This window comes from Pedobacter nanyangensis, assembly GCF_003313505.1.
Taxonomy (GTDB): domain Bacteria; phylum Bacteroidota; class Bacteroidia; order Sphingobacteriales; family Sphingobacteriaceae; genus Pedobacter; species Pedobacter nanyangensis.
This window is the reverse complement of the sequence record NZ_QMHO01000003.1, coordinates 457,464-515,134: the sequence shown is the minus strand read 5'-3', so window position 1 is coordinate 515,134 and position 57,671 is coordinate 457,464. Positions and strand designations below refer to the sequence as shown.

Below are 57,671 nucleotides of genomic sequence, written 5' to 3'. Positions count from 1 at the left end.
TGGGCACAAAAAGCATAGGTTTTAAATAAAGTAAAAGCCAATTGGTTTTGCGCCCTTAGCCATAATTCTACCTTGCCCTCAGCCTTAAAAGCAGCAATATACAGTTGATAACCTTTATCAAAACCTGCTTGCTTTAACTCCTTTTCCAAAAAGGCCCACTTCAGGTCATAAGCAGCCTTCACCCGTTCAAATTTTAGCTGCTGTTGTTTAAAGCCTTTTTGTGCAGAAGTAGAGAAGCCCATGAGAATAAACAAAGTAAAAGCAATAAATAGTTTCATTTTCGCCCGTTGATTTGTATGCAATTTACAATTTTAGTTGTTTGGTTGTTTAGTTTTTTGGTTGGAACTCCCGCTAAGTCTTTGCCCCTTACGCCTTGCCCTTTTGTTCCGCTCTTTACTCCTTTTTGTATGTCTGTCCCTCATCTTCTTAAGCCCAAGAGTAACTTTTAGTTTCTGAAGCGCAATATCCAGGCTGCTATCCTCCGCCAGTCCAGCTTTACGCTCCAATCTTTTTGTTCCAGCACGGTCCTCCCGAACCCGCCAGGTGATGCCGCATCGGCAACAAATGCGTCGATAAACTCCGCATCGCACGACACAAAAAACAGCACAACAAAAAGTATTTCCGCTGCAATCTGGGCTATTGAACCAAAAACACTGCACAGCAGTCCCAAGCCTTTGCACCTTGTTTAAACCTTGAGGCGTTTAAAAACTTGCAAGGTTTCCAATATAACTTTACGTTTTGCTACTCGTTCTTTTTTACTTTTCCCTTTTAACTTTTGACTTAATGTAGCATCTTTACGGTAAGCGTATGGCAAATTTTCTGTCTTTTTCAACTCTTCTTACTTTTGTGGGCTGTATGGGCCTAGGTGCGCTGTATGCTTGGGTGTTGTACGGCAGCAATAAAAGCCTACCTAAAAAAACGCGTGATATTTTAGCTTTGGCAAGAACCTTGGCCGTAGCCACACTTGCCTTTTTGATATTTGCGCCTTTAGTACGCAGAGTAAGCCACACCCCCCAAAAGCCGGTAATTATTATTGCCAATGACAACTCTATTTCCATAAAGGCCATAGAGCCAAGCGGGTTTAATGCCAAAAAATATGAAAACGATTTAAAAACCTTAGCTGCCAAGCTTGCGGAAAGGTACGAAGTGAAAACTTATACCTTCGGCGACAGTGTAAAATCGGGCCTTGAATTTACGGGCAACCATCAGGTAACCAATGGTACCGCCTTGGTTAATCGGTTAAATGATGAACTGCTGAACCGAAATGTAGGTGCCATTATCATCGCTAGCGACGGTATTTTCAACAGGGGAGGCAACCCTTTATACGAACTGAACAAAATAAAAGCACCTGTTTATACCATTGCCCTTGGCGATACCATCCCCAAAAGAGATGTACTGGTGGCTAACGTTAACTATAACAATATCGTTTATTTGGATAATGAATTCACCTTGGATATACAGGTACAGGCGTTCGAAAGTAAAGGCGAAAGCACCAAATTAACCATTCTGGAAAACGGAAAGCAAGTTGCAGAACAAACCATCAAAATCAATAGTCCTGGTTTTGTGAAAGATGTGCAAGTGAAGCTAAAAGCACACAAAGTGGGCATACACCGATATGCCATTAACTTAGGTACGGTTAAAAACGAAATTACAACCAAAAATAACAGCCAAACTATTTTTGTGGAGGTAATAGATGGCAGACAGAAAATCCTGTTGGCTTCGGCATCGGCACATCCAGATTTGGCCACTTTAAAACAGGCCATCGAACTTAACCAGCATTATGAAGCTGACCTAGCGCTAGCCGAAGAAATAGAAAAAGTAGATCTGTCCAAGTACAGTTTGGCAATCCTTTATCAACTGCCGGCAACAAGCTATTCGGCAAGTTCGTTAATAAGCAAGTTGCGCGAGCAAAAAGTGGCTACCTGGTATATTGTAGGAGCACAAAGTAACCTTGCTGCCTTTGATCAAATTCAGCAACAGGTAAGCTTTGCCAGATCCAGCGGTAGTTTACAAGAGGTTTTTCCTTATTATCAAGACAGTTTCACCAGCTATAACCTTCAGGCCGAGGCCTTAAAACAACTTGAAAACTATGACCCATTGCAGATTCCCTTTGCAAATATGATGGTTAAGGGAAACTACACTGCGGTATTAAACCAGCGTATTGGCAAAGTAAACACCCAAAGCCCAATGCTGTTTTTTGCCGAGGAAAATGGTAAAAAGCTGGGATTTTTAATTGGCGAGGGACTTTGGAAATGGAAACTGGAAGAAGCTAAAAACGAAAACAGCTATCCTTTGGTAGCCGAACTGATTGCCAAAACCGTACAATATTTATCAGTAAAGGATGATAAAAGAAAGTTTAAGGTTTATACCAGTAAAAGCACTTTCGAAGAAAATGAGCGTGTAGTGCTTAATGCAACCCTGTACAACGATGCTTTTGAACCAGTAAACACTCCTGAAGTAAAGGTACAACTGAAAAATACAGGCGGTAAAGTGTACAACTATACGTTCTCGAAAATGGGTAGCGGATATCAGTTGGATGCCGGAAACTTACCTCAGGGCAATTATTCTTATGTGGCCTCTACCAGTTTGGGTGAGAAGCAATATACTGCAAACGGCGCATTTTTTGTGAATGCCATGATCAGCGAATACCAGCAAACTACCGCTAATCACCAGCTGTTAAATACCATGTCGCAGCAAACACGAGGCAACATGTATATGCCGGCCAACTTGCTGGATATTGCAAATGAACTGGAGAAAAGTGGTCAGGTAAAAACCATCAGCTACGAAGACAGAAGATATGAAGAGGTGATTAATCTCAAATGGATTTTTGCACTCATCTTAGTTTTATTAAGTGCAGAATGGTTTTTTAGGAAACGTAACGGCGAAGCATAGTCATGAACATCGACACCACCGACATTATTGAGGTATTGGGTACCGTTGCTTTTGCCATATCGGGTACTTTTGCCGCGGTGCAAAAGCGTTTGGATCCTTTCGGAGTACTGATTATTGCCTTTGTAACCTCCATAGGCGGAGGTACGGTTAGGGACTTGCTATTGGGCGATACTCCCGTAGCTTGGATGCGTGACGTGAACTACTGCCTGCTCATTTTGGTAACCTCTATCCTAACTTTGTTTTTTAAGCACCACATCAAAAAGTTTAAGGTCACCCTGTTTTTGTTCGACTCCCTGGGCCTTGGCCTATTTACCTTGGTGGGCGTTCAAAAAGGAATAGTTTTTGGTTTGGAACCTGGAATGTGCGTAGCCTTGGGAACCATTACTGGATGTTTTGGGGGAATTATCCGCGACACCTTGTTAAACACCATTCCGCTTATTTTTAGAAAAGAAATTTATGCCACGGCCTGTATCGCTGGTGGTGCATTATATTTTGGCCTGCTCTATTTCGGCTTAGCAGCTGATATTGCTAAAATAGCAGTGATTGTATTTATTGTTACCCTTAGAATTTTAGTGGTAAGGTATAAACTGGCTTTACCAAGGTTTGGTTATTAACACAGTTCCTTCATTTTGTACAATAGCCTATAAACGTAGCCTAACAAAGTTAAGGCTGCTAAAGTGGTCATGTAAACATCCGAAGTTTTCTAAACTTCGTATCTCTTATAAAGTCGAAACAACTCTTTTCCTGGGCTTGGGCTGGTAAACTCGAGATGACGACATAGGAGCTGTAATGAGTTTGAACAAAAATCCGAAGGATTTCAATAGCTATAGCACTAACCATCAAAAAAGCATACGACTCCTACGGAGTCGCATCAGTATCAGTCAGTTATTTTATAGAGATTTGACCTCATCGAGGTCTTTAAGGGAAATATGATGAAATTTCAAGATCTTTTTTCCCAAAAGATTGGGACTACGCAGCAGAAATGTCGGAATGCAAGTTTGAGAGAGCAAAAATAAGTGCTAGATTATAAAAGAACAGAAGGATCCAGATCAGCTATGGGTAAAGATATTCCTTCAGTTTGCCATTTTCAGAAGCATCATATAGCTGCCACAATTCTTTAGGCCAAGTTTTTTTATCGCTTTCCTGATATAAATACGGCAAAACCAATTGCATGGCACCCAGCGCTTGTTGTTGCTTGCCTTTCTCGGTGGGGTTAGCTAAAGAGAATTTGGTTAGCGCCGCCATGTACATCAACAAAAAGTCGGCATTTGTACTAAAAAAATTGGTTTCCCTTTCCTCCAGGTAAAAAACATAATCCGGCGTGCCGTTCATCCAATCTACCAAGAAATTACCGGCATCATTCCTGTCCCTGTTCTTTTTTTGCATGGGTGTTCTAAAGAGATAGTCAACAACCTTGCTAACAGTTGATTCCGCATGTTTATAGCTTGCCCGTTTGTTCAGTTTTACATTTTTAAGGTTGGGGAGCTCCTGCGCGAAACTAAAGCTGGCTTGCAGGGGGAAAAAAAGGAAAATAAGCAACAAGGTTTTCCTCATGGGCTTGGAGATATTTTAGGCCTAAAATAGCAAAAAGTGATTACTTTTTTGCTTCTTCCCTAACAATTACAAAAACATCTTCATTTGCTTTTTTCATGAAGTATTTTTCCCGGGCAAATTTCTCAGCACTGTTTAAATTGCTGTCCAATTCCTTTAGGTCCTTCTTTACCAAAGCAGTTTCCTTGGCATAAAAATCTTTTTCTTGCTGCAGCTTTTTAACCTGAACGCTATACTCGTATTGCGCTATAATATCATTTTTATCAAAAAACAACATCCATACTGCAAATGCGGCTATGGCAATGAAATATTTGTTGCGGAAAAGATCTATTAATCGCCTCATTCTTTAGGAAAATAGTCATTGCGGGGCACGAAGCAATCTCAAAGTTTTGGCCTGTAGCGATAAAGATAGCGCCGTGCCCCGCAATGACGGGTAAATATAAAAAAACATCCGAAGTTTTTAAATCTTCGGATGTTTTACAAATGGATTTTATTAACACTCCAACTCCTAAAGGGGCTCATATGATGTGTAGTAACTATCTTAACATCATTGGCCGTGTTGGTAAAATCCCCTTTTAGGGAACTTAGCGGTTATTTCTTTGCGAATTTGAAGTTTTTGCCGATGAATTTTGCGGCATCACCAAGTTCTTCCTCTATGCGCAACAATTGGTTGTATTTTGCGATCCTATCAGAACGAGAAGCAGAACCGGTTTTGATTTGTCCACAGTTTAAGGCAACGGCCAAATCAGCAATGGTAGTATCTTCTGTTTCGCCTGAGCGGTGGCTCATTACCGAAGTATAACCGTTGGTTTGAGCCAGGCTAACCGCATTGATGGTTTCTGTTAATGAACCAATTTGGTTTACTTTTACCAAAATTGAGTTGGCAGTGTCAGTATCAATCCCTTGTTGTAAACGTTTTACATTGGTTACGAACAAGTCATCACCTACTAGCTGCACGGTAGCGCCAACTTTTTCAGTTAATTCTTTCCAGCCATCCCAGTCATTTTCATCCATGCCATCTTCAATAGAGATGATGGGATATTTTTGGGTCAATTCTGCCAAATACGAAGCTTGTTCAGAGCTGCTGCGCACAGCACCTTTGTCGCCCTCAAATTTGGTGTAGTCGTATTTTCCATCTTTGTAGAACTCAGACGAAGCACAGTCAAGGGCTAAGCAAATATCAGCTCCTGGTTTGTAGCCAGCTTTTTCAATTGCTTTTAGCACGGTTTCGATGGCATCTTCAGTTCCTTCAAAAGTAGGTGCGAAACCGCCTTCGTCACCTACAGCAGTTGATAAGCCCCTGTCGTGCAGAATAGCTTTCAGGTTATGGAAAACCTCAGTGCCCCAACGCAAAGCTTCAGAAAAAGAAGGTGCCCCTACAGGCATGATCATGAACTCCTGGAAAGCAATAGGCGCATCAGAGTGCGAACCACCATTGATGATGTTCATCATCGGGATGGGTAAAGTGTTGGCATTAACACCGCCAATATAACGATATAGAGGTTGGCGGCTCTCTTTGGCTGCAGCTTTGGCTACGGCTAAGGAAACACCTAATATGGCATTAGCTCCTAAATTTCCCTTGTTTTCGGTGCCATCTAGGTCTATCATTAATTTGTCGATTAAATTCTGTTCAAAAACATCAACTCCTTGCAAAGCTTGGGCAATTTTGGTGTTTACGTTCTCTACCGCTTTTAAAACACCCTTTCCTAAGTAGGTTTTCTTGTCACCATCACGTAATTCAACCGCTTCATATTGACCTGTACTTGCGCCAGATGGAACTGCCGCACGGCCCATAAAACCGTTTTCTGTCATTACCTCAACTTCAATTGTTGGATTGCCTCGCGAATCGAGGATTTGTCTTGCATGGACATCAATTATTAAACTCATTTTATACTTGTTTTGAATTAAAAATACCCTTAGTGTAAAAAGTACAATTAGTTAGGGGTTTTTCAAAGTTATAACATTTTTTAAACTTACCTACCAATTGGCTATATTTTTTATGGGAGCAGGGGGCACAAAAAAGGCAGTCACTGATAAAGTAAACTGCCAAATACATAGGTAGAAGAAATAATGTTGTAGGACTTAAAATAGCCTATTATGGTGTAGTTTTGCTCAATTTTAAGGGCCAAATTAACCATTTGTTGAAGCAGCAAACGATTGATGATACAAAAATGGCTCTCCAAAAAGGAATACTCGGATAATAACCGTTTATAAACGCTTATATTCGAATAAACCCTCTTATCAGCTTTCTACACCAAAATTTATTCGTAGTTTTATTATGTAAAAACCGATAAAGCCTATGATTCGATTTTGCTTAGACTGCCATACCGAGATTAGAGGCCGTGCTGATAAAAAGTTTTGTGATGACCAATGCAGGAACAATTACAATAACAAGCGCAAAAGCGTGGACGGCGAATTTGTAAGGAAAATAAATCAAGTATTGAACAAGAACAGAAAACTTCTACGAGAGGAATCCAATAATGGAAAAACTAGCGTAAAAAGGGACAGCTTGGTAAAAAAGGGATTTGATTTTGACTATCATACACACCATCACCTTTCTGATACTGGGAAAGTTTATATTTTCTGCTATGAGTTTGGCTATACCTTGGCCGGAGATGATGAAATTATGCTAATGAAAAAGGAATAATTCATCAGCATTTGCCGAGGTTTCCTAACTTTGGGGAAATGGCCTGTTAATGGAACAAATTTTAATTATTACTGGGGGTAGCAGGGGAATAGGGAAAGGAATTATTCTGGCTTATTTGGGCAGGGGAGCGCGTGTTTTTTCGTTAGCAAGAAGCATAGATGCTGAACTTAGTACTAAAGGGGTTACGCAAATATCGCTAGACCTTACCCAAACCCATAAAGTTGAACAAGAACTTGCGGCTGTTTTTGAGCTGTTTAGCGCCCATGATGTTTCCAAAATTACGCTTGTTAACAATGCCGGAACATTGGGCCAAATTGGACCATTGGAGAAATTGGAACCAGAAGTGGTTGAGCAGGTTTTTAAGCTAAACACCATGGTCCCTTATATGCTTAGCGCCGCCTTCATTAGGCTTACCAATAACCTGCCTGCGGCGAAATCAATTCTGAATATCAGCTCTGGTGCAGCCCTGAAGCCTTATTACGGTTGGTCAACTTACTGTGGAAGTAAGGCAGCCTTAAATATGCTCACACAAAGTTTGGCACTGGAGCAACAGGATGTGGCTAACGGAGTAAAGGTGCTGGCCATTGCCCCTGGGGTAGTGGATACCGATATGCAGACGCAAATTCGTAAAACTGATAAAGATGATTTTAAAGATGTGGGACGATTTGTGGCCTTGAAAACTGATGGCGGGCTGAATAATGCTGTTTCGGTTGGAGAAAGGATCTGCCAAATGGATCATGACCAAACCATTGCCAGCGGCTCTATTTTGAGGGTGGAAAAGTAATTAATCGGGGTTTGGACAGATGTATGTGCCTATTTAAACACCGCATTGTTGTGTTCGATTAACGAAGGGCGGGCGTTTAAATGGTATTATGTTTTTATACCCAGCTAAGGTGCCCAGATCATAAAGCTACCTCACATTTAAAAAACCTCTTGAAACATTTTACAACCTTTTGGTGTTCTTTAAATCAGCTAAAACTGAGATAGATGATGAAAGTTGTAATTGGATTGTTCATGCTCGCTTGTTTGGGTGCATGTACGCAAACTACTAAAGTTACGGGCGACCAAGCACAAACAGACTCGGCCACCAATATTCCTGTTGCCGAACAAAGCTGCTACGTGTACACTAAGGGGAAAGATACCGCCGAACTTACTTTGATGACCACAGGGATTGTTTCAACTGGCGAATTGAAATACAAATGGTTTGAAAAGGATCAAAATATGGGCACAATAGAAGGGGAAATGCACGGAGATACCTTGATTGCCACTTATACCTTTAATTCAGAAGGGCAAAAATCAGTGCGGCAAGTGGCGTTTCTTAAAAAAGGCAACCAGCTTTTAGAAGGCTTTGGCGAGATAGAGGAAAAGGATGGGCAAACCCGCTTCAAAGACCTCAAGAAAATAGATTTTAGCCAAGCCTTGGTGTTTGAAAAAATTGCTTGCAAGTAGGCTGCCCTAAGCAGCAATAGCGGATGTTGCTAGGATTTTAATATTGCCAGGTTAAATTGCTTGCGCCAATTATCATGTTACGGGTATATGTGTTGGTTAAGCTAGCAGCGGCTTTGATGTTTAAAGACATTTGCTCAATTTTCACGCTTTGCGAGGAACAAAGCAATCTGAACGGAGCTGATTGGGGTTTATCATGCCATTTACTTTGCGATAACTTAATTTTTGGTGCGTATTAGGGCTATCGCTTCCTCAAAGCTCATCTGTTCAATTTCTTTGTCCTTTTTTAAATGTGGTTTAAAATTTCTCAAATTTTTCCCAAAAACCATCTTTAGGGAGCTTGGCAAATATTTTTACAGGCTCTTTTTTAACGGGATGGATAAATTCCAGCTGGCGTGCGTGTAAGCAAATACTGCCTTTTTTACTGCCACGAGGATAGCCATATTTATTGTCGCCTACAATAGGGCAGCCCATATTGGAAAGTTGTACCCTAATTTGGTGTGAACGTCCGGTAAGTGGGTTTACCCTTAGTAAATAATAGCCATCCAGTTCTGCCAACAATTGATAGTCGAGCTCGCAGTATTGGCTTCCTTTTACCTGATGGTCGTATGCCGTAACTACATTTTTTTTGGGGTTTTTAATGAGCCAATCTACCAGTTTGCCTTGCGGTTTGGCAGGTTTTTTTCGCACTACGGCGAAATAGGTTTTCTTGATTTCGCGGTTTTTGAAGATGGCATTCATCCTGTCCAAGGCTTTACTGGTTTTGGCAAAGAGGATGAGACCGCTTACGGGCCTGTCTAGGCGATGTACCACGCCCAAAAATGCCCCTCCTGGTTTATCGTATTTGGCGGCGAGGTATTTTTTTACCTGTTCGTCCAAGGGCTCATCGCCAGTTTCGTCAACTTGTACAATATCTCCGGCTCTTTTATTAACGGCAATTAAATGATTGTCTTCGTAAAGGATATCTGCGTCAGTAATGGCCATTTTATTGGTTGGGGATTAGTCGTTTGTTTTTAGTAGTGGTTTTTGTGGGATAAACCCGATTGTAGTGGAAACACTTTTTGTGGTATCCTTCGATAGACTTAGGATGGCAATCACAAAAAGGTTGGAACAAAAAGCGGGGCTGATTTAACCGATGAGCATGAAATTGCTTTTCTGAAAAGTCTTTATTGCTTGCTTTTTGTTCCTTTATCCAGTTTAATATTGCTCTTTTTCGTTGGGGAAATCGTTGGCTTTTACATCGCTGATGTAAGATTGTGCCGCTTCTTTGATGCCTTCGTACAGGTTAAGGTACTGTCGTAGAAAGCGGGGCCTGAAACCTTTGGTTAAGCCAATCATGTCGTTTACCACCAATACCTGTCCGTCGCAATGGGGGCCAGCGCCAATGCCAATGGTCGGGATTTGTAGGCTTTCTGTGGCTTCTTTGGCCAGTTTAGCGGGGATTTTTTCGAGTACGATGCTGAAACACCCGGCTTGCTGTAGGGCCAGCACGTCTGTTTTGAGTTTATTGGCTTCGGCTTCGTCCTTGGCTCGTACGGTATAAGTTCCAAATTTATAGATGGATTGCGGGGTGAGCCCCAGGTGCCCCATTACCGGAATGCCTGCGGTAATGATGCGCTGAACGGATTCGACAATTTCTACTCCGCCTTCGAGCTTTACGCCATGTGCACCAGATTCTTTCATGATGCGGATGGCCGAGTTGAGCGCTTCCTTGGAGTTGCCTTGATAGGAGCCAAAAGGGAGGTCGACTACCACAAAGGCTCTATGTGCTCCACGCACCACTGATTGGGCGTGGTAGATCATTTGATCGAGGGTAATGGGCAAGGTGGTTTCGTGCCCGGCCATTACGTTAGAAGCCGAGTCGCCCACTAATAAAACATCTAGGCCGGCGTCATCTAAAATGGTGGCCATGGAATAGTCGTAAGCGGTAAGCATGGCAATTTTTTCTTTGCGCTGCTTCATCTCCTGTAAAATATGCGTGGTTACACGCTTTATTTCTTTGTTTACCGACATGATTTTTGTTTTAGTGTACACAAAATTAGGGTTTATTATTTGGAATAAAGAACAAGGATTAAAGAACAAAGCATAACAATTTAATGAGTTTTGAGTGTAGATGCTGGCCGTGCCAAAAAACCAGCCAACTAAAAAACCAAGCGGCGACTAAATTTTTTGAAAAAAATCTTGAAAAAACCATGTAAAAGACATACCTTTGTACTCCGAAATGAGAGAGTTCAAACAGCAGGTTTTATCATCTAGGAAAAGCGGTATGTCCGTTAAAAACTCTCTTTCTTTATTGTCTTTTTTTATCCCCAATTTTTATTGTAATTTAAATGACTAACTACACTAAGTTACCAGCGATTTTGTTATTGGCCGATGGCACCGTTTTTTATGGCAAGGCTGCTGGAAAAATAGGAACTACTACTGGTGAGATCTGCTTCAACACAGGCATGACAGGTTATCAGGAAGTTTTTACGGATCCTTCTTATTTCGGGCAAATTATGGTAACTACCAATGCGCATATTGGTAATTACGGGATGCACCGTGATGAGGTGGAGTCTGACGGGATTAAAATTGCGGGTTTGGTCTGCAAAAATTACAACATCAACTATTCAAGAAAACAAGCTTCGGAGTCGATCCAGGATAGTTTCGAGAGCGAAAATATTGTAGGTATTTCTGACATTGATACACGAGCTTTGGTACGTCACATCCGTAACAAGGGAGCAATGAATGCCATCATCTCTTCGGAAATTACGGATTTGCAAGAGTTGAGGAAAAAATTGGAAGAGGTGCCGCCGATGGATGGTTTGGAACTTTCGTCGGTAGTTAGTACCAAAGAAGCCTACTACTATGGTAATCCTGAGGCGCCAGTTAAAGTGGCTGCTTTGGATCTGGGCATCAAAAAGAATATCCTTCGCAATTTTGACGACAGAGAAATTTACGTAAAGGTATTCCCTGCCAAAACTACTTTCGAAGAAATGAATGCTTGGGGCGCTGATGGCTACTTCATTTCAAATGGCCCTGGCGACCCTAGTGCAATGCCTTATGCGATTGAAACGGTAAAAGCAATTTTAGCGGCTGATAAACCCATGTTTGGGATTTGTTTAGGTCACCAGTTGTTGGCCGAGGCTAACGGTATTGGTACCATGAAAATGTTTAACGGTCACCGTGGTTTAAACCACCCGGTTAAAAATATCATTAAAAACCACTGCGAGGTAACTTCTCAAAACCACGGTTTTGGGGTAATTCCTGAAGAGGTTAAACAATCGGACAAAGTGGAAATTACCCACGTGAACTTGAACGACGACTCGATTGAAGGCATCCGCGTGAAAGGCAAAAGAGCTTTTTCAGTACAGTACCATCCAGAGAGCTCACCAGGCCCACACGATTCTCGTTATCTTTTTGATGACTTTTTGAGCATGATCAAAGGCGATTTAGTTTGGTAAGAAGAGGTTAGCGGGTAGAAGGCCGAAGGTATAAGGCATTTACCATATCAAATAATAAGAGGATGTTTGTTCAGCAAGCATCCTTTTTGGTTTGAAGGAGTTCCTAAATAACGTAAACAACCAAAACAAAACAACCAATTGCCGAGCTAATTCATCATTTCATCCTCATAATCATTCCAATTAGCGGAAAAACATTTAGCGTTTAGCGCAAGCTTCTTACTTTTATACTGATGACAGACAGAAAAGCAATTATTAGCGTAAGCAACTTAGTAAAGCATTACGACGACTTCAAAGCGGTGCAAGGGCTTTCGTTTGATGTTTATGAAAACGAAATATTTGGTTTACTGGGGCCTAACGGCGCTGGTAAAACTACCACCTTGGAAATTATAGAGACTTTGCGCAGCAAAACCAGTGGCGAGGTAACCGTTGATGGCTTGAACATTGATACCAATGCCAGCGCCATTAAGCAAATTATAGGCGTGCAATTACAAGCTGCAGGTTATTACCCCAATTTGAATTTGGTAGAGCTTTTGGAGCTTTTTGCAGGATTGTACGGTGTAGATATTAGCCCAATGGAGATGTTGGCCAAAGTGAATTTGCAGGATAAGGCCAAGGCGAAATATAAAGAACTTTCTGGCGGACAGAAACAGCGTTTCTCTATTGCCACTACACTCATCAATTCGCCAAAGATTATCTTTTTGGATGAGCCTACTACGGGATTGGATCCGCAGGCCCGCAGAAATTTATGGGACTTGATCAGCGAAATCCGTAACAGTGGCACTACGGTAGTGCTAACTACGCATTACATGGACGAGGCCGAACAGTTGTGCGATAGGGTAGCTTTTGTGGAGGCTGGAAAGATTATCGCCTTGGATACACCAGATCAATTGATCGATAATTTAATTGCCAGCGGTTTCGAACGTAAGAAAGAAGTGAAAGCTGCCAATTTGGAAGATGTTTTCATTAACCTTACGGGCAAAGAGTGGAGAGAATAAACCCCTAAATCCCCTAATGGGGACTTTTAATATACAAACTTATAATCATGAAGACTAATATAGAAGATAAAAAACCAAACTCCCATTCAGGGGCTGGGGGGTACAATCATACAAAAGCTACCTTGGCCTTGGCCAAAGCAAGTTTCCGGTCTATTACCCGTAGTCCTTCGGCGGTGATTTTTACACTCGCTTTCCCTTTGATATTCATCGTTGTGTTTGGTTTTATTGGCGGTGGCGGCATAAAGCTGGATGTTGCCGTTGCGCCTGGTTCTGATTTGAACAATCCCGTGATTGTTGCCTTGGAAAAAACAAGCGTAATTCGTTTAACCAAAAACGATACGCAAGAAAATATTGATAAAAACTTAGAAAAAGGGGCTTACGATGCCTTGATTAGCGTAGAGAAAAACCCTAATGGTTTGCCTGCGTATTTTACCAACGTGAAATATACTTCGGCTTCGTTAACCAATGGCAATGTGCTGCGCTCGGTACTGAATGATATTGCCCAGCAATTAAACACGGTGAACCAAAAGCCAGCCGTTACCGAAATTAGGGCAACAACCATTACTGGCAGATTACATCGTACCATTGACTTTATTTTACCTGGACAGCTAGGTTTTTCGCTATTGAGCACAGGGGTGTTTGGTACGGCATTTATCTTTTTTGCCTTAAGACAAAACCTGGTGATCAAACGTTTTTTTGCTACACCTGTGAGGCGCTCAAGTATTGTGCTAGGTGAAGCCATTGCCCGTATTGGCTTTGCGCTATTAGGTGCGTTGTTCATCATCCTCATTGGGCATTTTTGTTTCCAATTTACCTTGATTAATGGGGCGCTCACGGTATTTAACATGCTGGTGTTGGCCACTATCGGGGTAATTGTGTTTATGGGTTTTGGTTTTGTGGTATCTGGTTTGGCTAAAAGCGAAAGCACCATTCCGCCAATTTCCAACATCATTACCTTGCCGCAGTTTTTATTATCGGGTACTTTCTTTTCCATTAATGCCTTTCCGGCATGGTTACAGCCTATTAGCAGGGCCTTGCCTTTAACTTACTTGAATGATGCGATGCGTAAGGTAGCTTTTGAGGGGGCTAACCTTTGGGACGTAAGGCAGCAGATATTGATCATGTTGCTTTGGGGCATAGGAATTTACGCTGTGGCAGTAAAAACTTTTAAGTGGGAGTAAGTTTTATCAAACAACCCATGGGATATTTGGTTAAATTAGCGGTATACTGTTAATTCAAAATCAAATGTCGAAAATTGCCATTATTTCAGCGAGTGTTAGGAGAGGGCGTAAAAGTCATAGTGTTGCCTTGTATTTTAAACGTTTTTTAGAAGATAGGCAACTGGCGGAAGTGGCCATCTTAGATTTGGATGCTTATGATTTCCCTATTTTTGAGGAGAGATTACGCTTTATTGAAAATCCTACAGCGCAGATGTTGTCGTTTGCCAAGCAGATTGAAGAAGCCACTGGGGTAATTATTGTTACTCCTGAATATAACGGCGGTTATCCTGCAAGTTTAAAGAATGTGATTGATTTGCTATATGCGGAGTGGAAACGCAAGCCTATCGCTATTGCCACGGTTTCGGCAGGTGCTTTTGGGGGAGCCCAGGTGATTACTTCGCTGCAGTTCAGTTTATGGAAAATAGGTGCTTTAATGGTTCCGGCCATGTTCCCGGTACCTACTATTGATAAGGCCTTTAACGAAGAGGGTGTGCCTGCAGATCCAGAAGCAATGGATAAGAAGGCTGGCGTTTTTATCCATGAACTGTTGTATTGGATTAAGGCCAAACAAAGGGCAGAGGCTTAAAAAATGCTTTTGGATAAAACATTTTTTAAAATCGTTTGCTTGGTGTTTTAAAATGTTTATCTTTGCAGCCTCGTCAAGAAATCCTAGGATTAAATGAGAGGAAAAAGGTGATACCACCATCGGGGTGTAGCGTAGCCCGGTATCGCGCCACATTTGGGATGTGGAGGTCGTAGGTTCGAATCCTGCCACCCCGACACAGACGACAGTCGATCAAACCCTTCAGATTCACCATCTGGAGGGTTTTTTGTTTAATTGCATTTTAACGGAAATGCAAAAAGCAGTATTTAATTCTTCCCATTTGGGATATGTTCCATGGAAACGGTAGTCGGTTTTCGAATATCTTTTGTAGGATCAATGATGATCTGCCCATCCGGACGCATATCTGTCAAATCAACTTTTAGTTGTAACAAGTACAACTTTTTTTAGCGCAGATGTAGCAGTTTAACCATCAGCTAAATATAAATCATCCCTTCCCCCAATTACAAGAGAGGTTGAACCATGATAGGAATTGGCACTAAACGGGAGAAATTTAGGGCACTTATCAGCTTTATTGCAAAGCTTGTTGGTTGTTTGTTGGCTTCCTAAAGATGAGTATGCCAAAATTGTTGAATAATTCGCCAATTAAAATAGCCGTTAATCTGTGCTTTATCATTTACTTGCAGATACCAAATTTAAACTTAAAAGATATGAAAGTACAGACCCACTCATGGCCTCCTGGCTATTTGCGCCCTACCTGTCCAATTTCAATGGTAAACCGTTGCAATGATTGGCAAACCAACCAAGATTTTATTTCTGTTAATTTAAATTGATTCATATATGAAAGGAAAATTTACCCAAAGTTTCTCTATATGGGCTGTTTCGATGAAATGTGCAATCATGATAGGATTATGCGCATTGGTCAATCTGAACGTATCGGCTCAAAATCAAAACCAAATAAAGGTTAGTGGAACGGTTAAAGATGCCGCTGGCGCAAGTTTGCCAGGCGTAAGCATTAAAATTAAAAATTTAGCTGGCGGGGCAATGAGCGACGGTGACGGAAAGTACACTATTACAGTGGCCAAAGACGCTACTTTAGTATTCAGCTTAATTGGCTACGCTACCGTTGAAAAATCTGTAAACAATTCAGTGCTGAACGTAGTACTACAGGAGTCGGCCAATGAGCTTAATGAAGTGGTCATCAGCACTGGTTTTGGCGGAAAAGTAAGAAAAAGTGATTTGACCTCTGCCGTATCCTCCGTTTCTTCAAAAGATATCGAACAAAGGCAACCGGTTGATTTGTTAACTGCTTTGCAAGGCAAGGCCTCAGGGGTATTGGTAACTACCGATGGTGCCCCTGGCGCCGAAGGTACCATTCAAATTAGAGGGGTAACTACCTTAAACGGAGGTGCTGGGCCACTTTATGTGGTTGATGGGGTAATTACCGATAATGGTAGAAATATTAACCCCTTGGATATTGCAAGTGTAGAGATTTTAAAAGATGCGGCATCGGCCTCCATTTACGGGGCACAAGCAGCCAATGGCGTGATTTTAATTACCACCAAAAAAGGTGCCGATGGTAAGGCGAAGTTTGAGGCACAATACACCCACCTTTTTGGCAAGCTTGCCCATAAATTGCCGCAAAGTAATTCCGCAGAAGTAAGGGCTTTCCGTAGATTACAAGCCCCCACAAATCCCACTGCGGGAAGCAATGCCGATTCGCTAAATATCGCTTTAAATGCCGATAATGATTTACAGGATATATTGTTGGGCAACACCGGACACCGCCAACAGGTAAATACCAGTTTATCCGGCGCTTCTAAAACCTTTAATTTCTATGCCAGCGTAAACTACATCAACGATAAATCCATCGTGGTCAACAGTAATGCACAATCATTGCAGTCGAGGTTAAATATTTCTTATCAGGCCATGCCTAAATTGAAATACACGGCCAATGTTTCGTTGTATTACCAAATGAAAAACGAAATCCCGATTGCTAGAACGGTGAACGTTATTTTTGATCGACCAGCTTACTCCTTAATTTACTATCCGGACGGAACTTTGACGAGTTATATCGCTTCTAAAAGAAATCCTTTGGCCAATGCTTTGTACGAAATCAATAAAACAGAAACCTATTCGGCCCAAGTGAACAACCAAGTTGATTTTGATTTGACCAAGCATATCAAGTGGACTACGCTTTTCAATTTAGCTTACGAAAATCCGCAAAGTACTTTCTTTTCCCCACGTTATGTAAGCGCTAATAAAAATACAAATAATGGGATCAATGAGATGAAAAATAGCTTTAGATACGAGGCTCAAACGTATTTTAACTATAACCAAAGTTTTAACGACCATAATATTAGTGCAACCTTAGGTGCAAATGCTATTCGCAGAAAACAAAATACTTTTCACTTAGAGTACTTAAACTCGGTGAGTGAGGAAATTTACGTGGCACTTCCTGCTTTCTTAACCGCCATCAACACTTATACCAATGGTACGGCCAATACAAATCAGGCTATTTTTGCGAGGGTGAATTATAACTACAAGGGCAAATACATTGCCAGTGCAGTGTATCGTAATGATGGCTCTTCTAGATTTAGTCCCGAAAATAAAAGAGGGTCTTTCTATTCAGGCTCTTTGGCATGGCGTTTTTCTGCGGAGCAATTTATGGGATGGTCTAACAAGTTTTTGGATGACGCAAAACTTCGTGCAAGTTACGGACGGGTAGGTAATGACCAGATTGAAGACTACGGCTTTATCAATAAAATTGTTTTTGATGCCAGCTACAACGGCGTTCCAGGGGCTACTTATAGTACCACGCTTGGCAATAGTTTGATCAGGTGGGAAACAGGAATCCAGACCAACTTGGGATTAGACCTTGCTTTCTTTAAAGGCAGGTTGTCTTTTACAGGTGAGGTGTACGAAAAACGATCGAAAGATTTGCTATATCCACGTCAGCTGGTAAAAGAAACAGGTTTCTCTACGGTAATTGTAAACGTGGGAACCATTGCCAGCAAAGGGCTTGAGCTATCCGTTTCCGGAACCCCAATTTCAAAAAAGAACTTCCAATGGAGTGTTGATGCCAATATCTATTTCGAAAGAGGTACCATTAAAGACCTAGCTGGCGCAGGTTCATTTGTTGCTGGTAACAAATGGTATGTACAAGAGGGTGGAAAAATTGGTGATTTTTACGGATGGAAGAATTTAGGAGTTTATCAATGGAATGAATCTAACGCTTATAACGATAACTGGGAAAAACTGACAGTTGTTTTAGGACCTGATAATAAGCCATTGTATGTGAACGGAAAAGCACAATATACCTTTAACGGAAAACCTTATACGGGTACCGTACACAACATGTACGATCCGGGAGGTAAACTGGTGGGTGGCGATACCGAATGGGCAAACATACAGCGTGACAGTTTAATTGACGATGGTGATCGCCATGTAATTGGTAATGCACAGCCTAAATACAATTTGGGTATTGGAAACAATTTTACCTACAAGCAGTTCACCTTCAATATTTTGTTTAACGCTTCTGTAGGCGGGCAAGTGTATAACACCTTGTTATACAATGCCAATAACCCATCGGCAACCGGGCCGGGTAATCCAGACGTTTTATATAACTCGTGGCAAAAGCCAGGCGATATTGCTAAATATCCTTATTACCCTAACCGAGCAAGCCGCGGAAATTTAAAACAACACGGCAACAGTGCTTACCTGGAGGATGCCACTTTTATAAGGCTTGCCAGTATGAGGCTTGCCTATAGTTTGGATGCTAAAACAGCTAAAAAATTGGGCATGAGTAGGGTAAGTGCATTTGTTTACGGTACCAATGTGGTAACGTGGACAAACTACAGAGGCTACGATCCAGAATTTAGTACCAGGAACCCGCTTACCCCAGGAGATGATACGGGTAGGTATCCAAGAAGAAGAGAATTAGGTTTGGGTTTAAATATTACTTTATAAGTAGAGCTATGATAAAATTATTAAAATATACTTGCCTCATTACGCTGTGTGTAACCATGGGCAGCTGTAAAAAATTTCTTGACGAAAAACCTGTGTCGGAAGTTAAAATCACTGATTTTTATAAATCTAAAGTGGATATAGATGCCGCAACCTCGGGTATGTATTCCTCCTTTCAACAAACCATGGTTGGTGAAAGCCAATACTTAGATCGCTATCATTATTGGGGAGAATTTAGATCTGATAACTTCGATAGGTTCTTGAACTACACCACCACCCATGTTACAGAGGTGGCCATGAATGCCATTACGCCAGATAATATCTATACCGATTGGTCTAGGCTTTATACCGTTATTGCTAGAGCAAATAGCAATATCAAATATATTCCAGGGGTAATGGCACTAGATCAAAACGTAACCCAGGCCGTGGTAAACGCAAATTTGGCCCAATCTTATGCCATGCGTGCCATCTGTTATTTTTATATTGTAAGGGTTTGGGGCAATGCACCTATTTGGCTAGAGCCCTATGAGGATGTGCAAGTAGATGCACAGCGGCCTCGCGAACCAGCAGCTAAAATTTTGGATGAAGTAGTCATCAAAGATTTAATCACTGCATACGACTTGATGGTGAAAAACCAAAACCCTACAATATACACCATTAACGAGGGGGCAGTATGTGCCGCACTGGCCGATGCCTACATGTGGAAAAAAGATTATCCCAATGCAATTATCTGGATTAAAAATCTATTCAAAGCAAGATCTGCTAAAGGTGTTGCCTATGCGGGTGTATCTGAAGTAAATTTGGAACCCACCGCTACCTGGAAAAGCATATTTACCGCACCAGCTACAAGTACAGAAACCATTTGGTCAATCCACTGGGATTTTGTGGCCAACGGATGTGCTTGTAACGTTACATCTTTTACGCAGAATAACAAAACTTTTCAGGTTGATCCGTTATTGTACACTAAGTACTTCTTGCCACATGCGCAAACCGTTCGTCCTAATACTGATATTAGACCAAAGCAAACCCTAGATTTATATACCGTTACTAATCCGGCCAATAACAACAGGGACCGTTTTCTGAAATATTACGCAAGTCCTGTCAACCCAACGGCGGCAACTTCAACCACAGCGCTTAACCAGTTTTACAACCAACAGGCACCTGTATACCTTGTGATGTACAGATTATCAGATATGTATCTGCTTTATGCGGAAGCTTTGAATGGTAGCGGTGATTTGCCAAATGCCCTTAAGTATTTGAACTATGTTAGAAAAAGAGCCACCATACCAGAGTATTTAGCAACCGATCCCAAAGTAAGCACGCAAACAGCAATGGAAAACGCAATTTTGGAGGAGCGCCAGTACGAGCTTATTGGAGAGGGCAAGCGTTGGTTTGATTTGGTAAGGACCAATAAAGTTAAGGAAGTGATGGATCCTGTATTGATCGATCGCCAGACCAGAAACGGTAACACCGACTTAATAGGGTTTGGAGACTTGAGAAGATCTTTGTGGCCAATCAGTAGAGCCGTGATGAACTCTAATAAAAAACTGGTACAAAATCCAGGTTACGGTGAATAAATCGATATAATTTTTAATGATCAAATTTGATATAAATAAAATTGATATGAAAACCTTAAAAAATAGCCTGTTGCCAGCAATAGCACTGTTGCTTGTGGCCTTTACTCAAAGTGGCTGTAAAAAGTTATTTGGGTTGGAACGCCAAAAAGATTATGAATATATAAAGAAAACGCTTGATCCGCATATTGGCATTTCGGCACGGCAGTTCCTCGAAAATAGGAGCCAACCAACAGGCTTGCCAGATGATACGGTGTTTAAGTATATGAAACAGGGGCTCGAGTATGCAGAAATTGATTTGGCCGAATATGAAAAAGCAGACCGTACATTTCTTTTCCTCCATAATGATGGCGTTAGGGTGCTGCCAACCAAAACCACAGCAGGTGTGACCACTACCACCAGTAATATTCCAACTGCCGGATTATGGTTCGATTTTCCAATTGTTACGGGAATTAATCCTACAACTGGGCAGCCTATCACCAGGCCTGCCACCAAATGGAGCGACTACCCTAAACAAGATGTAAAAAACTATTTTTTATACCTGATTGGGCAGGGGCGACATAATTTCGACAACTTAAACGCTAATAATAAAACCATTAAGTCAATTTTACCTGCAGGGGCAACCCTGTCAACTTCAACCATGTTAGGTTATGCAAATGCCGGTAAGGGTTTTGACGAGAATGGTAATTTCTATTTAAGGATATTGAATAATAGTGATTTGGCACCTATTGTACACAATAACAGAACCAATGCTAGGAGTGCGGGATACATTGCAACAAATGGGATTGTGCATGTTTTTGGAGCATCTGTAGCGCCTTCTCTGCCTTCTTTGTAATTCCTGCTAGTAGATTAACGTGAGTTTGGGATTGGGATAAGCGTTTGGCTATTTTTCATGATCTCCAGCCTTAGCAAACCCTCTCCGTTCTACTAAAATCGGCCTTGGCCTGTTCGGGATGCACAAATTAGCCTTGCTTGTTCCTTTAACAGAACAGGGCGCAGCCGTGGATTTTTTTGCATACTTTTTTCATCTACAGGAAAAAAGTTTGTCCGCGAAGCGACAGAACTGAAAATAGTAACAGAAAATGGATGTTTTTGGCATAAAAGTCCAATTAAAGTAGTTTCTCGAGCCGAACTCAGAGGATATAAAAAAAGCGGCGACTTTCAAATGAAGGTCGCCGCTTTTTTATGAAGTTACATTTTTGGTTTATTGGTTAGCGCCAGACATAAACTCTTTCTGATAATTCATGGGGCTTTTGCCAGTAGTTACCTTAAAATATTTGTGAAAACTGGCCAGGTTATTGAAACCGCTTTCGTAGCACAACTGTTTCATGTTAAGCTTGTTTTCCATCAACAGTTTGCAGGCATGGCCAACCCTAATTTCGGTTACAAATCGGGAATAGGTTTTTTTCGTTTTAGATTTAAAATACCTACAGAAAGAATTAGGGCTAATTACCGCCACATTGGAAATTTCTTCCAGATGTATCTTTCTCCTAAAATTCTCAAGCGTGTAATCGTAAATAGCATTTATCCTGTTGTTCTCAGTCTCATCATAGTCTTGTTTAAATCCAATGGACGATAATTTTACGGTTTGGTTGCAGTTGGCAATGAGTGTAAGCGCTTCCAGCAATAATAGGATCCGAGGAGTGCCTTCGGCAACGAGCATCTGTTCTAATAATTCCGAAACCTGTGTTTTAACTTTTCCATTAATTTGCAAGCCCCTTTTGCTGTTTTCGAGCAAGGTTTTAATGGCCTTGTTTTCTGGCAGGTTCAGGAATTGATCGCCCCAAAAATTCTCACTAAAATGAGCTACCCTCACATCGGCAGTAGTTTTGGATTGCTCACTAAAATAAATGTCGTCAAATCTCCAATAGTGGGCCAAGTGGGGCCCTACTAAAATCACGTCGCCAGATTTAAAACTTTTAATGCTATCGCCAATAAATTGTGTGCCCACACCCTTCTTCAGGTGGATCAGTTCTATTTCTGGATGATAATGCCATTTGTTGTTCATGTAGGGTACAACATCTCTCCTTACACTAAAGGATTGGGCAGGTCCCGTCGAGACCTTTAATAGTTGCGGTTTCATCTGGTCAGTAATTATATTTGGTCAAATAAATATACTGTAAAATAATATATACTTCGGTTATAATGCCAATTTTGTTGAATATTCGGGTAATCTTAAAGAATATCCAGAAAAGATTATTCCTTTCTTTGTAAGAGGGGAAACGGATATAAATTAACCGTAGCCCAATAAATTTCTCCAATGGATAACCAAATTGAACAGTTTCTTGACGGCTGTAAATTTTAAACTTTTATTGATGGAACGACTACTGCTTTTAACGCTAATTTGTTGCTTTTTTGCTAGCAATGCACAAGAAAATCCACACTTAAAACTCTGGTACAACCAACCAGCAAAAGCCTGGGAAGAAGCCCTGCCGTTGGGTAATGGCAAAACAGGGGCTATGGTATTTGGCGGGATCAAAAAGGAGCGGTATCAGCTTAATGATAATACCTTATGGTCGGGCTACCCAACTTCGGGGAATAACCCCGATGGGCCAAGCATACTTCCAAAGGTGCGCAAAGCGATATTTGAAGGCGATTATACCAAGGCTACTACGCTTTGGCGCAAAATGCAGGGGCCTTATTCAGCAAGGTATTTGCCATTGGGCGATTTGGCCATCAACTACCACCTAAAAGATACAATAGCAAGTACCTACTACCGCGATTTAAACCTTAACAATGGTGTAGCTTCGGTACGTTATAAAGTGGGGGATGTGACCTATACCAGAACAACCTTGGTAAGCTATCCCGATAAGATCATGGTGGTGCATTTAACCGCCGACCAAAAAGGAGCGCTCAATTTTTCGGTGGGGCTAACCAGTTTATTGCGTTACAAAACCACAACTGCAGCCAATGATTATCTTTTGTTAAAGGGAAAAGCACCTAAACATGTGGCAAATAGAGATTATGAACCTTTTCAAGTAGCCTATGATGACAACGAAAAAGGAGAGGGAATGAATTTTGAAATACATGTAAAAGTGAAGCTTGATGGTGGTAGTGTGAAGGCAAATGGCGAACAATTGACCATTAAAGATGCCAATGCAGTGACGCTTTATTTATCAGAGGCCACCAGTTTCAATGGTTTTGACAAGTCGCCAGGTTTTGAAGGCAAAGATCCAGCGATTGAGGCCAAGGCCAAAATGCAGTTGGCATTTGCAAAATCGTTCGAACAAATTAAAAACACCCATATCAGCGATTATCAAAGTTTATTTAACCGGGTTTCTTTTCAATTGGAAACCCAAAAAGATTTTTCGGCAAGCCCAACGAACGAACGCCTTTTAAAATTCAAGGAAAATGGCGGCGACCATCAATTGCAGGTATTGTATTATCAATTTGGTCGTTACCTGATGATTGCCAGCTCTCGTCCTGGCTCTAGGCCAACCAATTTGCAGGGCATTTGGAACGATAAGGTGATCCCGCCTTGGGGTAGCAATTATACCACCAATATCAATACCGAAATGAACTATTGGTTGGCTGAAAACACGAACCTTTCCGAATGTCACCAGCCCTTGTTTGATTTTATGAAAGAGCTGGCCATTAACGGCGCAAAAACAGCTAAGGTAAACTACAACATTAAGGAAGGATGGACAGCTCACCACAATTCGGATCTTTGGGCCAAAACATCGCCACCAGGCGGATACGATTGGGACCCTAAAAGCGCACCACGATGGTCGGCATGGCCCATGGCCGGCGGTTGGTTCAGTACCCATCTGTGGGAGCATTATCAATTTACGGGAGATAAAAATTTCCTTTCAAAAGAAGCTTATCCGCTCATGAAAGGTGCAGCGCAGTTTCTGTTAAACTGGCTCATTACCGATCCAAAAACGGGTTATTTGGTCACCAACCCATCAACTTCTCCAGAAAATACCGTAAAAATCAAGGGCAAGGAATATCAGTTGAGCTTGGCAAGCACCATGGATATGGCCATTATCCGCGAACTGTTTACCGCTTGTATCAAAGCTTCCAAAATATTGAATATTGATGCTGCTTTTAGCGCTAAACTCGAAGCCGCTAAAAATAAGTTATACCCTTATCATATTGGCCAGTACGGACAATTGCAGGAATGGTATGGCGATTGGGATGATCCAAAAGATACGCATCGTCATATTTCGCATCTGTTTGGCCTATTTCCTGGTAACCAGATTTCCGTACGGCAAACCCCTGAACTGGCTGCTGCTGCTGAGCAAACACTTATTCATCGAGGAGATATTAGCACAGGTTGGTCTATGGCTTGGAAAATCAATTGGTGGGCCAGGATGAAAGATGGAAACCATGCCTATAATATCCTAAATACTGCCTTTAATTATATCGATCCTACGCAAAGCCGCGGACAAATGAGTGGCGGTGGCACTTATCCCAACCTTTTTGATGCACATCCACCGTTTCAGATCGATGGTAATTTTGGAGGTACAGCGGGCATGACAGAAATGCTGTTGCAAAGCCATGAGGGCGAAATCAGTTTATTGCCAGCTTTACCAGATGCCTGGTCTGCTGGATCTATCAAAGGCATTAAGGCCAGGGGAAATTTCGAAGTAGCAATCGCCTGGGAAAATGGAAAGCTTACCCAAGCAAAGATCAAATCGATAATAGGAGGTAATTGCCGTTTAAGAACACCCATCCAGGTACGGGTGGTAGAAGTTACAGGAAATCAAACGAATGCTATTCCAGTAAATGCCCTAATGCAGAATTTCGAAAAACCATCTTATCAAAAAAATGCCAATGCAAAGCTTCAACCTATTAAAACTGATAAAGGCTACACCATTAGTTTTAAAACGGAGAAGGGTAAAAGTTATACCATTGTGCCTGTAAAATAAAGCGCTGGACTAAAAATCAATGGAATAAACCAACATGAGGTTGAACTGGTCAATCCAATGGTAAAATTGCTGAATAATGAGGTAAATAGACAGAATAAAACCTCATTATTTATTGCTTATTTGCAATAAGAGGGAAACAAAATCTCAAATTTTAACCGAATATTTAAACCATGAAAGCTGCTCGAATACTATTAGGTATTGCACTATTGTTGTCGCATTTTTTTAAGGCCAATTCGCAAAGTATCACTTGGTCTGAAGTAATGCCCGGCGTATGGAAAGGCGTAGTAGGTAGCCCCGAGGCTTACGATCTTTTAAAAGCAGCTGGAACCTCACCCAATATGGAAGCTTTAACCAAGTTGGGGAAGGCTGATTTTCCTTTTGTTCAGCAAAATATTGTGGCTTCATTACGTGATGGGAAAACCCAATTGCGTTTCCCGCTCGAAAAAAATGAGCAGCTTTATGGTTTTGGACTTAACTTTCAAACCGTACACCAAAGAGGTAAAATCCTTGAGTTGCATGTAGATCATTATGGCGGTAAAGATAATGGGCGTACCCATGCGCCAACACCCTTTTATATCTCCTCCAATGGCTATGGTGTTTTTATCAATACGGCCAGATACCTTAAAGTTTGGGCCGGAACGGGCGTAAGAAAAGACAGTGAGAATTTTCCTACGCCAAAAGATAGAAACACCGATAAAACATGGGCTTCGAGGCCATATTCCGATGCTGTAGAATTTCAGGTACCCGCTGCTGGCGTAGAAATTTATGTATTTGCTGGACCAAAACCGCTTGATGCCATTAAAAGGTATAATCTTTTTAATGGTGGGGGATACCTGCCTCCAAAATGGGGTTTAGGTTTTACCCAAAGAGTAATGACCAGGTTTACCGCTGCCGAAGTAGAAAAAGAAATATATACCTTTAAGGAAAAAGGTTATCCGCTTGATTTTGTGGGCTTAGAACCTGGTTGGCAAAGCAAAGCCTATCCTGGCACATTTACTTGGGATATGGGACGTTTTCCAAACCCTCAAAAGTTTGTGGCAGATATGTTGAACAAAGGTATCAGACTTAATTTGTGGCTCAATCCCTATGTTTCTCCTGATGCACCATTTTACAAAGAAATTTTACCACTGACAAGTTCCCACACGGTATGGCTGGGTGTGGTTCCAGATTTAACCCTGCCCAAGGCAAGAGCGCTGTTTTTTTCGCAATTGCAGCAAAATCAAATAGAAATAGGCGTAAGTGGCTATAAAATAGATGAAGTGGATGGTTACGACCATTACCTGTGGCCAGATGTGGCAACTTTCCCATCGGGTTTAAGCGCCGAGCAAATGCGACAAACCTATGGATTGTTAATGCAGCGGTACACTGCCGAGATTTTTAAAAAACGTAACCAACGCACATTTGGTTTGGTAAGAGCATCTAATGGAGGAGGAACCTCATTTCCTTATGTGCTTTATAACGATTATTACAACCATGAAGATTTTATCACCGCATTAATTAACAGTGGTTTTGCAGGCGTGCTATGGACCCCCGAAGTGCGTGCCTCCAAAACTGGCGAGGAATGGTTGCGGCGGTTTCAATCCAATGTATTTTCGCCCATGGCCATGATCAATGCCTGGTCTAGCGGTACCAAGCCATGGAGTTATCCCGAAGTAGAAAAGCAGGTGAAATCATTCGCCCTGTTGCGGATGCAAATGATGCCTTACTGGTATACCGAGTTTGCAAAATACCATTTTGAAGGTACGCCGCCTTTTAGGGCAATGAATTTGGAAGATGGCTTTAATCAGCAACTCAACACAGAAAAAGCCAATTTAAATCTCGAAGAAAATCCTTATGCCGAAGCCGTTTCCAAGGAAATTAAAGACCAATATATGGCAGGTGAATATCTTTTGGTGGCCCCAATGTTTACCGGACAAGTTACCCGAAAGGTAGTGTTGCCAAAAGGTAAATGGTACGACTTTTACACCGGCGAATTTGCTGGAGAAGGTACCGTAATTACCGTTACACCAGGTTTGGATAAAATTCCTGTTTATGTAAAAGATGGCGGAATTATACCGATGATGCCCGCCATGCTCCATGCGCCAAAATCGGGTGAGAAAATTGACCTTGAAATTCGTTACTATGGAGAAAAACCTGGTCAATATCTTTTGTATGATGATGATGGCGAAACTTTCAATTATGAAAAAGGCCAGTACAGCTGGCGACAAATCAATATTCAGCGCACCGCCAATGGAATAAAAGGAAACATTTCGGCTCCCGAAAAAAATAAACCTAATACCTTAGGGAAAATTATTTGGACCTTAATGACTAAATCATGATGCGACTTTTGCTTAAATATAGTTTACTCCTTTTTGTTGTGGTTGTTTCAAACGCTGCTCTGGCTCAATCGTATAGGGACGAAGCTGCTAAGGTATTACGAAAACAAATCCTAAAGGAAGCCGCTTGGGCATTGAAACAACAACCCGTCACGGTAACGGCGCAAAGCTCGCCCAGAAGTGCTGGAGGTAAGCACGATTTCTTTTCCGAAGGCGATTATTGGTGGCCAGATCCTCAAAATCCATCGGGACCTTATGTTCAAAAAGATGGTATGACCAATCCCGATATTTTTGTGGCCCATCGATTGGCCATGATCAGATTTAGCCGTATTGTGGGGGCATTGGCATCGGCCTACAAACTCACTGGCGATAAAAAATATGTAGAAGGTGCATTGGTACACTTAAAAGCTTGGTTTTGCGATGCCGCAACCCTCATGAATCCCAATTTGTTATATGCCCAAGCCATACAGGGCAGGTTTACGGGACGCGGCATTGGCATTATCGATACCATCCATTTAATGGAAGTAGCGCAGGGCATATTAGTCATGCAATCAGCTATCCAAGCTTCTACACTTAAGGATTTAAAGCAATGGTTTGCCGATTATCTCCACTGGTTAACTACCCATCCATACGGTAAGGATGAACTGAATGCAAAAAATAACCACGGTACTTGTTGGGTCATGCAGGTGGCCTCATTTGCCAAATTAACGGAAAACAAAAAACTACTTGATTTTTGTCGTGACCGTTATAAAAATGTATTGCTGCCCAATCAAATGTCGGCTGATGGCAGCTTCCCTTTAGAACTGGCCCGTACCAAGCCTTATGGTTATTCCATCTTTAACCTCGATGCCATGAGTATGATCTGCCAAATTTTATCCGTAAAGGATGACAATTTATGGAACTACGAAACCGCCGATGGAAAATCGATCAAGAAGGGTATCGCATTTCTTTATCCCTTTGTGGCCGATAAAACCAAATGGCCTTACCCAAAAGATGTGATGTATTGGGAAAATTGGCCAGTAGCACAACCTTTTTTGCTAATGGGTGCCAATGCTTATCAAAATAACAACTGGTTAAACACTTGGAAAACATTGGAACACGAGCCAAAGGTGGAAGAAGTGATTAGAAACCTACCCATTCGTAACCCGTTAATTTGGCTATAGCTAATTCATCATCAACAATGAAACTGAAAAAACTACTTATCTGTTTATTAGGCTTGTCGGTTAACAGCTTGGCTTTTGGTCAGGTAGCGGGCGATGAGGATAAGGAAATGTTCAACCAATCAAAGGAACGCGATCAAAAAGCCATTGATCAAGCCCTTAACACTTGGTGGACCGCTTCCATGAAAACACATGAACAGCGCATTCAATGGTGGCGGGATGCCAAATTTGGGATGTTTATCCATTGGGGGATTTATTCTTTACCTGCCGGCGAGTGGAAGGGCAAAAAAGTAGGTGGCTATGCAGAGCATTTAATGCGCAAGGAAAAAATTACCAGAAAAGAGTACTTGGATATCGCCCATCAGTTTAATCCCATACTTTTTAATGCCGATAAATGGATACTGGATGCTCAAAAAGCGGGAATGAATTATTTTATCATTACCGCCAAGCACCACGATGGTTTTGCGATGTATCCCTCAAACGTGGGTGATTTCGATATCGCTAAACAAACACCTTTTAAAAGAGATCCCATAGCCGAGTTGGCCGCCGCGGCTAAAAATCACGGAATGAAGTTTGGCTTTTACTATTCCCATGCCTTTGATTGGGAACATCCAAATGCGCCGGGGAATGATTGGGAATATAAAAATCCGGGGGGCGATTTGGGATTGTATGGCGGTGTAAATTGGTATGTAGAACATCCGGAATTGTTGCCCAAGGCAGTTAAATATGTAGATGAAAAAGCTATTCCGCAAATTAAAGAGTTGCTTACAAAATACCATCCAGATATCTTATGGTTTGATACGCCACAGAAGTTGCCACTTTCTGAAAACATTCGGATTTTAAAAGCCATCAGAGAAACAGACCCGAATGTGGTGGTGAATGGAAGGTTGGTAAGAAGTGCCAGTGCCAATTTTGGTGATTATAAAAATACCGCAGATAGACCTGCTGAATTTTATCCCGTGGAAGGCGATTGGGAAGCTATTCCAACCACTAACGAATCCTATGGTTATAGCAAATACGATCATTCGCATAAATCGCCAGGGTTTTTGATTCAGCTTTTGGCTAAAGCAGCCTCCAGAAATGGAAACCTGTTGATGAACATTGGGCCCAAAGGAGATGGTACTTTTGATGCCAAGGATCTGCAAATACTGGCGGGTATAGAAAAATGGGTAGGTAAAAATGCAGAAAGTATTTACAAAACAAATAAAACACCATTGCCCTTGCAAAATTGGGGCGTAACTACGCAAAATGCCAATAAAATCTACCTGCATGTTTTTAATTGGCCCAAGGATGGAAAATTATATGTTGGTGGTATAAAATCGAAAATAAGTAAGGCTTATCTACTGGCTGACCCTAAAAAATCAAACTTGCACATTCAAACCCTAGGGGAGGGTGATTTTTATATTGATGTACCCAAGCAAGCTCCAGACACCGCCAACACGGTCATTACCTTGCGCTTAAACGAACCCCTTAAAACGGATCAGGTACCTTACGTGGCTACCAATATCCCTTTAACTCGCTTGCTGGCTTTTGATGCCAACCTAAGCAAAGGGTTTAAGTTTGGAGATGGGAAAACCGACCGTTTTTATGTAGAAGGATGGGAGAAAAAGGAGCAATCGGTCAGTTGGGTTTTCAGAACAAGCGCAGCACAAAAATTTAAAATAGAGATAAAATACCTAGCGGGAAAAGAAAGTGGCGGCAGCTACAATTTTAAAATAGACCAACAGGATTTTAAAAAAGAGGTACTGATTGGCGATACGAAGGTAGTGACACAAGTGATTGGCGAAATACCATTGGCAAAAGGTTTACATCGCATAGAAATTAATCCCAATACCATTTTAAAAAGCGAATTGATGAAGCTCTTAGAAGTTCAGTTGATTCCGATCAATTAATCATAAAAAATTACAGATGAAAATTAGACACCTAGCCGTAGCCATTGTTTTATTAGGATTGCAGACTGCTGTTTTTGCACAGAAGGTAGATGTTAAAAAAGCTTTCCAGCATGCGGCAACCCAAACAGACCTTCTTTTAAAAGAGGTAGAAAAAGCAAAAGATCCCCAAAAACCTCAACTCTTTTCGCCACGGACCATTGAAGATGGGCATCTCAAACTTGTAGCATCCAGAGATTGGACGAGTGGATTTTTCCCCGGAGTTTTGTGGTATTTAGATGAATTTTATGGAACCGAGCACTGGAAAGCCGCTGCGAAGAAATTCACTGCCCAGGTGGAACAGGAAAAAAACAACGGAACCACACACGATATGGGCTTTAAGATTTATTGCAGTGTGGGAAATGGTTACCGTTTAACCCATGATCCTCATTACCGTGACGTGATCATCACCGCTGCAAAAACACTGTCTACACGCTTTAACCCTAAAACTGGGGTCATCTTGTCGTGGGACCACAGCCGCGATAAATGGGTAAACCCAGTAATTATCGACAACATGATGAACCTTGAACTGTTGTTCGAAGCCACCAAGCTCACTGGCGATTCATCGTTTTACAAAATTGCAGTGAGCCACGCCAACACCACCATGAAAAATCACTTTCGTGCCGATTACAGCTCTTATCATGTGATTGATTATGATCCAAAAACAGGAGCGGTGCTTAAAAAGAATACGCACCAGGGCTATAGCCACGAATCGGCATGGTCACGTGGGCAAGCTTGGGCCCTATATGGCTACACCATGTGTTACCGCTATACCAAAAACCCACGCTACTTGGCACAAGCAGAAAATGTCGCAAAGTTTATCCTCAATCACCCCAATATGCCTAAGGATTTGGTGCCATATTATGATTTTGATGCCCCTGGAATCCCTAACGAACCTAGAGATGCCTCTGCTGCAGCCTTAATTTCATCAGCGTTGTATGAACTAAATACATACAGCAAAGCCAGAAAAGATTATCGTAAAAAAGCCGATCAAATTCTCGAATCGTTGGCTACCAAATATACAGCACCTGTAGGCTCTTCCTTTGGCTTCATTTTATTGCACAGTACGGGTTCAAAACCAGGCAAATTTGAGGTAGATGTACCTTTAAACTATGCTGATTATTACTACCTGGAAGCATTGCTAAGAAAGAAAAACCTGAAATAATCATTAGATCATTAACCACTAACCGAATATGAGATTTAAGTTTTTTTTAACTGGCTGTTTAATTTTCTTGGCGTTTCAAGGCTTTGCCAAAAATTATTCCATTACTTCGGCTGCCGAGCTTGCCAAGCTAACGCTAAAGCCGGGTGACAAGGTGATGCTTAAAAATGGCAACTGGCAGGACCAACAACTGATCTTTAAGGGGAAAGGGACCAGTAAAAATCCTATCACATTGAGCGCCGAAAATGCTCCGTTGATAAATCTGACAGGCAAGTCATCCATTCAGATAGACGGCACTTGGTTGGTGGTGGAGGGCTTGAACTTTATAAATGGCGCAACCAATGGCGAAGATGTGATCCTTTTTACGGAGAAATCATCCAATTGTCGTTTAACCAACTCCGCTGTGGTAAAATTTAACCCTAGCGAAAAGACTAAAGAATATACTTACGTTTCGTTGTACGGAAGCCGTAACAGGGTAGACCATTGTTATTTTGAAGGGAAAACCAATCTGGGGCCTACCTTAGTGGTATGGCTTTCGGCCAAGCCTAACCATCATCAAATAGATCATAATTATTTTGGACCGCGGCCAGACATTGACGGCAACGGTGGTGAAACCATTCGTATTGGAACCAGCACTTGGTCAATGTACGATTCGTTTACCAAAGTAGAGTCGAACATTTTTGCGCAATGCAATGGCGAAACCGAAATTGTTTCGGTAAAATCTTGTCGTAACACCATTTCCAACAACCTTTTTTACGAAAGCGTAGGCACCTTGACTTTACGCCATGGAAATTATAACCAGGTTTTCGGAAATATCTTTATCGGGAACAATATTAAAAATACCGGTGGAATCAGAATTATTGGCGAGCATCATCAGGTGTACAATAATTACTTGCAGGGCTTAACGGGCACAGGCTTAAGGGCCGCAATTTCAGTGATGGATGGTTTGCCAAACCCTCAACTGGTGAGCCATTGGCAGGTTAAGGATGCCACGGTGGTAGCCAATACCATGGTGGATTGTAAAGAGGCCTTTTCCATTGGAGCTGGAAAAAATGCAGATCGTATTTTGCCACCACAAAGAGTAGTCGTAGCCAATAACCTAATCAGCAATTCCACTAATACAGTAACCATGGTAGATTCAGCGGCAGACGTAACTTTCGACGGAAATTTAGTTAACGATAAATCAACCGCTATTGAGCTTCTAAAAGGTTTTAAAGGGGTTGATGCCAAGCTTAAAAAGGATGGGCTGATTTGGCAACCAGAAGTTTCAAGCCCGGTAAAAGGCGCATTTAGGGGTACTTTTTCTTTCATCAAGCAAAAAGATGTAGGCGCACAATTGAGCGAGTCGCAATTATCCATTTTGAAGCATACGGATATTGGACCAAAATGGATGACCCATAAAATAGCAATATCAAGCAAATAAGTTTTAGTAATGAAGACAAAACATCATATCATCACGATCAAATCAATCATCATGTTAAAAAGAATAAGCAAATTATGGTTGGTATTAATGCTCATCACCCCTTTAGCGAAAGCGCAACAAGCCCTTGGCAAAGAAGAAAGAATGAAATGGTGGACCGAAGCACGTTTCGGCATGTTTATCCACTTTGGTGTATATGCGCAAATGGCCGGACAGTACAAAGGTCACGAACAAGCTAGAGGTGGCGCCGAATGGATCATGAATAGGATGAAGGTACCTGTAGCCGAATATAAAGAAATCGCTAAGCAGTTTAATCCCGTAAAATACGATGCCGATGCTTGGGTGAAAATGGCCAAAGATGCGGGCATGAAATATTTGGTAATTACCGCCAAGCACCATGATGGTTTTGCGCTGTTCAACTCAAAAGCTAGCAAGTGGGACATTGCCGATGCCACACCGTATGGAAAAGACCTGTTAAAACCATTGGCCGAAGCATGTAAGAAATACGGGATAAAATTAGGATTTTATTATTCGCAAGCGCAAGATTGGGGCAATGCAGGAGGCTCGGTAGCTCGTAAATTGATGCGGGAAGGTTGGCCTAATCCCGACAGCACCAACATTGATAACTATACTGCGGCACATAAAGGCAAGTGGGATCCTGTACAGGAAACAAAAACCTTTGATCAATATATTGATGATGTGGCCGTACCTCAACTAAAAGAGTTGATGACCAATTATGGTGATATTGCCGTGCTTTGGTGGGATACGCCTACCAACATGACCGATGAAGCCGCATTAAAGCTTCAGGAAGTACTTAAAAAACAACCTGCAATTATTACCAATGATCGATTGAAACGACCAAACTTTCCAGGAGATACCAAAACTCCCGAGCAAAAAATACCTGACCAGAGCGAATTGGATGGACAGTATTGGGAAACCTGCATGACCATGAACGGTACTTGGGGCTATCGTGTATCTGACCATAAATGGAAACCCGCATCAACCTTGATCCGTAACCTTATCGACATTGCCTCAAAAGGAGGGAATTACCTGCTTAACGTAGGGCCAAAGCCCGATGGTTCTTTCCCGCAAGAAAGTATAGACCGGTTAAAGGAAATTGGAAGTTGGATGAAAGTTAATCACGAAGCAATTTATGCCACAACGGCCAATCCATTGCCAGTGGTGCCCTGGGGGCGAATTACCAAAAAAACTGAAAAAGGTAAGACCAAATTATATCTTTCCGTATTTGATTGGCCAAAAGATGGAAAACTGATCATCCCCCAACTAAAACATCCAGTGGTAGCTGCAACCTTGTTGAGTAACGGAGCAAAATTAAAAACTTATGCCCAAGGCGATGCGGTGGCGATAGAGGTTCCAGCGCAGGCAATTGATCCCATTGCTACCGTGGTTAAATTAGAAGTAAAAGGAGAAATAAAGGGAAGTTCCTTAAAACCTACCAGCAAAATGAAAACAGGAGCGATAGATTAAAAACCGATAATGATTTTATGAAAAAATTTTTTTTAACCATGTCAATATTGGCATTGTGTAGCGCTACCTTTGCCCAAAAAGTATCTCCATTGTGGGCCGATTTTGTGGCCGCCAAGCAATCTGGAAAAACGCCGATACTGCCAGATTTCTCTTTTGCGGGATATCATTTCTCCGAAAAATCAATCCCAGAGGTTTCGGGCAAAAAGGTATTTAACGTGGTTGATTACGGCGCAAAACCTAATGATGCAGGCTATGATGATGAGGCCATCCAACGAGCCATTGATGCGGCCGAAAAAAACAAAGATGGCGGAGTGGTATTTTTTCCATCGGGGAAGTTTTTAATTGCTGCCGACACAGATAGCACAAAATTTATCCGTATTTCTAAAAGCAACATCATTTTAAAGGGCAGTGGTAGCGGCGCAGGAGGAACAGAAATTTATCAAGATAAAATGCGGATCAATGGCCGCCAAATTCAGTTTAAACCAACGGATTTAAGTGCAAAAAAGTTAACCACCATCATCAAAGATGCCGATAGAGAAAGCTTTTGGGTAGAAGTGGCAGAGGCTTCGGCCTTAAAAGTAGGACAGGATGTGGTGATACGCCATAAAAGCGAAGAATTTACCAAGATTTATTTTGCACCGCTACAGTTAAAGCCAGAGTGGTCGAGATTATTTGGCGATAAAGGCGGGATGCTGATCAACGAAATTCATACCATTGAAAAGATAGAAGGAAACAAGGTGAAATTTAAAAACCCCTTGCACTTTGATTTAAGGATGGTTAAAAGCGCAGCATTTGAATTAGCTACCTACAACTACATGGAAGAATGCGGCGTGGAGGATATTTTATTTACCAGCAACTGGAAAACCTATGGGGAGGATTTTGTACACCATAAAAATGCCATTCACGATTATGCCTGGGAAGCCGTAGGCATGGAATACGTAAAGAACAGTTGGGTGAGAAACTGCGAATTTCGCGATTGGAACGAAGGACTGTTTATCCGTTCAGGTTATCAGGTAAGCGTACTCAACGTCAACTTTAAGGGAAAAAAAGGTCACGCCTCCGTTCATGCCCGCACGGGGTATGGCGTATTGATTAAAAACTGCAACTTCAACGATGCACAACATCACGGTGCTGGAACTGGTTATAGCGCAGTGGGTACCGTAATTACGCAATGTACTTTGGGCAGCGATCAAAACATCGATATCCACTCGGGACAACCCTTTGCCACTTTGTACGATGACATTAAGGGTGGTGTTTTTTATAACTTGGGCGGCCCTGAACCTGGTCACCCGCATCATGGCAAGCATTTGGTGCTATGGAATTTTCAGCATCAATCAGCAAAAGATCAACACTACAATTTCTGGGATCTTCATAAACGCCGAAACTACACCATTGCACAGCCTATTTTGGTAGGTTTTCAGTCTGATCGCAAGGTAACTTTCGAAAATGCAGGCATCAATCAAGATCAGGGTAAACAAGTGTTGCCAAAATCGTTATTCGAGGCACAGCTTACCTTGCGGCTAACAGGAAAAAATGTTGCTAAATAATTCGTTATGAAACGCTTTTATCTTCTCCTAATTTATGGCTGTTTTGTTTTGCCGGTGATGGCCCAATCTCCATTAACCGAAGAAAAAGAAAGCAAGTGGCGTCATTTCCAAAAAAATGAATTTAAGTTCAAGGGTTATAACGCCTGGATCATTGCCCCTAAAAAAGCTTTGCCAGGTAAACCCTGGGTTTGGAAAGCCTATTTTCCCGATTGGCATGTACAACCAGATAGCATATTGCTGGAAAGAGGTTTTCATGTAGCCTACATCAATACCAATGATCTTTATGGTCATGCCAAAGCCTTAAACATATGGGACGAGTTTTACCAATACCTCATCTCAAAGGAAGGATTTGCACCCAAGGTAGCACTAGAAGGGATTAGTCGCGGTGGATTATACGTGTATGGCTGGGCAAAGCGACATCCGGATAGGGTGAGCTGTATTTACGCCGAAGCCCCGGTTTGCGATTTCAAAAGCTGGCCAGGCGGTAAGGGAACCGGTAAAGGATCAGCAGCGGACTGGAAGAAATTACTCGAAGTGTATGGTTTTACAGAAGAACAGGCACTACAATACGATGATCAGCCCAAAGATAATCTAGATCGTCTAGCTTCCTTCAAGGTGCCCATACTGCATGTAATCGGTCTAAACGATGGCATTGTGCCCATCGCCGAAAATACACTCTTATTAGTGCATAATTATATTTTAAAAGGCGGCCCGGCAACCATTATTCCAATGACATTGGGCAAGCAAACCTTAGCAGGCCACCATTTCCCAATAGAACAGCCTGCTAAAATTGCTGACTTCATTTATGAAAACAGCGTGCCGCACCTCAGTTACGTCAACACAAAACCATAGAAAATCTTATCAACTATTTAAAAATCAATAATATGTTACAAGGAGCCTTATTTCAAATGGATGGAGAAATACCCTGGGAAGATTTAGGAAACGGTATCAAAAGACAATGCTACGGCTATGGCGAAAACGTAATGCTGGTAAAGGTGAAATTTGAAGCGGGCGCCGTTGGACAACTGCATGAGCATTACCATACCCAAGTGACGTATGTAGAAAGCGGCATCTTCGAAATGACCATTGGCAAGGAGAAAAAAATCATTAAAAAAGGCGATGGTTATTATGTGCCCCCACACGAAATACATGGCTGTGTTTGTTTGGAGCCAGGCATGTTGATCGATGTTTTTAGTCCTTATAGGGAAGATTTTTTACCGACATCAAGTATTTAAAATATGAAGAAAAATATTGGTTTATGGATGATGCTGTTAATAGGTACCAGCATATCCGCACAGGCACAGAAAGCTGTAAAAGAATTTGAAAACTGGCCGAAAGGTACCTCTCCAGCGGAGATAGGTAAGCGGGTTGCCGATCGTTTTATCGTAACGCCGCATACCAACTTTGGAAGGCCAACACCCCCTAAAGTAATTACCTATGCCGAAACCTGTGCATGGTATGGCGCATTAAAGTTTGCTAAAGAGAGCAATAGTAATGAACTGTTATGGCAACTGGCCAAACGTTTTGAGCCCTTTTTTGGTGAAAAAGCGTCGATGATACCTGTACCAGACCACGTAGACTATTGTGTATTTGGGACCGTACCCTTAGAGCTTTACAAGCAGACCAAAGAAAAGAGATACCTAGAAATGGGCCAAAGCATAGCTGATAAACAATGGGGCCCACCCGAAGGCAAAAGAGTAGTGCCCGAATCGCATGTGTTTTATAGCAAAGGGCTTACTTGGCAAACCCGCATGTGGATTGACGATATGTTCATGATCAATGCCTTGCAAACGCAGGCCTATCGAGCTACGGGAGAAAAAAAATACTTGGATCGAGCTGCCAAAGAAATGGTGGTGTACCTTGATTCGTTGCAAAAAACAAATGGCCTATTTTATCACGCACCAGATGTGCCTTTCTTTTGGGGACGGGGAAATGGATGGATGGCCGCAGGGATGACCGAAATACTCACTGCCCTTCCTAAAAATCACCCTGAGCGAACTCGGATTTTGAAGGGTTACGAAACGATGATGGCCTCCTTGCTTAAGTACCAAACCAATTCTGGAATGTGGCGCCAGTTGATAGACGTGCCCGCTTCTTGGGAAGAAAGCTCGGGTACCGCCATGTTTGCCTACGCCATGGTCACCGGCGTAAAAAATGGCTGGCTTTCCCAAAAAACGTATGCACCTGCGGCACGTAAAGCTTGGTTGGCCCTCGTCTCTAAAATTGATGCCAATGCCGAGGTAAGCGATGTATGCGAAGGCACCAACAAGAAAAACGATTTGCAATACTACCTCGACCGTAAACGCATCACAGGCGATATGCATGGGCAAGCACCAATATTATGGACTGCCGCCGCATTTTTACAATAATAAACCCCCATGTGTCTATGTGGTTATATTTCTTTTTTAATAAATACAAACACATAGACACATAGTAAACTCACGTTAAATGCCAATGCTCTAAGGTTGATGTATTGTATTGACCCTATGAGCCTTCCCTCCCGAATATAACCGCCTCCCTTACTTTTCATCACAGATTGTTGGAAATAGAATAACCTTTTTTAAATGCCGATAGAACCGTAAGTCTGTTGAAAAGCAATTAACCTATTCAATTAATTAATAACCAAATATTTAAAACCAGTAATCATGAAAAAAATCAACATTCTTGCAATTGTTGTAGCCCTTGCTATGTTTCAAAGTGGCTGTAAAAAAAATGGTGAAACGCAAAACGATGCCCTGGAAGAGAAGAAAGCTCCTTTCTCAAAAAACACATCTGGCGGTATCACCACCCAATCTATTTTACATAACGGAGATGCTTCTCTTGGCAGTGCTGCGGTATGGAAAGCAATTAATGTGGAGCAAAGCGGTACCGTTACCGTGGTCAATGACGAAACAGGAACACCAGTATGGAAATTTCTGAAACCAGCGGGTAGCCACCGTGCCGAAGGGCATGGATCGGTAGGTTTTAGTGCGCCCGAAGGAACCTCATTTTATGTGGGCTGGCGAAGTAAGATATATATGCCAACTAACCTTAAAACCGATGCGATTTGGCAATGGAAATCTTACCCAACGGAAGGCTCGTTGGCCAATCATCCTTTAATGCTCAGAACCAAAAACGGAAACATCGAATTGCAGTATTTTGATGCCAATCATACCGCTTTTGTATTGTGGTCTACGCCGTTAACTACAAGTGCTTGGTTGGATTTTACCATGCGTATCAATGCTTCGTACAGCGCCTCAACAGGTTATGTGGAGCTTTGGTACAACGGCGTTAAGCAAACCTTAAGCAACGGAAGCCAGCGTTATTATTGCCGGACGTTGGATAGCGACTATTGCGATCCTAAATGGGGGGTGTACGGTGGCGATGAATCGCAGGCTACCCACTTTGTTAAGCGTATCAGAATTGCAACCACGTATGCCGAGGCAGCTCCTACAGGTAGTACAGCACCAACGGCGGTTACCCTTTATCAAAATTGCAACTATGGCGGCTGGAGCGCTTCCCTTGCTGTTGGCTCCTATACAAAGGCACAGCTTGAAGCCCTGGGCTTTGTTAATGATGATGCTTCGGCCGTAAAAGTACCTGCGGGATTAAAAATTACCTCATATAAAAACGACGGCTTTGGTGGTACGTCAGTTACACTTACCGCAGATGAAGATTGCCTGACCGATATCAGTTTTAATGATAGCGTGTCATCAGTTGTAGTTGCCGTTAATTAAGCATTTTAACCATAGCCAGCTCATTTTGCAGCTGGCTATTTTTTGCGCCAAACCCATCAAATGGGTACAGCTTTAAGCTACCTGTTTCAATCACAGATAGATATGTGGAATTAACAGTTTTGGCCGTTTTAGTCAAAATAGTTGTTAATAATAGCCAAAATAGCTTAATAAATTGACAATCGGAGATGTCTTTTAACAGTTTTTTTGTAGTTAATTTGCTTTGAACCAAATTTAAAATTTTACATGAACCTAAGTGAACATGCTTCTGCGGAACACGAAATTTCCACTGCCGCAGTTTCCCGAAAGCAATACCTTTTTCCGCTCATACTAATTACCAGCCTTTTCTTTTTTTGGGGATTGGTACATAACATTGACCCCACGTTAATTGCTCATTTAAAAAAGACATTTACACTCAATAACTTAGAGTCTTCACTGGTCGACTTTTCGGTGTTTATCGCCTACTTTTTAATGGCTATCCCCGCTGGTATAATGATGAAAAAGTGGGGCTACAAAGCCGGAATTGTATTTGGCCTACTTTTATTTGCCGGTGGCGCTTTTTTGTTTATCCCTGCAGCCAACACCCATCAATATTTTTATTTCTTGGGGGCTTTATTTATCGTGGCCAGTGGTTTAGCCTTTTTAGAAACCGCTGCCAATCCCTATGTTACGGTTTTAGGGCCACCACAAACATCCTCGTTTAGGTTAAATTTAGCGCAATCATTTAATGGCATAGCTGCGGCAATAGCACCCATCATTGGCAAATACACCATTTTAACCAATACAGAGGTAACCAACGAAAGCATCCAAAACATGGATGCCGCTACTAAAGCAAAGTTTATTGAAGAAGCATCGAACAGTGTTAAAGCACCTTTTATGGTGCTGGGGCTCATTATTTTGGCAGTTGCGATAATATTTATCTTCCTCAAACTGCCCGAAATCAAAGCACAAAGTTCATCCGTAAAAGAAAAATCTATTGTAGAGATTTTTAAGATCAAACACACCCGTTGGGCAATTATTGCGCAGTTCTTTTACGTAGGCGCACAAATTTGTTTCAGCAGTTTTTTCTTGGTGTATGCCGAAAATGCAGCAGGTTTAGACCACCATTCGTCCAGCAATTATCTTGCGGTTTACGGTGCGCTGTTTATGATTGGACGGATCATCGGAACTATTTTTATGCGGTTTATTGAAGCACCAAAGCTGTTGGCCATCTATGCCCTACTAGCAGTAATACTCACCATAGTCGCCATTTTTGGCAGTGGCACCTACACCATCTATTGCTTGTTGGGAATCGGTTTTTTTATTTCCATTATGTTTCCTACCATTTTTGCCCTTGGTATTAAAGATCTGGGCGAAGACACCAAAACAGCTTCAAGTTTAATCATCATGTCAATTGTAGGCGGAGCAGTTATTCCTTTGGCGCTAGGCTACATTGCTGATATTACCCATAACATCCAATACGGTTATTCGGTACCTTTGGTTTGCTTACTAGTGGTATTGTATTTTGCATATAAAGGCTATAAGCCATCATTTAATAAATAGATGAGTACTAAGGTTTTAAAAATTGATGATAAGGACAATGTGCTCGTGGCATTGGTCGATTTGGCAAAAGGCACAGAATTGAACTATCAAGGGGTAGATTATACGTTACTCGAAGATATCCCTGCCAAACATAAGTTTTTTATCAACGACATGTATGAGGGCGAGGAAGTGTTTATGTACGGGGTGCTGGTAGGTAAGGTACAACACCAATTAAAGGCCGGTGTCCGAATGACGGTTGAAAACACCAAACATGCTGCAGACCCCTACCACTACAGAAAATCAGATTACCAATGGGAAGCACCAGAGGTAAGTAAATATAAAAACAGTAGTTTTTTGGGTTACCATCGAGACGATGGAACGGTGGGGACAGCCAATTACTGGCTGTTCATTCCCACGGTTTTTTGTGAAAACCGTAACCTTGATATTATTAAAGAAACACTTTATAGGGAGTTGGGCTATGCCGTTGACGATAAATATAAAAACTATACCCACGCACTGTTGCAAGCCTACCAAAATGGTAGCGATTTATATGAAATAGACCTTCAGCCCACTTCAAAAGTAGAAAGACCTTTCAAAAATGTGGATGGAATCAAGTTTCTAAACCATACCGGTGGTTGCGGAGGCACCCGTCAAGACGCCAATACCCTGAGTAAACTGTTGGCATCCTATGCCAACCACCCTAACGTAGCGGGCGTTACCGTACTTAGTTTAGGTTGCGAGCACCTGAGGGCAAGCCAACTTAAAACAGATTTACTTGCCTTAAACCCCAACTTTAAAAAGCCGCTGATATTTTTAGGTCAACAACAGTTGATGAACGAAGAAGAACTTTTAAAAACAACCATCAGGGAAACTTTTAAAGGTTTAATAGAAATCAATCAGATAGAAAGAAAGCCGGCACCTTTGAGCAAACTGTGCGTAGGGGTTAAATGCGGCGGCAGCGATGGCTTTAGCGGTATTTCGGCTAATCCTGCCGTAGGGCACTGTGCCGATTTACTGGTAGCCTTGGGCGCAAAGGTATTGGCTGCCGAGTTTCCTGAACTGTGCGGCGTAGAGCAGGAGCTGATCGACAGAATGCCAGATGAAGACACCGCCAGAAAATTCATCAGGTTAATGACCGAATACGATGATTTGGCGCATAAAGTTGGTTCAGGTTTTTACATGAACCCGTCGCCGGGCAATATCAAAGATGGCTTGATTACCGATGCCATTAAATCCGCTGGGGCCGCTAAAAAAGCAGGAACCTCTCCAATTGTGGACGTGCTGGATTATACCGAGCCCGCCACCAAAGCAGGTTTGAGTTTAGTGTGTACCCCAGGCAACGATGTAGAGGCCACCACAGGTAAGGCCGCCGCAGGCGCCACCTTGATTTTATTTACTACAGGCCTGGGAACACCCACCGGAAATCCGGTTTGCCCTACCATAAAAGTAGCTACCAATACCAGTTTGGCCATCAGAATGGCCGATATTATCGATATAGATGCTGGAGCAGTGATCGAAGGTCGTAAAACAATAGCCGAAATGGGCGAAGATATCTTGGAATATTGTATAGCCGTAGCCAGCGGGAAAGAAATTCCGAAAGCCGTACAATTAAACCAAGACGATTTTATTCCTTGGAAAAGAGGAGTGAGTCTTTAAAAAAATAGTCGATAACCAATGCCCAATAACCAAACAACCAAGAAACTAATAAAGAAATGTTATCCCTAAAAAATAAAAAAGCCGTAATTACAGGTGGCGGTAGTGGCATTGGAAAAGCCATAGCCCAACTGTTTGCCAAGCAAGGGGCCGAAGTTCATATTATTGAATTGGCCGTTGAAGCTGCACAAGAAGCAGCAAACGAAATCAAAGCGTTTGGTGGCAATGTAGAGGTACACGCCTGTAACGTAGCCAATCATGCGCAGGTGTTAAATGTGTTCGATCAGATTGGAAACCTTCATATATTAGTGAATAATGCTGGAATTGCCCATGTAGGCAAAGCCGATAATACTTCCGAAGATGATTTTGACAGGGTGATGAATGTGAATGTAAAGGGCGTTTACAATTGTTTATTTGCAGCCATTCCTAAAATGAAAGCTGTAGGAGGTGGGGCAATTTTAAACATGGCATCCATTGCAGCTTTGGTGGGTATTCCCGATAGGTTTGCCTACAGTACGGCCAAAGGTGCGGTAAAAGCAATGACCATGAGCGTGGCCAAAGATTACCTGACAGACCATATCAGGTGTAATTCCATTTCGCCCGCACGTGTACATACCCCATTTGTAGATGGATTTTTAGAGAAAAACTATCCCGGACAAATTGCCGAAATGTTCGATAAATTGTCGAAAACGCAACCTATAGGCCGTATGGGTTTACCCGAGGAAGTTGCTACATTAGCATTGTATCTATGCAGTAACGAAGCCGCATTTATTACTGGCTGCGATTACCCGATAGACGGCGGTTTTACTACTTTAAACAACTAGAATTACGATATGAAATTAGTTAGATACGGCGAAATAGGAAAAGAAAAGCCGGGTGTGATCATTGGAGAAGATATTTTTGATGTAGCTCCCTATGTGAATGACTATAACGAAGATTTTTTTAGTGCCAATGCCATTGAGGAATTAAAAAAGAAAGTAGAAGGCGGCTGGTTAGAAAAAGTAGAAAAACCGGTAAGGTTGGGTGCCCCACTGGCACGTCCATCTAAAATCATTTGTGTTGGGCTTAATTACAAGGACCATGCTGCCGAAACAAATGCCCCGATACCAACAGAACCTATCTTATTTTTCAAGTCTACCACCGCCATTGTTGGGCCTAATGATGATTTGATTATTCCTAAAAACAGTACAAAAACCGATTGGGAAGTGGAATTGGCCGTTGTGATTGGAAAAAAAGCCAGTTACGTAGACGAGCAAGATGCCCTTGACCATGTGGCAGGCTATGTTTTGCATAACGATTATAGTGAAAGGGCATTTCAACTGGAGCGCAACGGACAATGGGTAAAAGGCAAAAGCTGCGATACATTTGCACCCATAGGCCCATTTATTGCCACTAAGGATGAAATTGCCGATGTACACAACCTTCGCCTTTGGCTAAAAGTAAACGGCAAGCTGTTGCAAGATGGAAATACCTCAAACCTGATTTTTAATATCCCTTTTTTAGTGAGTTATATCAGTCAATTTATGACCCTTTTACCTGGCGATATAATTACTACCGGTACGCCAGCAGGAGTGGGTTTGGGCCAAAAACCAGAACCGTGGTACCTAAAACCGGGAGATGTGGTAGAATTGGGTATCGACGGATTGGGAAGTAGCAGACAAGAAGTAAAATCTTATCCATTATAGCATGAAACGGTACGCATTGGCATTGGATTTAAAGGATGATGAAAAGCTAATAGCCGAATATGAAGCTTATCATCGGGCTATATGGCCAGAAATTGCGGAGAGCATAAAGGCTGCAGGTATCTTAAATATGGAGATCTACAGAATTGCTAACCGTTTATTCATGGTCATGGAAGTAGATGATACTTTTTCTTTCGAAGCGAAAGCCAAGGCCGATTTGGCTAATCCCAAAGTGATGGAATGGGAACAGCTGATGTGGAAATACCAACAGGCCCTGCCAATGGCTAAGCCTGGCGAAAAATGGTTGCTGATGGATCAAATATTTGCTTGTAAAAATGATTGACAGCCACGTACATTTCTGGAACTATCATCCGGTAAAAGATGCTTGGATCACGGATGATATGGAAATACTTCAGGCAGATTTTACACCAGATGAACTCGAAGTAGAATTGCTAAAAAACGGTATGGCCGGATGCGTTGCCATACAGGCCGACCAAAGTGAACGAGAAACTGAATTTTTATTGGCACTGGCCCAAAAATACAGTTTTATCAAAGGGGTAGTAGGTTGGGTTGACCTGCAGCGTGAAAATTTACCAGAAAGACTGGCCCTATTTTCAGCAAATGAAAAATTAAAGGGCTGGCGACATATCGCCCAGGCCGAACCTCAGGGATTTCTGAATTCTGCTTCATTTTTGCGAGGTATAGCTCAATTAAGCCATTTTAACCATACTTACGATATTTTAATACATCAAAATCAGCTGGGGGAAGCTATTGCCCTGGTAGAAAAATTTCCTGAACAGCGTTTCGTGTTAGATCATATGGCCAAACCCGATATCAAAGGAAATGGAGGTTGGTTAGCATGGTACGATGGTATCAAAACATTAGCTACCCATCAAAAGGTGTACTGTAAAATTTCGGGGATGGTTACAGAAGCCAATTGGACCAATTGGAAATACGATGACCTGAAATATTATCTGGATGTCGTGTTTGAACATTTTTCGACCGATAGGATCATGTTTGGATCAGATTGGCCGGTATGCAAATTAGCTGCAACCTATACAGAAACAAAGCAGATTGTAACGCAATATATTAATCAGTTAACAGATTTACAGCGAAAAGCGGTTTTTGAATTGACTGCGAAGGAATGCTATCAATTATAATCTTTAGAAAATGGATTTACAATTAAAGGATAAGGTAGTTCTAGTAAGCGGCGGAGCCAAGGGAATTGGTGAAGCGATAGTAAGATCATTAGCCTCGGAAGGAGCAATTCCTGTAATTATAGGTCGTAACCCAATCGATAACTACAAGCTTGAAAAAGAAATTACACAAACTGGAGGAAAATGTAGTAGCATCGTTGCTGAACTTTCAAACCCTGCCGAATGTGAAAAAGTGGTTTCGGAAGCCGTAAATATATACGGAAAAATAGACGGCTTGGTGAACAATGCAGGGCTAAACGACGGCGTGGGCCTGGAGAGTGGAAACTACGAAAGCTTTATGCAATCCGTTCATAATAACTTGGTGCATTACTATTTGCTGGCCCACTACGCCCTTCCATATCTTAAAAAAACTAAAGGAAGTATTGTGAACATCAGCTCAAAAACAGGTGTAACCGGGCAAGGAGAAACTTCGGGATATGCCGCATCCAATGGTGGCCGCAATGCCCTCACCAGAGAATGGGCAGTAGAATTGCTTAAATACCAAATTAGGGTAAATGCCGTAGTGGTAGCCGAATGCTGGACACCGCAATACGAACGTTGGATACAAACTTTGCCCAACGCCGAGGAAACATTGGCCGAGATCAATTCCAGGGTCCCTTTAGAAAATCGTATGACAAAACCCAGCGAAATAGCCGATACCGTAGCCTTTTTACTATCTGAAAAATCAAGCCATACCACAGGCCAACTGCTTTTTGTAGATGGAGGATACGTGCACTTGGATAGAGCTCTGTTGCGCCAATAACTTACACTAAACATGGACTTAACATATAATCAAGCTTATCCAGGCATCGACGATTTGAGGCTAAAGGCCAAAAATAGAATACCCCGTTTTGCATTCGAATATTTAGATGGAGGCTGTAATGAAGATGTAAATCTGTACCGCAATACGGCCGAACTGAGGGAGATACAACTCAAACCAATTTACCTGAACAATTATAAAGGTACAGACATGAGCACCACTTTGTTCGGAAAAACCTATTCGGCACCCTTTGGTGTGGCACCAGTAGGCTTGCAGGGATTAATTTGGCCAAATTCTCCCAATATTTTGGCCAAAGCAGCCAAAGCTCATAACGTGCCGTTTATTTTAAGCACCGTGACTACCAGCGGAATTGAGGAAATAGCTAATATTACGGAAGGTGATTTTTGGTATCAGTTATACCACCCGGCAGAGGAACCCTTGCGTGACGACATCATCCGGAGATTGAAAGAGGTGAACTGCAACGTGCTGGTCATTTTAGCTGATGTGCCTACGTTTGGTTTCAGGCCGCGTGATATTCGTAACGGCTTGGCTATGCCGCCACGGATGACCCTCAAAAATATCCTCCAAATAATGGGTAAACCCAACTGGGCACTCCAAACTTTGGTGCATGGGGTTCCCAGTTTTGCAACATTAAAGCCTTACTTGCCAAAGGGATTGGATATGAAGCAGCTTGGTGCTTTTATGGACAAAACTTTCTCCGGCAGGTTAAATCAAGAACGAATAGCCGCAATAAGAGATCAATGGAAAGGAAAATTGGTCATTAAAGGCGTAGCCAGTGCCGAAGATGCCCAATTGGCGGTTGATTTAGGTTTGGATGGCATCATCGTCTCTAACCATGGTGGTAGGCAATTGGATGCTGGAGAATCAGCTGTAAAATCACTTTCGGATTTGTTGGCCTTTAAAGAAAAACTCACGGTAATGATGGATAGTGGAATTAGGTCGGGTGCAGATATTGCAAGGGCACTCGCCGTAGGTGCCGATTTTACTTTCTTGGGCCGCACATTTATGTATAGCACCGCTGCCTTGGGTAACCAGGGCGGACAACATGCCATGGCGATATTAAAACGTCAATTAAAGCAAGTAATGGAGCAGGTTTGCTGCCCAGATGTAACCCATTTCCCAAAACATTTGATCATCAATAAGTAAAATAAATGTGGCAGTAATGGTGTCCTACGCAAAAGAAGTGGCGGGCTTGCCCGACAGAATATAGCAGCAACCACCAAGGGAACTACCTGTGTTCGTGTGGTGCAGACAGACTTTTGAATAAGTATCGGCTATTGATGAAAATATATATAAGCAAAAAGCGCTTTTAAGAGGCGTTAATACCGTGTGTCTACGAATAAATCAACATGTCGATGAAAGTACTGTTGTGGCGGACAAGGAGCAAATAAGCTATGATGTTGAGTTGTTGCTTAGGGGAAATAATAAAGGTGCACTAAATTTCTGTCCATTTATTATCGATCAGCTCCTCCATTAAGTTGCCCTTGGCCAATGTTTTACATATGCTCCACCATCAAAAGACCTGTCTGCATGAGCGTTGTAGCTGACCTATCTAAATCTGGTATTTAAACCACCGGTTTATTCGCTTGAGTTCAGAATTTTTACACTTCAGTGAGAAAAAGCGCCATCTCCCGCTTTGGAACAATTACCTTTGTAGCAACAAAACAGGACATTATAGATAAATGCCACAAACCGAAAGGACATTTTTAAGTAACAAGGCTAAACGAGCAGTTTTCGTGCCCCTGGCTTTTGTCCTCTTTTATCTGGTTTCCTTTTTGTTAGATCCCTACGCTACCTTTTGGCAAGAATATTTTCAGAGGAGCTTTTGGAAACTTTTAACAGAATGGATGGTGTCGTTGGTGTTCTGCTTTTTGGTTTCAGAAGCTTCCATTTTCATTCATTCGCGCTTAAATAGAACGCTTCCTTGGACAGATCAGCCACTGAGACGCCTCATGACCGAAGCACTTTTCAATATGCTGGCCGTTATGGTCATTATTTTCCTGGATATTGCTTTCATCGTATTTATCGAAAAGGAACACGTAGGTGATCCCTCTACAGAAGATATTAAAAACCTCATGCAATGGGGGGTAGTAAGTACCATGATTTCCTTCACCCTTATCGCCATTAACACCGGGAGCCACCTGGCCGCCAATTGGAAGAGCTCCGAAATGAGTTTGGCCCAGCATAAACTCAGAGAAGCAGAGCTCAAGCAGGCTTCGGTAGAGGCGCAGTTAAATGCGTTGAAACTGCAGTTAGACCCACACTTTATCTTCAACAGTTTAAGTATTCTCTCAGAACTGATTTTAGAAGACCAACAGTTGGGATACGAGTATTCCGAACGATTTTCGAGGGTGTACCGCTTCCTCTTGGTGAACTCCAAAAAAAACACCGTTTCGTTGGAAGAGGAACTCAAATTTTTGGATTCATACATCTTCCTGATCAAGCATCGTATTGGCTCGGGCGTTACCTTTGATATCGATGTGGCTCCACATTTCAAATCCCTGTATCTGCCTCCGTTAACCCTGCAGCTGCTCATCGAAAATGCGCTCAAACACAATTCTACCAATAAAAATAGCCCCCTAAACATCAGGATTTACACCAAGGATATCCCTGTTTTAGTGGTAGAGAATTCCTTATCTTTAATAGAAAATCAAAACCTTCGGTCGTTTGGCATAGGCTTGCCCAATATCATGAACAGATTTCAGCTTTTGCAGGGAAAATTGCCCGAAATTGTGAAAGATGCCGCTACCTATAAAGTAATTATTCACCTTATGGATTATGAACAATAACATCCTTATCATTGAAGATGAAAAGCTCAATGCCGATCGCCTAAAACGCCTTATAGGGATGATTAGGCCACAGGCCACTATTTTGGCGGTATTGGAAAGCGTACAGGAAGCGGTACATTGGCTGGAAAATTCGGCTATGCCCGATCTGGTGATGATGGACGTGCGGCTGGCCGATGGACTAAGCTTCGAAATTTTTGAAAAGGCGAACATCACTTGCCCCATTATTTTCACCACAGCCTATGACGAATATGCCGTTAAGGCTTTTAAGTACAACAGCGTTGATTATTTGCTGAAACCTGTAGAGCACGAAGAGTTGGCCCTGGCTTTGGAGAAAGTAGAACAAAACCACTCCTTCAGCAACCAGCAATCCATTGAGAATTTGGTAAGATACCTAAAGCCAAAAGAGTACCGGAGCCGATTTTTGATTCCCTTTAAAGATGGTTATAAGGCTGTATCGGTAAGCGATGTATATTATTTCTATTTGGAATTTAAGATAACCAAGGCCAGACTGCAAGATGGCACGGAAGTGGTGCTGCCCCATACCATGGAAGAACTGGACCAGCAGTTAGATCCACATTTGTTTTTTAGAGCCAACAGACAGTGCATAATTCACGTAAATGCCATCGCCCAACTGCACAACCATTTCAATGGAAAAATAAAGGTTGCTTTAAAAAACAGCGATATGGAGGTAATTGTGAGTAGGGAAAAAGCGGCGGCACTAAAACAGTGGATGGATTGTTGATTAGAGATTAGTTCATGGGTTCCTTAGCTTATTGGTTGGTTAAAAAAAATAACGCTCCTATACCGTCATTTCAACCAAAGGGAGAAGTTTAGCATCCAAAAAAATCCCCTCCTCCCTTTTCCGATAGTTGGAACAGGCAGTCGAAATGACAACGTATTCCGTACCAATAAAATTGTAAGGCGTACTACAAAGGAAGCGACAATAGCGGTACGCTATTGCCCGAAGCCATTACCCTAGTTTTGCTTTTTCGCAACAAGCTATCCCAAAAGCCATGTCGGTAAGGAACCATTACCAATAAATCTGTTTCCGATGCTTTAATTTCATCCTCAATAGCTTTGATGATTTTTGAAGATTGCACTTGTTTATAGAAATGGTCAACCTGTGCCAATGAGGTATCTACCAACGCCAATTCTTCATGATTTGCAAGGTCTTCAGCTTTTTGACGCACATGGAAAACTTCTACTTTGGCTCCAAAATCTTTGGCCAATGCCTTAACATCGTCCAATATTTTGGCATGTACCCCGCGGGCAATATCGCAAGCAAAAAGAATATGCTTGATTCCTTTATACTGGGCTTGTAGCGGAACCGATAAAGTGGGGAATTTTAACCTATCGATAACCTGGGTAGTGGTATTGCCCAATAAATCCTGCTCCAATGATTTTTCTGGCATGCCCATCACCAATAAATCCGCCCGATGCAGGTGGATACAGCCTACTAATTCTTCATAAAAGTCACCAGAAGCAAAATGGATATCGGTTTTGATATGGTAAATGCCACTGATCAGGTCGGCAATCTCTTTTAGTTTATCTCGCCGCCAAGTTAAAATCTTATCCATTTCACTACCCGATACGCGGGCATTCATGGCATGGATAGAAGTGTTGTAAAGATTGTAAAGTACCAACTTATAGCCTCTCTCGGCTGCTGCTGCTGCGGCATAGGTCATGGCGTGGTCTGCTTCGGAAGAAAAATCAGTGGCAACAATAATCGTTTTCATTTTTACAAAGTTAAACAGCAAAAACCGTTGGCATGCAAAATGCCTGGCAGTTTCCAGCTGTGCGTAAATAGATTAGTTTTATAATAGAAACCTCAACTTCAAAGGCATTCATTGCTCCGTTGTTTTAAGGTAATGGTATAAAACTAGCGCTTCGCTAGGATTAAATTTTCATGATCATGTCATTAATAAAATGCTTGGTAATGCAAAAGTAAAAACAAGGAAATCCTGTAGGTATTTTAAGTGCCCGAAACGGAAAAAATCTCGCCTCAAATGAAGGCGTATGCCTGCTGAAATGTCTGGAGTTGAATGGACAATGATCAACAGGTATCTGTATTCTTTGCCATTGTAGGCCCGTTAAAACGTTTGGGTCGAAACTGTTTTCACTTCGGATGCCAATTTATCCGTTTCGGTCATTTTTACACCTTTAAGCTCTTAAAATCTACTTTCTTTTGCACCGAAAATTTAATTTGAAATAAGATGTCACAAAAAAATACAACAAAGACAGCAGCTTATTGGCTGGTAGGGCTAGTCGCTATCTTGCTATCGGCCTGTGGCCAGCCTCAGCAGGGTTTTGAGATGCCGCCCGTGAATACCGACTTCATGACGCTTGGCTTGGCCGACGCTTCCATTGAAAAACGTTACCCAGGCATGATTGAAGGTACTGTAAACGTGGAAGTAAAAGCGCAGGTAAGCGGTTATTTAGAAACCATTTATGTTAAGGAGGGTGACTACGTTAAAAAGGGGCAATCGCTATTTAAAATCAAAGGCGATGTTTTTAATGAACAAGTGAACAATAGCCAAGCTAATTTGAAGGCTGCTTTGGCGGCACAGGCAAATGCAAAAATAGAAGTTGAGAAAATCAAGCCGCTAGTGGCTGAAAAAGTAGTTTCGGATATCCAGTTAAAAACAGCACAGGCCAATTATGATGCCGCTGTTGCACAAGTGGCGCAAGCTAAAGCAGCTTTAGGTTCTTCGCAAATCAATGCTGATTTTGCCATCATTAAAGCCCCCGTAAGTGGTTACATTGGCAGAATTCCTAACCGTATTGGCAATTTGGTAACCCCAGCAGATGCGGCTCCATTAACCACTTTGTCGGAAATTGACCAAGTATTGGTGTATTTCTCCATGAGTGAGGCAGATTTTATCGCCTTTAATCAAGACCGTAAAACAGATCTGGGGATGAACACCGTGAGCTTGATTATGGCTGATGGCAAACCTTACGCCCATCAAGGTAAATTGGAATTGGCCAGCGGTAATATCGATAGAAACACGGGAAGCATTGCTTTGAAGGCGGTTTTCCCTAACCCAGATAAACTGTTGCGTTCTGGTGGCGCAGGTCGCGTGATCATTACCAAGAAATTAAAGGATGCCCTGGCGGTACCTATGGCCAGTGTGAAAGATGTTCAGGACAAATTCTTTGTGTTTACCCTGGCTGATAGCAATAAGGTGGCCATGAAAGCCATTGAAATCCTGGGGAAATCAGGCGCCAACTACATTGTGAAATCAGGCGTAGCCAAAGGCGAAAAAATTGCGATCAACAGTATAGATGCCTTGGCAGAAGGTGTAAAAGTAGTGCCTACGGTTGCTAAATAACGCGCCAAAAATTAATCGTTTTAAAAAGCATTTTATGTTAAAGAGAATTATAGATAGGCCAGTATTGGCCACGGTAATCTCGGTAGTACTGGTAATCTTGGGGATCATTGGACTAACGAGGTTGCCAGTAACAAGGTTCCCCGATATTTCGCCGCCAACGGTTACCGTTTCGGGAAGTTATCCAGGGGGAAATAGCGAATCGGTGATCCGTTCGGTGGTAACGCCATTAGAAGAGCAGATCAACGGGGTAGAGCAAATGGAGTACATTAAATCAACCGCCAGTAACGACGGTTCATTCTCTATTTCGGTTATTTTTAAGCAGGGGGTGAATCCCGATCAGGCTGCGGTAAACGTGCAGAACAGGGTGCAACAAGCCACACCTATTCTGCCGCAAGAGGTAATCCAAATGGGTTTAACTACCTCTAAGCAGCAAAACAGCATGATCATGATCTTCGATGTGTACACCGAGGACAATAACAAGTATGATGAAACTTTCCTGCAAAACTACATCAACATTAACATGGTGCCTCAAATAAAAAGGGTGCCAGGCGTAGGGCAGGTGCAATTGTTTGGGGCAAAAGATTACTCAATGAGGGTTTGGCTGAACCCACAAAAGATGGCCAGCTATGGCTTGATCCCATCGGACGTAAACACAGCCATTTCACGCCAAAGTGTGGAGTCGGCCCCAGGTAAACTAGGTTCCGAATCTGACGCGCCATTGGAATACGTAATGCGTTACAAAGGCAAGAAGAACCAAACTACGGAGTATGAAAACATCATCGTGAAACGAAATGGTGGAGAGTTGGTACGCTTAAAAGATGTGGCCAGAATTGAATTTGGTTCTATTTATTACGGTGGTAACAGTACCTCTAACGGGAAAAATGCGGTAACAGCGGCGATCTTGCAAACTACAGGTTCCAATGCCAATGCCATTGAAATTGGGGTAAATGCCGAGCTGGAAAAAGCGGCCAGGTCATTTCCTCCAGGCATTAAGGTTGGTAAACTGATGAGCACCAAAGAACGTTTGGATGAAGCGACCAGTCAGGTAAAATCTACCTTAATCGAGGCATTTATCTTGGTGTTTATTGTGGTATTCCTGTTCTTGCAGGATTTTCGTTCAACCATTATCCCAGCCATTGCAGTGCCGGTAGCCATTATTGGTACCTTCTTCTTCCTGTTGGTATTTGGTTTTACCATTAACATCCTTACCTTATTTGCCTTGGTATTGGCCATTGGTATTGTGGTGGATGATGCCATTGTGGTGGTGGAAGCGGTGCATAGTAAAATGGAAGGTTCTAATCTATCAGGAAAAGAAGCTACGCATACGGCCATGGGCGAAATTACCGGAGCGGTTATCTCCATTACCTTGGTGATGTCGGCGGTGTTTATCCCAATTGGCTTCATGACGGGTTCTTCGGGTATTTTCTATAAGCAATTTGCTTACACCTTGGCCATCGCCATTATCATTTCGGCTGTAAACGCTTTAACACTTACGCCGGCACTTTGTGCGTTGCTGTTAAAGAACAATCATGCAGGTGAACATACACATCAGCCTACGGAGCGTGGTTTCAAAAAACGTTTCTTTACGGCGTTCAATGCAGGTTTTGATAATCTCACCAATCGCTATATCAAGGGACTTCGTTTCTTGATCAAAAAGAAATGGCTGGGTGCAGGCTTAACGGTAGGCATCAGCGCTATCGCGATTTTCCTCATGGTAAGTACACCAAAAAGCTTTGTGCCAATGGAAGACGACGGCTTTATGGTATTTAGTTTAAGCATGCCTCCGGGTACAGCTTTAGATCGTACCACAGAAGTTGCCAAAAAAATTGATAACATTTTTAAAGGAAACGAAGCCGTAGAAAGTGTAGCGAACATTACAGGTTTCAATATCTTGTCCAACAGTGCCAGTCCCGCTTACGGATTAGGTTTCGTGAAATTAAAACCTAAGAAAGAGCGTGGAGCAGTACAAGACATTGATCAAATTACGGCCAATGTTTCCGCACAGTTAGCTGGCATTAAAGAAGGTTCGGTCATGGTGTTTAGGATGCCGCCCGTAGAAGGCTATGGCGTAGCCAGCGGAGCTGAAATCGTATTACAGGATAAAACAGGTAAAGATGCGGCTGCTTTAAAAGCGATGGCTGATAAGGTAATGGGACAGATTATGCAACAACCAGGCGTACAATACGCCTACACCACGTTCCGTGCCGATTTTCCGCAGTTTGAAGTTGAAGTAGATGAAGATAAAGCCAGCCAAATGGGATTGAGCGTAAGCGATATCATGCAAACCATACAGGTATATTTTTCTGGAGACCAAAGCTTGAACTTTACCAGATTTGGTAAGTTTTACCGGGTAAGTGTAAAAGCCGATGGTGTTTTCAGGGCTGATGAAGATGCGTTCAACGAAATATTTGTAAGGAACGACCAAAATCAAATGGTGCCTGTAAAAGGTTTGGTGAGCCTGCACAAGGTTTATGGCCCCGAATCCATGAGCAGATACAATTTGTACAATGCCTTAACCATTAACGTAATGCCGGTTCCAGGTACAAGTAGTGGCGATATTATGGACAATTTGGAGAAAAACGTATTAAGCAAATTGCCTTCGGATTATGGCTACGAATGGACTGGATTAAGCTTGGAAGAGAAATCTTCAGGTGCACAAACCTTAGTGATTTTATCCCTTTGTTTATTGTTCGTGTACTTTTTGTTGGCTGCACAATACGAAAGTTACCTATTGCCATTGGCAGTACTATTATCTATTCCAACAGGGGTATTAGGGGCTTTCGGTGGCATTAAGGCCATTGGCTTAGACAACAATATTTATGTACAGGTTGGTTTGATCATGTTGGTTGGTTTGCTGGCCAAAAATGCCATCCTGATTGTGGAATTTGCCGTGCAACGCAGAGCTTCTGGCTTGTCGATTAAAGAAGCGGCTATTGATGGTGCAAAATCTAGGCTACGCCCTATTATCATGACTTCCCTGGCCTTTATTGTAGGGATGATTCCCCTGATGATTGCTACGGGAGGTTCGGCCATGGGCAATAGATCCATCAGTACGGGAGCAGCTATAGGGATGTTAACCGGGGTAATTTTTGGGGTATTCGTTATTCCATTGTTGTACATGCTGTTCCAATTTTTACAGGAAAAGGTATCAAGTAAAAAGCCATTGCCTCAACCTGAATTAAATCATTAATTATGAAACGAATTTTAAATTATATTATCGTTTGTGCGGTGGGTTCGGTGAGCTTGTCATCTTGTGCGGTGGGCAAAAAATACCAACGCCCTGATTTGGCTACGCCTGAAACCTATCGTACCACCGCGGCCCTTACCGGCGATACGGTGATGTTGCCGTGGAGAGCTTTTTTTAAGGATCAGCAATTGGTGACCTTGATTAATCAGGCACTGGAAAAAAATAAGGATGTAGCTGTGGCCATGCTCAATATGGAGCAATTGGAGCTTTCTTTTAAGCAAGCTAAGTTGGGTTTGTTGCCAACTTTAGATCTTAGCGTAGGCGCTTCAAGGATCTACCAGTCTAAAAATTCATTGAACGGTTCACTTAGCCAGCAATTTGTGGGAAGTAGCTACCTGGATGATTACAGTGCAACCCTATCCCTATCATGGGAAGCCGATATTTGGGGCAAAGCAAAAATGCAGAAAGATGCCGCAAGAGCGAATTACTTTATGCAAAGGGAAAACCTTTCGGCCCTAAAAACAAGGATCATTGCGCAAGTAGCACAGGCTTATTATAATTTGCTGGCCCTTGATGAGCAATTGAAAGTAGCCGAGCGAAACATTGTACTTAGTGATAGCACTTTGAGGATGATCCAGTTGCAATATCAAGCTGGACAGGTGAATTCTTTAGGAGTGGAGCAAGCGGTGGCACAGAAAAAAACAGCCCAGCTTTTGGTTCCCTTGGCCAAGCAAAACATTGCCATTCAGGAAAATGCCCTAAGTATTTTATGTGGCGATTACCCTAAAAATATTGCCAGAAATTTTGCCTTTAAAACAACGGATATCGGCGAGGTTTTTCCTGATGGTGTACCTGCAAAACTGTTGAGTAGAAGGCCAGATTTGAAAGCGGCAGAATATGCGGTAGTATCGGCCAATGCCAATACAGGATTGGCTAAAGCCGCCATGTATCCAAGCCTTAGCATTACACCGTCCATAGGTGCAAACTCTTATCAATTTAGCAATTGGTTTGACTTGCCAGGCTCGTTGGTAAAAAACATTGGGGGTAACCTTGCTCAACCGGTTTTTAGAAAAAAAGAGTTGAGGACTAATTACGAGATTGCCAAATTGGAGCAGCAAAAATCAGCAGAGCAGTTCCGTCAGGCTATGATGTTAGCCGTAGGCGAGGTGTCTGATGCCTTGGTTAAATCAAGCCATGCTAACGAGCGAATGGTGTTGGTGGATGAAAAGCAAGCTTCCTTAAATAAGGCGGTAAAAAACGCATTACTGTTGTACCGTAGCGGGATGGCTACTTACCTGGAAGTAATTGTAGCACAAAACAACGCCTTGCAAAATGAATTAGATGTGATATCTCTTCAAAAAGAAAAAGCAGACGCAAAAATCGATTTGTATCGTGCTCTTGGAGGGGGTGTAGAATAGTTTTGATGTTGGGTAGTTGTTAGTTGATGCCCCGAGCTATGGATGTAGTTCGGGGCATTTTTTTGGTAATGTACCTGTCATCTCGAACATGCCAGTGCCGAGCCTTCTGGAGAGAGCTAGTGACCTTTTCCTTTAAATCATACATTTTACGACCTCGATGAGGTCAAATATTTATAACGTAGTCGATCAACATTGATGCGACGCTGTAGGAGTCG

At 42.1% G+C, this 57,671-nt stretch carries 45 protein-coding genes and 1 tRNA gene (1 of these 46 only partly in view); 38 read left to right on the top strand and 8 right to left on the bottom strand.

Going from position 1 to position 57,671, the window contains the following annotated elements; translation table 11 throughout:
• A protein-coding gene (locus DUT71_RS08250) for a L,D-transpeptidase family protein (protein ID WP_113662046.1) crosses the window boundary here: on the bottom strand, positions 1-278 show its start. It extends 460 nt beyond the left edge of the window; the window shows 278 of its 738 coding nt (coding positions 1-278); it begins with the start codon at positions 276-278; its stop codon lies off the left edge, out of view.
• Between the two features lie 529 nt (positions 279-807).
• Between DUT71_RS08250 and DUT71_RS08240 the strand changes: the two genes are divergently transcribed.
• Together DUT71_RS08240 and DUT71_RS08235 are read left to right on the top strand one after the other, a co-directional pair.
• On the top strand, positions 808-2,892 hold the full coding sequence (locus DUT71_RS08240) for a vWA domain-containing protein (RefSeq protein ID WP_113662044.1): 2,085 nt from the start codon (positions 808-810) through the stop codon (positions 2,890-2,892).
• A gap of 2 nt (positions 2,893-2,894) precedes the next feature.
• Entirely contained in the window at positions 2,895-3,506 is a 612-nt protein-coding gene (locus tag DUT71_RS08235; protein ID WP_113662043.1) for a trimeric intracellular cation channel family protein, read from the top strand.
• Positions 3,507-3,945: 439 nt separating this feature from the next.
• Here DUT71_RS08235 and DUT71_RS08230 read toward each other — a convergent pair whose 3' ends face one another.
• From DUT71_RS08230 to eno, 3 genes are all read right to left on the bottom strand, one after another.
• Entirely contained in the window at positions 3,946-4,446 is a 501-nt protein-coding gene (locus DUT71_RS08230; RefSeq protein ID WP_113662042.1) for a hypothetical protein, read from the bottom strand.
• Between the two features lie 40 nt (positions 4,447-4,486).
• Complete coding sequence (locus DUT71_RS08225; RefSeq protein ID WP_113662041.1) at positions 4,487-4,786, bottom strand: FtsB family cell division protein; 300 nt, start codon at positions 4,784-4,786, stop codon at positions 4,487-4,489.
• 248 nt (positions 4,787-5,034) lie between these two features.
• A complete protein-coding gene (gene eno / locus DUT71_RS08220; protein ID WP_113662040.1) occupies positions 5,035-6,330 on the bottom strand; it encodes a phosphopyruvate hydratase in 1,296 nt (431 codons plus the stop codon).
• 412 nt (positions 6,331-6,742) lie between these two features.
• Here eno and DUT71_RS08215 point away from each other — a divergent pair, with 412 nt between their 5' ends.
• The 3 genes from DUT71_RS08215 to DUT71_RS08205 all read left to right on the top strand — a co-directional run bounded on the left by DUT71_RS08215 (position 6,743) and on the right by DUT71_RS08205 (position 8,539).
• Complete coding sequence (locus tag DUT71_RS08215; protein WP_113662039.1) at positions 6,743-7,090, top strand: hypothetical protein; 348 nt, start codon at positions 6,743-6,745, stop codon at positions 7,088-7,090.
• 49 nt (positions 7,091-7,139) lie between these two features.
• Positions 7,140-7,874: an SDR family NAD(P)-dependent oxidoreductase gene (locus DUT71_RS08210; RefSeq protein WP_113662038.1), complete on the top strand. Its 735-nt coding sequence runs from the start codon at positions 7,140-7,142 to the stop codon at positions 7,872-7,874.
• 203 nt (positions 7,875-8,077) lie between these two features.
• Positions 8,078-8,539 carry a hypothetical protein gene (locus tag DUT71_RS08205; protein WP_162795983.1) on the top strand — a complete coding sequence of 154 codons (462 nt, stop codon included), beginning with the start codon at positions 8,078-8,080 and terminating at the stop codon, positions 8,537-8,539.
• A 294-nt stretch (positions 8,540-8,833) separates the two neighbouring features.
• Here the strand turns inward: DUT71_RS08205 and DUT71_RS08200 are convergent, their stop codons facing one another.
• Both DUT71_RS08200 and panB read right to left on the bottom strand, forming a co-directional pair.
• The gene (locus DUT71_RS08200; RefSeq protein WP_113662036.1) at positions 8,834-9,520 is read right to left on the bottom strand and encodes an RluA family pseudouridine synthase; all 687 of its coding nucleotides are present in this window, start codon (positions 9,518-9,520) and stop codon (positions 8,834-8,836) included.
• Positions 9,521-9,733: 213 nt separating this feature from the next.
• Positions 9,734-10,549 (bottom strand): 3-methyl-2-oxobutanoate hydroxymethyltransferase, encoded by an 816-nt coding sequence (gene panB / locus DUT71_RS08195; RefSeq protein WP_113662035.1) that lies wholly within the window; start codon positions 10,547-10,549, stop codon positions 9,734-9,736.
• A 317-nt stretch (positions 10,550-10,866) separates the two neighbouring features.
• On the opposite strand from panB, the gene carA reads away from it, so the two are divergent.
• The 8 genes from carA to DUT71_RS08150 all read left to right on the top strand — a co-directional run bounded on the left by carA (position 10,867) and on the right by DUT71_RS08150 (position 21,131).
• Positions 10,867-11,979: a glutamine-hydrolyzing carbamoyl-phosphate synthase small subunit gene (carA, locus tag DUT71_RS08190; RefSeq protein WP_113662034.1), complete on the top strand. Its 1,113-nt coding sequence runs from the start codon at positions 10,867-10,869 to the stop codon at positions 11,977-11,979.
• 230 nt (positions 11,980-12,209) lie between these two features.
• Positions 12,210-12,974 (top strand): ABC transporter ATP-binding protein, encoded by a 765-nt coding sequence (locus tag DUT71_RS08185; protein ID WP_113662033.1) that lies wholly within the window; start codon positions 12,210-12,212, stop codon positions 12,972-12,974.
• Between the two features lie 47 nt (positions 12,975-13,021).
• On the top strand, positions 13,022-14,155 hold the full coding sequence (locus tag DUT71_RS08180) for an ABC transporter permease (protein ID WP_113662032.1): 1,134 nt from the start codon (positions 13,022-13,024) through the stop codon (positions 14,153-14,155).
• 64 nt (positions 14,156-14,219) lie between these two features.
• The gene (locus DUT71_RS08175; RefSeq protein ID WP_113662031.1) at positions 14,220-14,780 is read left to right on the top strand and encodes an NADPH-dependent FMN reductase; all 561 of its coding nucleotides are present in this window, start codon (positions 14,220-14,222) and stop codon (positions 14,778-14,780) included.
• A gap of 120 nt (positions 14,781-14,900) precedes the next feature.
• A tRNA-Pro gene (locus DUT71_RS08170) sits at positions 14,901-14,974 on the top strand.
• A gap of 622 nt (positions 14,975-15,596) precedes the next feature.
• Positions 15,597-18,725, top strand: a complete 3,129-nt coding sequence (locus DUT71_RS08160) for a SusC/RagA family TonB-linked outer membrane protein (RefSeq protein WP_240186881.1) — start codon at positions 15,597-15,599, stop codon at positions 18,723-18,725.
• Positions 18,726-18,733: 8 nt separating this feature from the next.
• Positions 18,734-20,299: a RagB/SusD family nutrient uptake outer membrane protein gene (locus tag DUT71_RS08155; RefSeq protein ID WP_113662029.1), complete on the top strand. Its 1,566-nt coding sequence runs from the start codon at positions 18,734-18,736 to the stop codon at positions 20,297-20,299.
• Between the two features lie 46 nt (positions 20,300-20,345).
• Positions 20,346-21,131, top strand: coding sequence for a hypothetical protein (locus DUT71_RS08150; protein WP_162795982.1), 786 nt, complete (start codon positions 20,346-20,348; stop codon positions 21,129-21,131).
• A gap of 369 nt (positions 21,132-21,500) precedes the next feature.
• Here DUT71_RS08150 and DUT71_RS08145 read toward each other — a convergent pair whose 3' ends face one another.
• The gene (locus DUT71_RS08145; RefSeq protein WP_113662027.1) at positions 21,501-22,379 is read right to left on the bottom strand and encodes an AraC family transcriptional regulator; all 879 of its coding nucleotides are present in this window, start codon (positions 22,377-22,379) and stop codon (positions 21,501-21,503) included.
• Between the two features lie 232 nt (positions 22,380-22,611).
• On the opposite strand from DUT71_RS08145, the gene DUT71_RS08140 reads away from it, so the two are divergent.
• From DUT71_RS08140 to DUT71_RS08030, 22 genes are all read left to right on the top strand, one after another.
• Positions 22,612-25,167 carry a glycoside hydrolase family 95 protein gene (locus tag DUT71_RS08140; RefSeq protein WP_113662026.1) on the top strand — a complete coding sequence of 852 codons (2,556 nt, stop codon included), beginning with the start codon at positions 22,612-22,614 and terminating at the stop codon, positions 25,165-25,167.
• 170 nt (positions 25,168-25,337) lie between these two features.
• Positions 25,338-27,485, top strand: coding sequence for a glycoside hydrolase family 31 protein (locus DUT71_RS08135; protein ID WP_113662025.1), 2,148 nt, complete (start codon positions 25,338-25,340; stop codon positions 27,483-27,485).
• Positions 27,482-28,645, top strand: a complete 1,164-nt coding sequence (locus DUT71_RS08130; protein WP_394341137.1) for an alginate lyase family protein — start codon at positions 27,482-27,484, stop codon at positions 28,643-28,645. Before DUT71_RS08135 ends, DUT71_RS08130 begins: the two co-directional genes overlap by 4 nt.
• A 17-nt stretch (positions 28,646-28,662) precedes the next feature.
• Entirely contained in the window at positions 28,663-30,534 is a 1,872-nt protein-coding gene (locus DUT71_RS08125) for an alpha-L-fucosidase (protein ID WP_113662024.1), read from the top strand.
• A gap of 16 nt (positions 30,535-30,550) precedes the next feature.
• The gene (locus DUT71_RS08120; RefSeq protein ID WP_113662023.1) at positions 30,551-31,735 is read left to right on the top strand and encodes a glycoside hydrolase family 88 protein; all 1,185 of its coding nucleotides are present in this window, start codon (positions 30,551-30,553) and stop codon (positions 31,733-31,735) included.
• A gap of 28 nt (positions 31,736-31,763) precedes the next feature.
• The gene (locus tag DUT71_RS08115; RefSeq protein ID WP_113662022.1) at positions 31,764-33,155 is read left to right on the top strand and encodes a polysaccharide lyase 6 family protein; all 1,392 of its coding nucleotides are present in this window, start codon (positions 31,764-31,766) and stop codon (positions 33,153-33,155) included.
• Positions 33,156-33,242: 87 nt separating this feature from the next.
• A complete protein-coding gene (locus DUT71_RS08110; RefSeq protein WP_394341141.1) occupies positions 33,243-34,640 on the top strand; it encodes an alpha-L-fucosidase in 1,398 nt (465 codons plus the stop codon).
• A 17-nt stretch (positions 34,641-34,657) separates the two neighbouring features.
• Positions 34,658-36,187 (top strand): DUF4955 domain-containing protein, encoded by a 1,530-nt coding sequence (locus tag DUT71_RS08105; RefSeq protein WP_240186880.1) that lies wholly within the window; start codon positions 34,658-34,660, stop codon positions 36,185-36,187.
• 6 nt (positions 36,188-36,193) lie between these two features.
• A complete protein-coding gene (locus DUT71_RS08100) occupies positions 36,194-37,039 on the top strand; it encodes an alpha/beta hydrolase family protein (protein ID WP_113662021.1) in 846 nt (281 codons plus the stop codon).
• Positions 37,040-37,071: 32 nt separating this feature from the next.
• Positions 37,072-37,422 carry a cupin domain-containing protein gene (locus DUT71_RS08095; protein WP_113662020.1) on the top strand — a complete coding sequence of 117 codons (351 nt, stop codon included), beginning with the start codon at positions 37,072-37,074 and terminating at the stop codon, positions 37,420-37,422.
• A 3-nt stretch (positions 37,423-37,425) separates the two neighbouring features.
• Positions 37,426-38,556 (top strand): glycoside hydrolase family 88/105 protein, encoded by a 1,131-nt coding sequence (locus DUT71_RS08090; RefSeq protein WP_113662019.1) that lies wholly within the window; start codon positions 37,426-37,428, stop codon positions 38,554-38,556.
• Between the two features lie 276 nt (positions 38,557-38,832).
• Positions 38,833-39,903: a heparin lyase I family protein gene (locus DUT71_RS08085; protein WP_113662018.1), complete on the top strand. Its 1,071-nt coding sequence runs from the start codon at positions 38,833-38,835 to the stop codon at positions 39,901-39,903.
• Between the two features lie 243 nt (positions 39,904-40,146).
• Complete coding sequence (gene fucP, locus DUT71_RS08075) at positions 40,147-41,442, top strand: L-fucose:H+ symporter permease (RefSeq protein ID WP_113662016.1); 1,296 nt, start codon at positions 40,147-40,149, stop codon at positions 41,440-41,442.
• Complete coding sequence (locus DUT71_RS08070; protein WP_113662015.1) at positions 41,443-43,077, top strand: UxaA family hydrolase; 1,635 nt, start codon at positions 41,443-41,445, stop codon at positions 43,075-43,077.
• A gap of 56 nt (positions 43,078-43,133) precedes the next feature.
• Positions 43,134-43,898: an SDR family NAD(P)-dependent oxidoreductase gene (locus tag DUT71_RS08065; protein WP_113662014.1), complete on the top strand. Its 765-nt coding sequence runs from the start codon at positions 43,134-43,136 to the stop codon at positions 43,896-43,898.
• A 9-nt stretch (positions 43,899-43,907) separates the two neighbouring features.
• Entirely contained in the window at positions 43,908-44,759 is an 852-nt protein-coding gene (locus tag DUT71_RS08060; protein ID WP_113662013.1) for a fumarylacetoacetate hydrolase family protein, read from the top strand.
• 1 nt (position 44,760) lies between these two features.
• Entirely contained in the window at positions 44,761-45,099 is a 339-nt protein-coding gene (locus DUT71_RS08055; protein ID WP_113662012.1) for an L-rhamnose mutarotase, read from the top strand.
• Positions 45,092-45,916, top strand: a complete 825-nt coding sequence (locus DUT71_RS08050; protein WP_113662011.1) for an amidohydrolase family protein — start codon at positions 45,092-45,094, stop codon at positions 45,914-45,916. Before DUT71_RS08055 ends, DUT71_RS08050 begins: the two co-directional genes overlap by 8 nt.
• Positions 45,917-45,926: 10 nt before the next feature.
• Entirely contained in the window at positions 45,927-46,715 is a 789-nt protein-coding gene (locus DUT71_RS08045; RefSeq protein WP_113662010.1) for an L-fucose dehydrogenase, read from the top strand.
• Positions 46,716-46,727: 12 nt separating this feature from the next.
• The gene (locus DUT71_RS08040) at positions 46,728-47,879 is read left to right on the top strand and encodes an alpha-hydroxy acid oxidase (protein WP_113662009.1); all 1,152 of its coding nucleotides are present in this window, start codon (positions 46,728-46,730) and stop codon (positions 47,877-47,879) included.
• A gap of 536 nt (positions 47,880-48,415) precedes the next feature.
• Positions 48,416-49,522: a sensor histidine kinase gene (locus DUT71_RS08035; RefSeq protein ID WP_113662008.1), complete on the top strand. Its 1,107-nt coding sequence runs from the start codon at positions 48,416-48,418 to the stop codon at positions 49,520-49,522.
• Complete coding sequence (locus DUT71_RS08030) at positions 49,512-50,264, top strand: LytR/AlgR family response regulator transcription factor (RefSeq protein WP_113662007.1); 753 nt, start codon at positions 49,512-49,514, stop codon at positions 50,262-50,264. The genes DUT71_RS08035 and DUT71_RS08030 overlap by 11 nt, the downstream gene beginning before the upstream one ends.
• A gap of 184 nt (positions 50,265-50,448) precedes the next feature.
• Here the strand turns inward: DUT71_RS08030 and DUT71_RS08025 are convergent, their stop codons facing one another.
• A complete protein-coding gene (locus DUT71_RS08025; RefSeq protein WP_113662006.1) occupies positions 50,449-51,258 on the bottom strand; it encodes a universal stress protein in 810 nt (269 codons plus the stop codon).
• 477 nt (positions 51,259-51,735) lie between these two features.
• On the opposite strand from DUT71_RS08025, the gene DUT71_RS08020 reads away from it, so the two are divergent.
• Genes DUT71_RS08020 through DUT71_RS08010 form a run of 3 tightly spaced genes read left to right on the top strand, consistent with a single transcriptional unit; the run spans position 51,736 to position 57,456 of the window.
• Positions 51,736-52,851: an efflux RND transporter periplasmic adaptor subunit gene (locus DUT71_RS08020; protein ID WP_113662005.1), complete on the top strand. Its 1,116-nt coding sequence runs from the start codon at positions 51,736-51,738 to the stop codon at positions 52,849-52,851.
• Positions 52,852-52,885: 34 nt separating this feature from the next.
• Complete coding sequence (locus DUT71_RS08015) at positions 52,886-56,041, top strand: efflux RND transporter permease subunit (RefSeq protein ID WP_113662140.1); 3,156 nt, start codon at positions 52,886-52,888, stop codon at positions 56,039-56,041.
• A gap of 2 nt (positions 56,042-56,043) precedes the next feature.
• Positions 56,044-57,456, top strand: a complete 1,413-nt coding sequence (locus DUT71_RS08010) for an efflux transporter outer membrane subunit (protein WP_113662004.1) — start codon at positions 56,044-56,046, stop codon at positions 57,454-57,456.
• Positions 57,457-57,671: the final 215 nt, after the last annotated feature.

What these genes read in the sequence shown, in the direction of transcription:
- DUT71_RS08200 (WP_113662036.1), bottom strand. Translation starts at nt 9,520, where the DNA reads ATGGCCATTACTGACGCAGATATCCTTTACGAAGACAATCATTTAATT.
- DUT71_RS08230 (WP_113662042.1), bottom strand. Translation starts at nt 4,446, where the DNA reads ATGAGGAAAACCTTGTTGCTTATTTTCCTTTTTTTCCCCCTGCAAGCC.
- DUT71_RS08215 (WP_113662039.1), top strand. Translation starts at nt 6,743, where the DNA reads ATGATTCGATTTTGCTTAGACTGCCATACCGAGATTAGAGGCCGTGCT.
- DUT71_RS08025 (WP_113662006.1), bottom strand. Translation starts at nt 51,258, where the DNA reads ATGAAAACGATTATTGTTGCCACTGATTTTTCTTCCGAAGCAGACCAC.
- DUT71_RS08240 (WP_113662044.1), top strand. Translation starts at nt 808, where the DNA reads ATGGCAAATTTTCTGTCTTTTTCAACTCTTCTTACTTTTGTGGGCTGT.
- DUT71_RS08180 (WP_113662032.1), top strand. Translation starts at nt 13,022, where the DNA reads ATGAAGACTAATATAGAAGATAAAAAACCAAACTCCCATTCAGGGGCT.
- DUT71_RS08145 (WP_113662027.1), bottom strand. Translation starts at nt 22,379, where the DNA reads ATGAAACCGCAACTATTAAAGGTCTCGACGGGACCTGCCCAATCCTTT.
- DUT71_RS08020 (WP_113662005.1), top strand. Translation starts at nt 51,736, where the DNA reads ATGTCACAAAAAAATACAACAAAGACAGCAGCTTATTGGCTGGTAGGG.
- DUT71_RS08225 (WP_113662041.1), bottom strand. Translation starts at nt 4,786, where the DNA reads ATGAGGCGATTAATAGATCTTTTCCGCAACAAATATTTCATTGCCATA.
- DUT71_RS08065 (WP_113662014.1), top strand. Translation starts at nt 43,134, where the DNA reads ATGTTATCCCTAAAAAATAAAAAAGCCGTAATTACAGGTGGCGGTAGT.
- DUT71_RS08030 (WP_113662007.1), top strand. Translation starts at nt 49,512, where the DNA reads ATGAACAATAACATCCTTATCATTGAAGATGAAAAGCTCAATGCCGAT.
- DUT71_RS08130 (WP_394341137.1), top strand. Translation starts at nt 27,482, where the DNA reads ATGATGCGACTTTTGCTTAAATATAGTTTACTCCTTTTTGTTGTGGTT.
- DUT71_RS08135 (WP_113662025.1), top strand. Translation starts at nt 25,338, where the DNA reads ATGAAAGCTGCTCGAATACTATTAGGTATTGCACTATTGTTGTCGCAT.
- DUT71_RS08050 (WP_113662011.1), top strand. Translation starts at nt 45,092, where the DNA reads ATGATTGACAGCCACGTACATTTCTGGAACTATCATCCGGTAAAAGAT.
- DUT71_RS08210 (WP_113662038.1), top strand. Translation starts at nt 7,140, where the DNA reads ATGGAACAAATTTTAATTATTACTGGGGGTAGCAGGGGAATAGGGAAA.
- DUT71_RS08070 (WP_113662015.1), top strand. Translation starts at nt 41,443, where the DNA reads ATGAGTACTAAGGTTTTAAAAATTGATGATAAGGACAATGTGCTCGTG.
- DUT71_RS08085 (WP_113662018.1), top strand. Translation starts at nt 38,833, where the DNA reads ATGAAAAAAATCAACATTCTTGCAATTGTTGTAGCCCTTGCTATGTTT.
- DUT71_RS08125 (WP_113662024.1), top strand. Translation starts at nt 28,663, where the DNA reads ATGAAACTGAAAAAACTACTTATCTGTTTATTAGGCTTGTCGGTTAAC.
- DUT71_RS08045 (WP_113662010.1), top strand. Translation starts at nt 45,927, where the DNA reads ATGGATTTACAATTAAAGGATAAGGTAGTTCTAGTAAGCGGCGGAGCC.
- DUT71_RS08120 (WP_113662023.1), top strand. Translation starts at nt 30,551, where the DNA reads ATGAAAATTAGACACCTAGCCGTAGCCATTGTTTTATTAGGATTGCAG.
- eno (WP_113662040.1), bottom strand. Translation starts at nt 6,330, where the DNA reads ATGAGTTTAATAATTGATGTCCATGCAAGACAAATCCTCGATTCGCGA.
- DUT71_RS08235 (WP_113662043.1), top strand. Translation starts at nt 2,895, where the DNA reads ATGAACATCGACACCACCGACATTATTGAGGTATTGGGTACCGTTGCT.
- DUT71_RS08115 (WP_113662022.1), top strand. Translation starts at nt 31,764, where the DNA reads ATGAGATTTAAGTTTTTTTTAACTGGCTGTTTAATTTTCTTGGCGTTT.
- DUT71_RS08015 (WP_113662140.1), top strand. Translation starts at nt 52,886, where the DNA reads ATGTTAAAGAGAATTATAGATAGGCCAGTATTGGCCACGGTAATCTCG.
- DUT71_RS08160 (WP_240186881.1), top strand. Translation starts at nt 15,597, where the DNA reads ATGAAAGGAAAATTTACCCAAAGTTTCTCTATATGGGCTGTTTCGATG.
- panB (WP_113662035.1), bottom strand. Translation starts at nt 10,549, where the DNA reads ATGTCGGTAAACAAAGAAATAAAGCGTGTAACCACGCATATTTTACAG.
- DUT71_RS08205 (WP_162795983.1), top strand. Translation starts at nt 8,078, where the DNA reads ATGATGAAAGTTGTAATTGGATTGTTCATGCTCGCTTGTTTGGGTGCA.
- DUT71_RS08105 (WP_240186880.1), top strand. Translation starts at nt 34,658, where the DNA reads ATGAAAAAATTTTTTTTAACCATGTCAATATTGGCATTGTGTAGCGCT.
- carA (WP_113662034.1), top strand. Translation starts at nt 10,867, where the DNA reads ATGACTAACTACACTAAGTTACCAGCGATTTTGTTATTGGCCGATGGC.
- DUT71_RS08035 (WP_113662008.1), top strand. Translation starts at nt 48,416, where the DNA reads ATGCCACAAACCGAAAGGACATTTTTAAGTAACAAGGCTAAACGAGCA.
- DUT71_RS08010 (WP_113662004.1), top strand. Translation starts at nt 56,044, where the DNA reads ATGAAACGAATTTTAAATTATATTATCGTTTGTGCGGTGGGTTCGGTG.
- DUT71_RS08140 (WP_113662026.1), top strand. Translation starts at nt 22,612, where the DNA reads ATGGAACGACTACTGCTTTTAACGCTAATTTGTTGCTTTTTTGCTAGC.
- DUT71_RS08155 (WP_113662029.1), top strand. Translation starts at nt 18,734, where the DNA reads ATGATAAAATTATTAAAATATACTTGCCTCATTACGCTGTGTGTAACC.
- DUT71_RS08060 (WP_113662013.1), top strand. Translation starts at nt 43,908, where the DNA reads ATGAAATTAGTTAGATACGGCGAAATAGGAAAAGAAAAGCCGGGTGTG.
- DUT71_RS08055 (WP_113662012.1), top strand. Translation starts at nt 44,761, where the DNA reads ATGAAACGGTACGCATTGGCATTGGATTTAAAGGATGATGAAAAGCTA.
- DUT71_RS08185 (WP_113662033.1), top strand. Translation starts at nt 12,210, where the DNA reads ATGACAGACAGAAAAGCAATTATTAGCGTAAGCAACTTAGTAAAGCAT.
- DUT71_RS08150 (WP_162795982.1), top strand. Translation starts at nt 20,346, where the DNA reads ATGAAAACCTTAAAAAATAGCCTGTTGCCAGCAATAGCACTGTTGCTT.
- DUT71_RS08100 (WP_113662021.1), top strand. Translation starts at nt 36,194, where the DNA reads ATGAAACGCTTTTATCTTCTCCTAATTTATGGCTGTTTTGTTTTGCCG.
- fucP (WP_113662016.1), top strand. Translation starts at nt 40,147, where the DNA reads ATGAACCTAAGTGAACATGCTTCTGCGGAACACGAAATTTCCACTGCC.
- DUT71_RS08110 (WP_394341141.1), top strand. Translation starts at nt 33,243, where the DNA reads ATGCTCATCACCCCTTTAGCGAAAGCGCAACAAGCCCTTGGCAAAGAA.
- DUT71_RS08175 (WP_113662031.1), top strand. Translation starts at nt 14,220, where the DNA reads ATGTCGAAAATTGCCATTATTTCAGCGAGTGTTAGGAGAGGGCGTAAA.
- DUT71_RS08040 (WP_113662009.1), top strand. Translation starts at nt 46,728, where the DNA reads ATGGACTTAACATATAATCAAGCTTATCCAGGCATCGACGATTTGAGG.
- DUT71_RS08090 (WP_113662019.1), top strand. Translation starts at nt 37,426, where the DNA reads ATGAAGAAAAATATTGGTTTATGGATGATGCTGTTAATAGGTACCAGC.
- DUT71_RS08095 (WP_113662020.1), top strand. Translation starts at nt 37,072, where the DNA reads ATGTTACAAGGAGCCTTATTTCAAATGGATGGAGAAATACCCTGGGAA.